This is a genomic window from Azohydromonas sediminis, assembly GCF_003574675.1.
Lineage (GTDB): Bacteria > Pseudomonadota > Gammaproteobacteria > Burkholderiales > Burkholderiaceae_C > Calidifontimicrobium > Calidifontimicrobium sediminis.
Genome location: NZ_QOAZ01000025.1, coordinates 1 through 54,145, shown reverse-complemented (window position 1 = coordinate 54,145; position 54,145 = coordinate 1). Strand labels below are relative to the sequence as shown.

56 protein-coding genes (1 of these 56 cut by a window edge) are annotated in these 54,145 nt (G+C 72.3%); 22 read left to right on the top strand and 34 right to left on the bottom strand.

Features of this window, described 5'->3' with window-relative positions; all coding sequences use genetic code 11:
• On the bottom strand, positions 1-278 hold the start of the coding sequence (locus DRV96_RS13030) for an HAD-IA family hydrolase (RefSeq protein WP_235823394.1). 340 nt of this gene lie to the left of the window's left edge; the window shows 278 of its 618 coding nt (coding positions 1-278); it begins with the start codon at positions 276-278; its stop codon lies beyond the left edge, outside the window.
• A gap of 188 nt (positions 279-466) precedes the next feature.
• Positions 467-1,381 carry an acetylglutamate kinase gene (argB, locus tag DRV96_RS13025; protein WP_119291785.1) on the bottom strand — a complete coding sequence of 305 codons (915 nt, stop codon included), beginning with the start codon at positions 1,379-1,381 and terminating at the stop codon, positions 467-469.
• A 134-nt stretch (positions 1,382-1,515) separates the two neighbouring features.
• On the opposite strand from argB, the gene DRV96_RS18100 reads away from it, so the two are divergent.
• The 7 genes from DRV96_RS18100 (at position 1,516) to DRV96_RS13000 (ending at position 6,439) form a co-directional block, all read left to right on the top strand.
• Positions 1,516-1,902 (top strand): hypothetical protein, encoded by a 387-nt coding sequence (locus tag DRV96_RS18100; RefSeq protein ID WP_162911045.1) that lies wholly within the window; start codon positions 1,516-1,518, stop codon positions 1,900-1,902.
• 116 nt (positions 1,903-2,018) lie between these two features.
• Positions 2,019-2,375, top strand: a complete 357-nt coding sequence (locus DRV96_RS18095; protein WP_162911044.1) for a hypothetical protein — start codon at positions 2,019-2,021, stop codon at positions 2,373-2,375.
• A complete protein-coding gene (locus DRV96_RS13020; RefSeq protein WP_162911043.1) occupies positions 2,372-3,766 on the top strand; it encodes a TolC family protein in 1,395 nt (464 codons plus the stop codon). Before DRV96_RS18095 ends, DRV96_RS13020 begins: the two co-directional genes overlap by 4 nt.
• Positions 3,766-5,166: a multicopper oxidase family protein gene (locus DRV96_RS13015; protein WP_119291781.1), complete on the top strand. Its 1,401-nt coding sequence runs from the start codon at positions 3,766-3,768 to the stop codon at positions 5,164-5,166. Before DRV96_RS13020 ends, DRV96_RS13015 begins: the two co-directional genes overlap by 1 nt.
• Entirely contained in the window at positions 5,163-5,660 is a 498-nt protein-coding gene (locus DRV96_RS13010) for a cupredoxin domain-containing protein (protein WP_119291779.1), read from the top strand. Before DRV96_RS13015 ends, DRV96_RS13010 begins: the two co-directional genes overlap by 4 nt.
• Before the next feature lie 4 nt (positions 5,661-5,664).
• Positions 5,665-6,141 carry a DUF411 domain-containing protein gene (locus DRV96_RS13005; RefSeq protein ID WP_119291776.1) on the top strand — a complete coding sequence of 159 codons (477 nt, stop codon included), beginning with the start codon at positions 5,665-5,667 and terminating at the stop codon, positions 6,139-6,141.
• Positions 6,142-6,157: 16 nt separating this feature from the next.
• Positions 6,158-6,439, top strand: coding sequence for a copper-binding protein (locus DRV96_RS13000; protein WP_119291774.1), 282 nt, complete (start codon positions 6,158-6,160; stop codon positions 6,437-6,439).
• Between the two features lie 22 nt (positions 6,440-6,461).
• On the opposite strand, the gene DRV96_RS12995 is transcribed toward DRV96_RS13000, so the two are convergent.
• Entirely contained in the window at positions 6,462-7,073 is a 612-nt protein-coding gene (locus tag DRV96_RS12995) for an HAD family hydrolase (protein WP_119291772.1), read from the bottom strand.
• A gap of 40 nt (positions 7,074-7,113) precedes the next feature.
• On the opposite strand from DRV96_RS12995, the gene dmeF reads away from it, so the two are divergent.
• On the top strand, positions 7,114-8,166 hold the full coding sequence (gene dmeF, locus DRV96_RS12990; protein ID WP_235823393.1) for a CDF family Co(II)/Ni(II) efflux transporter DmeF: 1,053 nt from the start codon (positions 7,114-7,116) through the stop codon (positions 8,164-8,166).
• 70 nt (positions 8,167-8,236) lie between these two features.
• Here dmeF and DRV96_RS12985 read toward each other — a convergent pair whose 3' ends face one another.
• Positions 8,237-10,243, bottom strand: a complete 2,007-nt coding sequence (locus DRV96_RS12985; RefSeq protein ID WP_119291770.1) for an SDR family oxidoreductase — start codon at positions 10,241-10,243, stop codon at positions 8,237-8,239.
• Between the two features lie 230 nt (positions 10,244-10,473).
• On the opposite strand from DRV96_RS12985, the gene DRV96_RS12980 reads away from it, so the two are divergent.
• The gene (locus DRV96_RS12980; protein WP_119291768.1) at positions 10,474-11,052 is read left to right on the top strand and encodes a phasin family protein; all 579 of its coding nucleotides are present in this window, start codon (positions 10,474-10,476) and stop codon (positions 11,050-11,052) included.
• Positions 11,053-11,071: 19 nt separating this feature from the next.
• On the opposite strand, the gene DRV96_RS12975 is transcribed toward DRV96_RS12980, so the two are convergent.
• Genes DRV96_RS12975 through DRV96_RS12965 form a run of 3 tightly spaced genes read right to left on the bottom strand, consistent with a single transcriptional unit; the run spans position 11,072 to position 13,004 of the window.
• Positions 11,072-11,491: a group II truncated hemoglobin gene (locus DRV96_RS12975; RefSeq protein WP_119291766.1), complete on the bottom strand. Its 420-nt coding sequence runs from the start codon at positions 11,489-11,491 to the stop codon at positions 11,072-11,074.
• Positions 11,488-12,267 (bottom strand): MinD/ParA family protein, encoded by a 780-nt coding sequence (locus DRV96_RS12970; protein ID WP_119291764.1) that lies wholly within the window; start codon positions 12,265-12,267, stop codon positions 11,488-11,490. Before DRV96_RS12970 ends, DRV96_RS12975 begins: the two co-directional genes overlap by 4 nt.
• Positions 12,264-13,004 (bottom strand): GGDEF domain-containing protein, encoded by a 741-nt coding sequence (locus DRV96_RS12965; protein ID WP_419187055.1) that lies wholly within the window; start codon positions 13,002-13,004, stop codon positions 12,264-12,266. Before DRV96_RS12965 ends, DRV96_RS12970 begins: the two co-directional genes overlap by 4 nt.
• Positions 13,005-13,185: 181 nt before the next feature.
• Between DRV96_RS12965 and DRV96_RS12960 the strand changes: the two genes are divergently transcribed.
• Genes DRV96_RS12960 through DRV96_RS12950 form a run of 3 tightly spaced genes read left to right on the top strand, consistent with a single transcriptional unit; the run spans position 13,186 to position 15,815 of the window.
• Positions 13,186-14,025, top strand: a complete 840-nt coding sequence (locus DRV96_RS12960) for a CheR family methyltransferase (protein WP_119291762.1) — start codon at positions 13,186-13,188, stop codon at positions 14,023-14,025.
• An 8-nt stretch (positions 14,026-14,033) separates the two neighbouring features.
• The gene (cheD, locus tag DRV96_RS12955) at positions 14,034-14,711 is read left to right on the top strand and encodes a chemoreceptor glutamine deamidase CheD (RefSeq protein ID WP_119291760.1); all 678 of its coding nucleotides are present in this window, start codon (positions 14,034-14,036) and stop codon (positions 14,709-14,711) included.
• Positions 14,712-14,723: 12 nt separating this feature from the next.
• On the top strand, positions 14,724-15,815 hold the full coding sequence (locus DRV96_RS12950; protein ID WP_119291758.1) for a protein-glutamate methylesterase/protein-glutamine glutaminase: 1,092 nt from the start codon (positions 14,724-14,726) through the stop codon (positions 15,813-15,815).
• Here the strand turns inward: DRV96_RS12950 and hemW are convergent.
• Genes hemW through DRV96_RS12925 form a run of 5 tightly spaced genes read right to left on the bottom strand, consistent with a single transcriptional unit; the run spans position 15,802 to position 20,480 of the window.
• Positions 15,802-17,169 carry a radical SAM family heme chaperone HemW gene (gene hemW, locus DRV96_RS12945; RefSeq protein WP_235823392.1) on the bottom strand — a complete coding sequence of 456 codons (1,368 nt, stop codon included), beginning with the start codon at positions 17,167-17,169 and terminating at the stop codon, positions 15,802-15,804. The genes DRV96_RS12950 and hemW overlap by 14 nt on opposite strands.
• On the bottom strand, positions 17,162-17,791 hold the full coding sequence (rdgB, locus tag DRV96_RS12940; RefSeq protein WP_119291752.1) for an RdgB/HAM1 family non-canonical purine NTP pyrophosphatase: 630 nt from the start codon (positions 17,789-17,791) through the stop codon (positions 17,162-17,164). The genes hemW and rdgB overlap by 8 nt, the downstream gene beginning before the upstream one ends.
• Before the next feature lie 10 nt (positions 17,792-17,801).
• Entirely contained in the window at positions 17,802-18,527 is a 726-nt protein-coding gene (gene rph / locus DRV96_RS12935) for a ribonuclease PH (protein WP_119291749.1), read from the bottom strand.
• A 47-nt stretch (positions 18,528-18,574) separates the two neighbouring features.
• Complete coding sequence (locus DRV96_RS12930; RefSeq protein ID WP_119291747.1) at positions 18,575-19,477, bottom strand: PP2C family protein-serine/threonine phosphatase; 903 nt, start codon at positions 19,475-19,477, stop codon at positions 18,575-18,577.
• Between the two features lie 34 nt (positions 19,478-19,511).
• Positions 19,512-20,480, bottom strand: a complete 969-nt coding sequence (locus DRV96_RS12925) for a serine/threonine protein kinase (protein ID WP_119291745.1) — start codon at positions 20,478-20,480, stop codon at positions 19,512-19,514.
• A 27-nt stretch (positions 20,481-20,507) separates the two neighbouring features.
• Here DRV96_RS12925 and DRV96_RS12920 point away from each other — a divergent pair, with 27 nt between their 5' ends.
• From DRV96_RS12920 to DRV96_RS12905, 4 genes are all read left to right on the top strand, one after another.
• Complete coding sequence (locus DRV96_RS12920) at positions 20,508-21,416, top strand: YicC/YloC family endoribonuclease (RefSeq protein ID WP_119291743.1); 909 nt, start codon at positions 20,508-20,510, stop codon at positions 21,414-21,416.
• Positions 21,417-21,421: 5 nt separating this feature from the next.
• Positions 21,422-22,057 carry a guanylate kinase gene (gene gmk / locus DRV96_RS12915; RefSeq protein WP_119291741.1) on the top strand — a complete coding sequence of 212 codons (636 nt, stop codon included), beginning with the start codon at positions 21,422-21,424 and terminating at the stop codon, positions 22,055-22,057.
• A 15-nt stretch (positions 22,058-22,072) separates the two neighbouring features.
• On the top strand, positions 22,073-22,276 hold the full coding sequence (gene rpoZ / locus DRV96_RS12910; protein ID WP_119291739.1) for a DNA-directed RNA polymerase subunit omega: 204 nt from the start codon (positions 22,073-22,075) through the stop codon (positions 22,274-22,276).
• A 127-nt stretch (positions 22,277-22,403) separates the two neighbouring features.
• The gene (locus tag DRV96_RS12905) at positions 22,404-24,689 is read left to right on the top strand and encodes a RelA/SpoT family protein (RefSeq protein ID WP_119291737.1); all 2,286 of its coding nucleotides are present in this window, start codon (positions 22,404-22,406) and stop codon (positions 24,687-24,689) included.
• Positions 24,690-24,696: 7 nt separating this feature from the next.
• Here DRV96_RS12905 and greB read toward each other — a convergent pair whose 3' ends face one another.
• The 10 genes from greB to flgB form a co-directional block, all read right to left on the bottom strand.
• Positions 24,697-25,260: a transcription elongation factor GreB gene (greB, locus tag DRV96_RS12900; RefSeq protein ID WP_119291735.1), complete on the bottom strand. Its 564-nt coding sequence runs from the start codon at positions 25,258-25,260 to the stop codon at positions 24,697-24,699.
• A complete protein-coding gene (locus DRV96_RS12895) occupies positions 25,257-26,441 on the bottom strand; it encodes an acyl-CoA dehydrogenase family protein (protein ID WP_119291732.1) in 1,185 nt (394 codons plus the stop codon). Before DRV96_RS12895 ends, greB begins: the two co-directional genes overlap by 4 nt.
• Positions 26,442-26,443: 2 nt before the next feature.
• Positions 26,444-27,301 carry an enoyl-CoA hydratase family protein gene (locus tag DRV96_RS12890; RefSeq protein ID WP_119291730.1) on the bottom strand — a complete coding sequence of 286 codons (858 nt, stop codon included), beginning with the start codon at positions 27,299-27,301 and terminating at the stop codon, positions 26,444-26,446.
• Entirely contained in the window at positions 27,294-27,812 is a 519-nt protein-coding gene (locus DRV96_RS12885; RefSeq protein ID WP_119291728.1) for a MarR family transcriptional regulator, read from the bottom strand. The genes DRV96_RS12890 and DRV96_RS12885 overlap by 8 nt, the downstream gene beginning before the upstream one ends.
• Entirely contained in the window at positions 27,809-30,157 is a 2,349-nt protein-coding gene (locus tag DRV96_RS12880; RefSeq protein WP_119291792.1) for a bifunctional salicylyl-CoA 5-hydroxylase/oxidoreductase, read from the bottom strand. Before DRV96_RS12880 ends, DRV96_RS12885 begins: the two co-directional genes overlap by 4 nt.
• Before the next feature lie 145 nt (positions 30,158-30,302).
• Positions 30,303-31,034, bottom strand: coding sequence for a flagellar basal-body rod protein FlgF (flgF, locus tag DRV96_RS12875; RefSeq protein WP_119291725.1), 732 nt, complete (start codon positions 31,032-31,034; stop codon positions 30,303-30,305).
• 37 nt (positions 31,035-31,071) lie between these two features.
• Complete coding sequence (gene flgE / locus DRV96_RS12870) at positions 31,072-32,403, bottom strand: flagellar hook protein FlgE (protein ID WP_119291722.1); 1,332 nt, start codon at positions 32,401-32,403, stop codon at positions 31,072-31,074.
• A gap of 39 nt (positions 32,404-32,442) precedes the next feature.
• The gene (locus DRV96_RS12865; protein WP_119291720.1) at positions 32,443-33,093 is read right to left on the bottom strand and encodes a flagellar hook assembly protein FlgD; all 651 of its coding nucleotides are present in this window, start codon (positions 33,091-33,093) and stop codon (positions 32,443-32,445) included.
• A gap of 4 nt (positions 33,094-33,097) precedes the next feature.
• Positions 33,098-33,502, bottom strand: coding sequence for a flagellar basal body rod protein FlgC (flgC, locus tag DRV96_RS12860; protein ID WP_119291718.1), 405 nt, complete (start codon positions 33,500-33,502; stop codon positions 33,098-33,100).
• Between the two features lie 26 nt (positions 33,503-33,528).
• Positions 33,529-33,939 (bottom strand): flagellar basal body rod protein FlgB, encoded by a 411-nt coding sequence (gene flgB, locus DRV96_RS12855; protein ID WP_119291716.1) that lies wholly within the window; start codon positions 33,937-33,939, stop codon positions 33,529-33,531.
• Between the two features lie 199 nt (positions 33,940-34,138).
• Between flgB and flgA the strand changes: the two genes are divergently transcribed.
• From flgA to DRV96_RS12840, 3 genes are all read left to right on the top strand, one after another.
• The gene (gene flgA / locus DRV96_RS12850) at positions 34,139-34,867 is read left to right on the top strand and encodes a flagellar basal body P-ring formation chaperone FlgA (protein WP_235823391.1); all 729 of its coding nucleotides are present in this window, start codon (positions 34,139-34,141) and stop codon (positions 34,865-34,867) included.
• 148 nt (positions 34,868-35,015) lie between these two features.
• Complete coding sequence (gene flgM, locus DRV96_RS12845; RefSeq protein ID WP_119291711.1) at positions 35,016-35,309, top strand: flagellar biosynthesis anti-sigma factor FlgM; 294 nt, start codon at positions 35,016-35,018, stop codon at positions 35,307-35,309.
• A 62-nt stretch (positions 35,310-35,371) separates the two neighbouring features.
• A complete protein-coding gene (locus DRV96_RS12840) occupies positions 35,372-35,788 on the top strand; it encodes a hypothetical protein (RefSeq protein ID WP_162911042.1) in 417 nt (138 codons plus the stop codon).
• Positions 35,789-35,825: 37 nt separating this feature from the next.
• Here the strand turns inward: DRV96_RS12840 and DRV96_RS12835 are convergent, their stop codons facing one another.
• The 8 genes from DRV96_RS12835 to flhB form a co-directional block, all read right to left on the bottom strand.
• On the bottom strand, positions 35,826-36,509 hold the full coding sequence (locus DRV96_RS12835) for a transglutaminase domain-containing protein (RefSeq protein WP_210757043.1): 684 nt from the start codon (positions 36,507-36,509) through the stop codon (positions 35,826-35,828).
• 19 nt (positions 36,510-36,528) lie between these two features.
• On the bottom strand, positions 36,529-38,115 hold the full coding sequence (locus DRV96_RS12830; RefSeq protein WP_119291705.1) for an esterase/lipase family protein: 1,587 nt from the start codon (positions 38,113-38,115) through the stop codon (positions 36,529-36,531).
• 112 nt (positions 38,116-38,227) lie between these two features.
• Positions 38,228-39,604, bottom strand: a complete 1,377-nt coding sequence (locus DRV96_RS12825; RefSeq protein WP_119291703.1) for a methyl-accepting chemotaxis protein — start codon at positions 39,602-39,604, stop codon at positions 38,228-38,230.
• 31 nt (positions 39,605-39,635) lie between these two features.
• Complete coding sequence (locus tag DRV96_RS12820) at positions 39,636-40,349, bottom strand: RNA polymerase sigma factor FliA (protein WP_119291701.1); 714 nt, start codon at positions 40,347-40,349, stop codon at positions 39,636-39,638.
• A 17-nt stretch (positions 40,350-40,366) separates the two neighbouring features.
• Complete coding sequence (locus DRV96_RS12815; RefSeq protein WP_119291699.1) at positions 40,367-41,155, bottom strand: MinD/ParA family ATP-binding protein; 789 nt, start codon at positions 41,153-41,155, stop codon at positions 40,367-40,369.
• A 19-nt stretch (positions 41,156-41,174) separates the two neighbouring features.
• Positions 41,175-42,737: a flagellar biosynthesis GTPase FlhF gene (flhF, locus tag DRV96_RS12810; protein WP_119291697.1), complete on the bottom strand. Its 1,563-nt coding sequence runs from the start codon at positions 42,735-42,737 to the stop codon at positions 41,175-41,177.
• The gene (flhA, locus tag DRV96_RS12805) at positions 42,734-44,836 is read right to left on the bottom strand and encodes a flagellar biosynthesis protein FlhA (RefSeq protein ID WP_119291694.1); all 2,103 of its coding nucleotides are present in this window, start codon (positions 44,834-44,836) and stop codon (positions 42,734-42,736) included. Before flhA ends, flhF begins: the two co-directional genes overlap by 4 nt.
• Positions 44,833-46,002: a flagellar biosynthesis protein FlhB gene (gene flhB, locus DRV96_RS12800; protein ID WP_119291693.1), complete on the bottom strand. Its 1,170-nt coding sequence runs from the start codon at positions 46,000-46,002 to the stop codon at positions 44,833-44,835. Before flhB ends, flhA begins: the two co-directional genes overlap by 4 nt.
• A gap of 138 nt (positions 46,003-46,140) precedes the next feature.
• Between flhB and aroQ the strand changes: the two genes are divergently transcribed.
• The gene (gene aroQ, locus DRV96_RS12795) at positions 46,141-46,572 is read left to right on the top strand and encodes a type II 3-dehydroquinate dehydratase (protein ID WP_119291691.1); all 432 of its coding nucleotides are present in this window, start codon (positions 46,141-46,143) and stop codon (positions 46,570-46,572) included.
• A 19-nt stretch (positions 46,573-46,591) separates the two neighbouring features.
• Here the strand turns inward: aroQ and DRV96_RS12790 are convergent, their stop codons facing one another.
• On the bottom strand, positions 46,592-47,371 hold the full coding sequence (locus tag DRV96_RS12790) for a LytR/AlgR family response regulator transcription factor (RefSeq protein WP_119291688.1): 780 nt from the start codon (positions 47,369-47,371) through the stop codon (positions 46,592-46,594).
• Positions 47,372-47,386: 15 nt separating this feature from the next.
• On the bottom strand, positions 47,387-48,466 hold the full coding sequence (locus DRV96_RS12785; protein WP_119291789.1) for a sensor histidine kinase: 1,080 nt from the start codon (positions 48,464-48,466) through the stop codon (positions 47,387-47,389).
• Between the two features lie 195 nt (positions 48,467-48,661).
• Here DRV96_RS12785 and argH point away from each other — a divergent pair, with 195 nt between their 5' ends.
• Positions 48,662-50,065, top strand: coding sequence for an argininosuccinate lyase (gene argH / locus DRV96_RS12780; RefSeq protein WP_119291686.1), 1,404 nt, complete (start codon positions 48,662-48,664; stop codon positions 50,063-50,065).
• Positions 50,066-50,096: 31 nt separating this feature from the next.
• Here the strand turns inward: argH and DRV96_RS12775 are convergent, their stop codons facing one another.
• On the bottom strand, positions 50,097-51,095 hold the full coding sequence (locus DRV96_RS12775; RefSeq protein WP_162911041.1) for a hypothetical protein: 999 nt from the start codon (positions 51,093-51,095) through the stop codon (positions 50,097-50,099).
• Positions 51,096-51,213: 118 nt separating this feature from the next.
• Here DRV96_RS12775 and dinB point away from each other — a divergent pair, with 118 nt between their 5' ends.
• The gene (gene dinB / locus DRV96_RS12770) at positions 51,214-52,326 is read left to right on the top strand and encodes a DNA polymerase IV (RefSeq protein ID WP_235823395.1); all 1,113 of its coding nucleotides are present in this window, start codon (positions 51,214-51,216) and stop codon (positions 52,324-52,326) included.
• Between the two features lie 428 nt (positions 52,327-52,754).
• On the opposite strand, the gene DRV96_RS12765 is transcribed toward dinB, so the two are convergent.
• A complete protein-coding gene (locus DRV96_RS12765) occupies positions 52,755-53,906 on the bottom strand; it encodes a BMP family ABC transporter substrate-binding protein (RefSeq protein WP_119291680.1) in 1,152 nt (383 codons plus the stop codon).
• Positions 53,907-54,145: the final 239 nt, after the last annotated feature.

The following is a 54,145-nucleotide window of genomic DNA, read 5'->3' as shown; positions in this document are numbered from 1 at the left end:
TAGGCGCGCGGCGCATTGGTCAGGATGAACTTGCGCCCCGGCAGCCGCTGCAGCGCGGCGACGTCGTGCGCGTGGCCGCGCACGCGCGCCTCGAGCCCCGGCAGGCGGTGCGTGTAGTGCAGGAAGTGCGACGCGCGCACGCCGTGGTGACGCACGAGGCCGAGCAGCGTCGCACCGTAGCGGCGCCAGTAGTGCCGGCGCAGCGCGTCGGCCTGCTCGCGGTCGACGCCGAGGAACTCGACGATGTAGTCCGTCATGCCGGCGTTGATGCCCGGCATCGCGGCGTGCGTCGCGTCGTGCAGCGTGTTGTCGAGGTCGAACAGCCAGACGAGCGTTCGGCACGCCCGGCGCGCGGGCGCCGCAGGCCGAACGGGCGCTGCGCCGGTCGCGCGGACGCGGCATCGCCGGTCCGCAGGCGGCGCCCCGTCGGGCGGGGAGCGCCGAAGGTGCTTCGGGACGGGGCCGCTCAATGGCTGCGGATCATCGTGCCGTAGGCCGAATCGGTCAGCACCTCGAGCAGCATCGCGTGCGGCACGCGCCCGTCGATGATGTGCACCGCGTTGACGCCGTTGCGCGCCGCATCGAGCGCGCTGCCGATCTTGGGCAGCATGCCGCCCGAGATCGTGCCGTCGGCGAACAGCGCGTCGATCTCGCGCGCACTGAGGTTGGTCAGCAGCTTGCCGTTCTTGTCGAGCACGCCGGGCGTGTTCGTCAGCATGATCAGCTTCTCGGCCTTGAGCACCTCGGCGAGCTTGCCGGCGACGACGTCGGCGTTGATGTTGTAGCTCTCGTTGTCCTTGCCGAAGCCCAGCGGCGAGATCACCGGGATGAACTGGTCGTCCTGCAGCGCCTTGACGACGCTCGGGTCGATCGACTCGATCTCGCCGACCTGGCCGACGTCGTGCTCGATCGTCGGGTCCTTCAGGTCGACCATCTTGAGCTTGCGCGCGCGGATCAGCCCGCCGTCGCGCCCGGTCAGACCCACCGCCTTGCCGCCGGCGGCGTTGATCAGGCCGACGATGTCCTGCTGCACCTGGCCGGCGAGCACCCACTCGACGACTTCCATCGTCTCGGCGTCGGTCACGCGCATGCCCTGCACGAAGGTGCCCTTCTTGCCGACGCGCGCGAGCGCCTCGTCGATCTGCGGCCCGCCACCGTGCACGACGACGGGGTTCAGTCCGACGAGCTTGAGCAGCACGACGTCCTCGGCGAAGTCCTGCTGCAGCGCCGGGTCGGTCATCGCGTTGCCGCCGTACTTGACGACGATCGTCTTGCCGTGGAACTTGCGGATGTACGGCAGCGCCTGCGCGAGGATCTCGGCCTTGTCGCGCGCAGAGACATGGTCGAGCCGGTGCTCGTCGGGGGGGTGCGGGATGGTCATCGCGGCGGCCGGCGCACGGGCCGGGTGGGCATGGAGCCCGCGATTGTAGAAAAGGCCCTGCGCGGCCCCTGCGGCGGCACGGCACATCGCAGCACGCGCCACGGGGCCGTCGGCGTTGCGCTAAGCTGGCGGCCATGAGGTCGGGGTCGACTCGCCGGTTCGTCGTGCTGTGGTGGCTGCTGGTCGCCTTGCTGCCGCTGCGCGCGTGGGCCGGCGCCGTGATGCACCTGCCGGACGTGGCCGGCGTGCCGGCGCACGCCGATGCCGCGCCGCCGTGCCACGCTCATGCGGACGGCCTCGCCACGCCGGCCGACGCGGCCGCAGAGCGCCTCGCGGGTGCGCCGCACGACACCGACGGCGCCGCCTGCACGCTGTGCGACCTGTGTCACGGCAGCGCCGCCCTCGTCGCGCCGCCCGCGTTCGACCCCGGGTCGGGGCCTGCGCAGGCGCTGCCGTCGGCGGCGCCTGCGCCGGCGCCGCAGGTCGACCCCGCGCCGCTGTACCGCCCTCCCCGAGGCTGAACACCCCGCGCCCCTGCCGCGGCAGGGCGCTGCCCCGTGCGCGCCTTCTGCGCGCACCTCGACGACGCGCGTGCGCCGGTCGCCGCGCGACCGTGATCGATCCAGCCTCGACGACGATGACCCTGCTTCGCTCTTCCCTGCGGCGCGCGACCGCCAGCGCCGCGGCCGCCGCCTGCGGACTCGCCACCGCGCTGGCCGCCGTGCCGGCCGGTGCCGCACCGGCGGCCGACGCTGGCGTCACGCTGCCGCCGCCGCGACTGCACTACACCTCGGCGTTCCGCGCAGCGCCCTCGCCCACCGACCCGGCCGACCCGCAGGCCGTCGGCTGGGCGCAGGCCAATGCGCTCGTCGGCGCGCTGCGCGGCCACGCCGGCCACCTGCGCGGGCGCGTCGGGGATCCGCCGCCGCCGGCCGGTGGCGCGGCGACGCCCGCGCACCGTCACGACCATGGCGGCGCGGAGGCCGCGCGATGAGGCCGGCGCTGACGCTGCTGCTCGCCACCGCCGGCGTGCTCGCCGGCTGCGCGAGCGTGCCGGCCGACGACGCGATCGGCGTCGCACGCGATCAGTCGCTGCGCGTCGACGGCATCGCGCCGGTGCTGGCGACCACCGACGCTGCGCACGACGAGCGCCGCGCGCTGCGCTCGCGGCTGCTTGCGGCGCCGCTCGACGAAGCCGCCGCCGTGCGGCTCGCGCTCGAGGCGAGCCCGGCGATGCAGGCGCTGCTCGCCGACGCGTGGCAGGCGCAGGCGACGGCAGTGCAGGCCGCGGCGGCGCCGAACCCGTTCTTCGCGTTCGAGCGCATCGTCACCGGCGGCGAAGTCGACCTCACCCACACGCTCGGCATCGGCCTGACCGAGCTGCTGACGCTGCCGGCGCGGCGCGACGCCGCGCAGCGCACGGTGCAGCGGCGGCAATGGCAGCTCGCGCGCGACGTGCTCGCGCACACGGCCGCGGTGCGCCAGCAGTGGGTGCGGGCGGTCGCGGCGCAGCAGCTCGTGGCCTACCACCGCCAGGTGCGCGACGCCGCCGAGGCGAGCGCCGAGCTCGCGCGGCGGATGCAGGCGGTGGGCAACTTCAGCCGCCTGCAGCGCGCGCGCGAGCAGGCCTTCCTCGCCGACGCGACGGCGCAGCTGGCGCGCGCGCTGGCCGCGTCGACCGCCGAGCGCGAGGCGCTGGTGCGCCTGCTCGGCCTCGACGCCGACGAGGCCGAGCGCCTCGTGCTGCCCGAGCGGCTGGCCGACGTGCCCGCCGCGCCGCGCACGGCCGACGAGGTCAGCCGCCGCGCCGTGGAGGACCGGCTCGACCTGCGCGTCGCGCGCCTCGAGCTCGCCGCCGCCGAGCGCGCCGCCCCGCTGGGCGCCGTCGCGCCGTGGCACGTCGAGCTCGCCGCCGTGCGGCAGACCGGCGGCGGCGACACCGGCCGCGGCTTCGAGATCCAGCTGCCGCTGCCGGTGTTCGACACCGGCCGCGCGCGCCGCGAGGCGGCCTCGGCGCAAGTGCTCGCGGCGCGCGCGCGCTTCGAGCAGGCGCGCAGTGAGGCGACGTCGGTGCTGCGCGAGCGCTACGTCGCCTACCGCACCGCACACGACCTCGCGCGGCACTACCGCGACGAGGTCGTGCCGCTGGCGCGCACCGTCACCGACGACATGCTGCTGAAGTACAACGGCATGCTCGTCGGCGTATTCGAACTGCTCGCCGACGCGCGCGCGCAGGTGCACGCCGTGATCGGCGCGATCGAGGCGCAGCGCGACTTCTGGCTCGCGCACACGGCGCTCGACGCGGCGATCGTCGGCGCGCCGGCAGCCGGTGCCGCGCCCGCCGCCCCACAGGCCGCGAAGGCCGCCGCGAAAGGAGACCACTGATGACGACGCGCCGACTCTTCCTCGGCGGCGCTGCCGTCGCCGCCGCCGCGGTCGGCCGCGCCGCGCTCGCCGCCGTGCCCGAAGCGCCCGTCGCGCCGCCGGCGAACACGATGGCGCCGCCGCTGCAGCCGGCCACCGGGCGTCCGTACCGGCCGGTGGTGACGCTCAACGGCTGGACGCTGCCGTGGCGCATGAACGCCGGCTGGAAGGAATTCCACCTCGTCGCCGAGCCGGTGCTGCGCGAGCTCGCGCCGGGCATGACGGCGCAGCTGTGGGGCTACAACGGCTCGTCGCCCGGGCCGACGATCGAAGTCGTCGAGGGCGACAAGGTGCGTCTGTTCGTGACCAACCGCCTGCCCGAGCACACCGCGGTGCACTGGCACGGCCAGCGCCTGCCCAGCGGCATGGACGGCGTCGGCGGCCTGACGCAGCCGCAGATCCCGCCGGGCAAGACCTTCGTCTACGAGTTCGAGGCGCGGCGCAGCGGCACCTTCATGTACCACCCGCACGCCGACGAGATGGTGCAGATGGCGATGGGGATGATGGGCTTGTGGGTCACGCACCCGAGAGACCCGAAGCGCACCCCCGGCTACACCGAGGTCGACCGCGACTTCTGCTTCCTGCTCAACGCGTTCGACATCGAGCCGGGCAGCGCGACGCCGAAAGTCATGACGATGCTCGACTTCAACCTGTGGTGCTGGAACTCGCGCGTGTTCCCCGGGATCGACAGCCTGCCGGTGCGGCTGGGCGACCGCGTGCGCATCCGCGTCGGCAACCTGACGATGACCAACCACCCGATCCACATGCACGGCCACGAGTTCGTCGTCGCCGGCACCGACGGCGGCTGGACCAACCCGGCATCGCGCTGGCCCGAGGTCACGGCCGACATCGCGGTGGGCCAGATGCGCGCGATCGAGTTCGTCGCCACCGAGCCCGGCGACTGGGCCTTCCACTGCCACAAGAGCCACCACACGATGAACGCGATGGGCCACGCGGTGCCGACGATGATCGGCGTCGACCACCGCGACGTCGTGCACAAGATCCAGCAGCTGGTGCCCGACTACATGGTGATGGGCGAACGCGGCATGGCCGACATGGGCGAGATGGAGATGCCGCTGCCCGACAACACGCTGCCGATGATGACGGGCCAGGGCCCGATGGGCCCGCTCGAGATGGGCGGCATGTTCACCGTCATCAAGGTGCGCGAGGGCCTCGCGCGCGACGACTACCGCGACCCGGGCTGGTACCGGCACCCGCCGGGCACCGTCGCGTACGAGTGGACCGGCGCGTCGGTGAACCCGCATCGCGCGCCGACGTCGAACACCGACGGCTCGGAAGTGCACGACCACCGCGGTGCGCCGTGGCGTGCCGTCAAGCCGCATGGGGGACACCGGCCATGAAGACGATCCTGCTGAGCCTGGCGCTCGCGCTGCCTTTCGCGCACCCACTCGCGGCGCTCGCGCACGGCAACGAGCCGCACGCCGCCAAGGCCGCGAATGCGCCGATCTCGACCGAGCGCCATCCGTGGGGCATGCAGGGCGACCCGAAGCACGCGACGCGCACGATCCGCGTGACGATGCGCGACACGATGCGCTTCGAGCCGGCGCGCTTCGAGTTCAAGCGCGGCGACACGGTGACCTTCGTCGTCCACAATGCCGGCAAGGTGATGCACGAGTTCGTGATCGGCACCGAGGCCGAGCTCGTCGCCCACGCCGAGGCGATGAAGAAGCATCCCGGCATGGAGCACGACGAGCCGTACATGGCGCACGTGCCGCCGGGCAAGACGCAGCGGCTGACCTGGCGCTTCACCGAGCCGGGCGAGTTCCTCGCCGGCTGCCTCGTCGCCGGCCACTGGGACGCCGGGATGCGCGCGACGATCACCGTCAAGGAGTGACACGATGAGCCAGGACCGTTTGTCGCGCCGCCGCTGGCTGCGTACCGCCGCCGCGCTGGCTGCCGCCGCGGTGCCCGCGCTCGGGCGGGCGGCCACGCCGCTGCCGGTTCTGCAGGTGTGGAAGTCGCCGAGCTGCGGCTGCTGCAACGACTGGATCGCGATCCTGCAGCGCGAGGGCTTTCGCGTGCAGGCGCACGACAGCGGCAACACCGCGATGCGCGCGCGCCTGGGGCTGCCGCTGAAGTACGGCTCGTGCCACACGGCGCTGATCGGCGGCTACGTCGTCGAGGGCCACGTGCCGCCGCGCGACATCCGCCGGCTGCTCGCCGACCAGCCCGATGCGATCGGCATTGCGGTGCCGGGCATGCCGGTGGGTTCGCCGGGCATGGACGGGCCCGAGTACGGTGACCGCCGCGACCCCTACGACGTGCTGCTGGTGCTGCGCGACGGCACGAGCCGCGTCTGGGCCCGCTATCGTTGAAGCCACGGAGACGACCATGACGAAGATCCGCATCGCCGCTGCCGCACTGGCACTGGCCGCCACCGCCGCCGTCGCGCAGAGCGCCGACGGCGAAGTGCGCAAGATCGACAAGGCGCAGGGCAAGATCACGCTCAAGCACGGCGAGATCAAGAGCCTCGAGATGCCGCCGATGACGATGGTGTTCCGCGTGCAGGACCCGGCGATGCTCGACCGCGTCGCCGTCGGCGACAGGGTCAAGTTCGACGCCGCGAAGATCGACGGCAACTACACCGTCACCGCGATCACGAAGGCACCCTGATCGGCGCCTGCCCGGCGCCGGCTCAGCGTGCGTCGCGCGCGAGCCAGTGGTCGACGAAGTCGGTGAGGTCGTCGTGCGTCGTGTGCGCGAGCACGAGCTCCGGCCCTTCGTTCGGGCTGCCGTTGGGCGCGCGCAGCACCAGCGCGCGGTGCACGGCATCGGGCACGCCGCGCAGGTACGGCAGGTAGTCGTCGACGAAGGCCTCGGGCATCAGCTCGGCGATCGCGTCGGCCTTCGGGCTGCGCTCGCCGGCGTGGTGGCCGGTGGCGATCACACGCTCGATCGGGAAACCCAGCGCGCGCAGGTTGCGCAGCCGCGCACTCTGCCACGCGGCGTCGAGCGCCGACACGCACACGAGGTCGAAGCCCGCGTCGTGCAGCCGGTGGCAGGCCTCGACGGCGCCGGGCAGCGCCGGCAGGTGCAGCCAGAACTCCTCGTCGAAGTAGCGCCAGAAGTGCCGGCGCGCCTCGCCCTCGAGGCGCTCGACGGCCCAGCGGTCCATCGGCCAGTACGCGAGCGGGTCGCGCTCGGCCGGCCGCGCGCCGAACGCGCGCCGCCACGCCTCGGCGTAGCCGTGGTGGAAGTCGACGAGGACGCCGTCGGCGTCGAGCGCGATCGTGGGCCGGCGCGGCATGGCGTCACTGTAGCCACGCCGCGATGTCCCCGGCTGTCCCGTGAGTAACATCGTCGCGATGCACGTCCACGACCTGGCCCCGTTCCGCCACGACCACGCCTTCGTCGACGCCGGCTCGGCGGCGCGCGGGCGGGCGCTGTGGGCGGTCACGGCGCTGACGCTGGCGACGATGGTCGTCGAGATCGCGGCGGGCTGGTGGAGCGGCTCGCTCGCGCTGTGGGCCGACGGCTGGCACATGGGCACGCACGCCGCGGCGCTCGGCGGGGCGGCGATGGCCGCGCTGCTCGCGCGCCGCGCGGCGTCGAACGCGGCCTACGCGTTCGGCGGCTGGAAGATCGAGATGCTCGCCGCCTACACCAGCGGCCTGCTGCTGGTCGCGGTGTCGCTGTGGCTGCTCGTCGACGCGGTGGCGGTGCTGCGCGCGCCGCGCCCGATCGCCTACGACGAGGCGATGGTCGTCGCCGTGATCGGCCTCGCCGTCAACGTCGCCAGCGTCTGGCTGCTCGAGCGCGGCCGTGCCGACGGCGATGCCGTCGCCCACCCTCACGGCCACGACCATGCCCACGCGCACGGGCACGCCCACGCGCACGGGCACGCCCACGCGCACGGGCACGCCCACGCGCACGGGCACGCCCACGGGCACGGGCACGCCCACGGGCACCACGACCTCAACTTCCGCGCCGCGTACCTGCACGTGGTCGCCGACGCCGTCACGTCGCTGCTCGCGATCGTCGCGCTGGCGGCCGGCAAGTGGTTCGGCATCGACTGGCTGGACCCGGCGGTCGCGCTCGTCGCGGCCGTGCTGATCGCGCGCTGGGCGGCGGGCGTGCTCGCGCAGGCCTCGCGCGCGCTCGTCGACGCCACCGCCGACGAGGCGCTGCGCCAGCGCGTGCGCGCGACGATCGAAGCCGACGGCGACGCGACGCTGTCGGACCTGCACGTATGGCAGGTCCGACAGCGGGCCTGGTGCGTCGCCGCCTCGGTCGTCGCCGACCGCCCGCTCGAAGCGCTCGCCTACCGTCAGCGGCTCGAGGCGATCGCGGGGCTGACCCACGTCACGGTCGAGGTCCACCGCTGCCGCGGGCCGCACTGACGCGCGGGGGTCACCTTCGACCGGCGCGCGCGGCGCCGCCGCCAAGGCGGCGCGATCCGCCGCCGCCGCGTCAGAAGTGGATGCCCTGCATCATCTGCTGCAGCGCGATCGCCTCGGGCGACAGCTTCGGCTTGTCGCCCTTGCCGCCGGCGGCGGCTTCGCTGTCGGGGAACATGCGGAACGTCGTGTTCATGATGATCTGCGCGATGCGCGGCGCGACGGCGTGCAGCAGCTCGCCGGTGATGCCCAGCCGCGTCGCGATGCGCACCGGCTTCTCGATGCACGCGCGCGCGATCATCTCGGCCGCCTGCTCGGGGCTCAGCGTCGGCACGTTGTTGTAGATCTTCGTCGGCGCGATCATCGGCGTGCGCACCAGCGGCATGTTGATCGTCGTGAACGTGACGCCGACGTCGGCGAACTCGCTGGCCGCGCAGCGCGTCCACGCGTCGAGCGCGGCCTTGCTCGCGACGTAGGCGGAAAAGCGCGGCGCGTTGGTCAGCACGCCGATCGAGCTGATGTTGACGACGTGGCCCTTGCGCTTTCTGACCATCCCCGGCAGCAGCCCCATCGTCACGCGCAGGCAGCCGAAGTAGTTCAGGTCCATCGTGCGCTGGAAGTCGTGGAAGCGGTCGTAGCTCGACTCGATCGCGCGGCGGATCGAACGCCCGGCGTTGTTGATCAGGAAGTCGACGCCGCCGTGCACCTCCTCGAGCGTCTTGACGAACGCGTTGCAGTCGGCCTCGTTGGCGATGTCGACGCGGTAGCTGAACACCTTCGGGTCGGCGGTGCCCTTGTCCTTCGCGTGGGCGACGATCTCCTTGACGGCCTCGGCGAGCTTGTCCTCGCCGCGCGCGGCGATGATCGTCACCGCGCCGGCCTCGGCGAACTTCTTCGCCGCCGCCAGCCCGATGCCCGAGCTGCCGCCGGTCACGAGGACGACCTTGCCGCCCACTGCCCCCTTGAGGCTGCGATCGATGAACAGGTCGGGGTCGAGGTGGCGCTCCCAGTAGTCCCACAGCCGCCACGCGTAGTCGTGCAGCTTCGGGCACTCGATGCCGCTGCCGGCCAGCGCCTTGTCGGTCTCGCGGCGGTCGAAGCGCGTCGGGTAGTTGACGAGCATCAGCACGTCCTCGGGCAGGCCGAGGTCCTTCATCACCGCGTCGCGGATGCGCCGCACCGGCGCGAGCGCCATCAGCCCCTTGCGCACGCTCTTCGGGGTGAAGCCGAACAGCGCGGCGTTGACGAACACGTTCATCTTCGGCGCGTGCGCGGCGCGGCTGAACACGTCGAGGATGTCGCCGACGCGGTAGCCCTGCGGGTCGACGAGGTGGAAGCACTGGCCGCTCGGCCGCTTCTGGTGGCTGATGTGGTCGAGCGCGGCGACGACGAAGTCCACCGGCACGAGGTTGATGCGCCCGCCCTCGAGGCCCACCGACGGGAACCACGGCGGCAGGATCTGCCGCATGCGCTGGATCAGCTTGAAGAAGTAGTACGGGCCGTCGATCTTGTCCATCTCGCCGGTCCGGGAGTCGCCGACCACCGCTGCGGGCCGGTACACGGTCCACGGCACCTTGCACTCGCGGCGCACGATCTTCTCGCTCTCGTGCTTGGTCATGAAGTACGGATGGTCGAGGTTCTCGGCCTCGTCGAACATGTCCTCGCGGAACACGCCCTCGTACAGCCCGGCGACGGCGATCGACGAGACGTGGTGGAAGTGACCCGCGTCGATCGCCTTCGTAAACTCGACCGCCGCGCGCGTGCCCTCGACGTTGACGGCGATCTGGCTGTCGGCGTCGGCCTCGAGGTCGTACACGGCGGCGAGGTGGTACACGTGGTCGATCTGGCCCTTGAGTGCCTTGATGTCGTCGGCGCCGACCCCGAGCCGCTTGGCCGTCAGGTCGCCGTAGACCGGGATCGCCCGCGTCTTGCCCACCCCCCAGTACGCCAGCAGATCGGCAACCTTGCCCTCGGACTCGCGCCGCAGCAGGAAGTGCACGACGGCGCCGCGCCGCGCGAGCAGCGTCTTGACCAGCCGCTTGCCGATGAAACCGGTCGCACCGGTGACGAAGTAATGCATCGTGGGGTCCTCCTGCGCCGCGGTGATCGGTGGTGCGCCGCGCGGCTATTCTGGTGTGGCCGCGCCGGCACCTCGCTGCGCGTTTGCCCGCACGCCGCGTGCCGCGTAGAGACACGGCCCTAGAGAATTCGGCTGCGCGCTCGACGTCGGCCTCCTACACTTTTTGGTGTCGAGGCGGTGCCGGGGTGTGCCGCCACCCCTGTCGAACGCACCCCGAGAGGAAGGTCCAGATGGTCAAGAAGCTCCAGAAGATGGCCCAGAAGCAGAAAGCCGCCTCGTCCGCGGGGCTGCTCGACAGCCAGCTCGCCGCCGCGGTCAAGGACTCGGCGCAGCAGATCTGGCTCGCCGGCATGGGCGCGTTCTCGAAGGCGCAAGCCGAAGGCGGCAAGGTGTTCGAGACTCTGGTCAAGGAAGGGCTGAGCCTGCAGCGCAAGACGCAGGCCGTGGCCGAGGAGCGCATCAGCGAGGTCGCCGGGAAGATGACGGCGATGGCCGACGGCGTCACCGCCAAGGCCGGCCAGAAGTGGGACAAGCTCGAGGCGATCTTCGAGGAACGTGTCGCGAAGGCGCTGCACCGACTCGGCGTGCCGTCGAGCCGCGACGTCGACGCGCTGATCAAACGCATCGACACGCTCAGCGCGCAAGTCGCCGCGATGCGCAAGGCGCCGGCGGCCGGCGCGGCGAAGCCGGCAGTGCGCAAGACAGCGGCCAAGACGGCGGCCCAGGCGGCCCGCAAGACGGCGGCGGCCAAAACGGCGGCGCGCAAGGCGCCGCGCAAGAGCGCCGCCAGCGCATCCAGCGCCGGCTGAGCGCGCGCGCCCGCGGCGCTCAGCCGCCGCGGTTGCGCATCCAGTCCGCGGTGTTGAAGAACGCCGCCGCCAGGCGCTGCGACAGCGCGTCGGGCAGGCCCTGCTCGCGCATCGCCTGCTGCATGCACGCCAGCCACTGGTCGCGCTCGGCGATGCCGATCGGGTACGGCAGGTGCCGCGCGCGCAGCCGCGGGTGGCCGAAGCGCTCGACGTAGTGGTTCGGCCCGCCGAGCCAGCCGCACAGGAACCAGAACAGCTTGTCGCGCGAGTCGTCGAGCGTCGTCGGGTGCAGCCTGCGGATGCCGGCATACGCCGGCTCGAGGTCCATCAGGTCGTAGAAGCGGTCGACGAGCGCGCGCACGCCCGGCTCGCCGCCGACGAGGTCGAACGCGGTCGCGCCTTCGGTGGCCGGGGTGTCGTCGTCGGTCGGCGGCGTCATGCGCGCATTCTCGCCGCGGCCGCAGCGAGCGCCTGCGCGGCCGCGCAGCCCGGGAACACCTCGACGAGCAGCTCGCGCCGCAGCACCGCTTCGCGCACCGACGCGTCGTCGGGCACCTCGCCGACCAATTCGATGTGCACCGCCTGCCCGACCGCCGGATCGACGTAGCGCGCGACGACGCGCTGCAGCTGCGCGCACACGCGCCGCCCGTCGCCCGCGCCCGTGGCCTGGTTGACGACGAGCCGCACGTGCTGCCGCCCCTGCGTCGTCGCCAGCACCTTGATCGTCGCGTAGGCGTCGGTCAGCGACGTCGGCTCGGGCGTCGCGACGACGAGCACCTCGTCGGCCAGCGACACCGTGTAGAGCACGACGTCGGAGATCCCGGCGCCGGTGTCGAGCAGCACGCGGTCGTAGCGCGGGCGCAGCTCGTCGACGACCTGGCGCAGGCGGTCGCGCACGTCGGCGGTCAGCCGCGAGTACTCGACCAGCCCCGAGCCGGCAGGCAGCACCGTGAAGCCGCCCGGCGCGTCGACCAGCGCGTCGTCGAGCGCCGCGCGCCCGGCGATCACGTCGTGCAGCGTGACCCTGGGCGCGAGGTTGAGCACGACGTCGAGGTTGGCCAGCCCGAGGTCGGCGTCGAGCACCAGCACGCGCTCGCCGGCGGCCGCGAGCGACGCGGCGAGGTTGGCGCTGACGAAGGTCTTGCCCACGCCACCCTTGCCGCTGGTGATCGCGGTGACGACGGCGCGGCGGGCGACTGCGTTCGGGTCGGTCATTCCAAGTCCTGCAACGGCATCGGGGCGCTGAACAGCATCCCCCGTTCCTCGGCGCTGACCTCGACCTGCGTCACCGGCTCGAAGCACGCGCGGTTGCGCCCTTCGGCCTTCGCGCGGTAGAGCTGCTGGTCGGCACGCTCGAGCCACAGCGCCGGCGTCGAGCGCACCCACGGCGGCGCGAACGCGCCGCCGAGGCTGACGGTCACGCTGATCTCGCGGCCGTCGGGCAGCGCGATGTGCTGCGCCTCGATGCGCCGGCGAATGCGCTCGGCCACCGTCGGGCCGAAGCTCGGCGAGCAGTGCGGCAGCACGATTGCGAACTCCTCGCCGCCGACACGCGCGACGGTGTCCATCGGCCGCACGCACTCGAGCAGCCGCGCCGCGACCGCCTTCAGCACGGCGTCGCCGGCCGCGTGGCCGTGCGTGTCGTTGATGCGCTTGAAGTGGTCGATGTCCAGCGTCAGCAGCAGCGACGGGTCGCCCGAGCGCGCGACGCGGCCCAGCTCCTGCGCCAGCGCCAGCTCGAACTGGCGCCGGTTCGCGAGCCCGGTCAGCGGGTCGCGGCTCGACAGTTCGCACAGCGCGTCGATCAGCGCCTGCAGCCACGGCGCGGCGCCGCGCGGCTCGGGCAGCGTGCGCCCCGACTGCGCGACCAGCTGCAGCGCTGCGCGCAGGTCGAGCGCCGCCGTGACCTCGCTCAGGGCGGCGTCGGCGCGGCGGGCGTCGGGAGCATCCAAGCGCAGCGGTGCAGGTGGCAGGCGATGGGATCAGCCGGCAGTGTAGCCAGCGCGCACCGCCCGCCGGCCCGATCAGCCGGGCGAAGGCCGCGCTGTTCGCCCGCTCGCCCGCGCCGCGCCGCCGGCACACTGCCACCGCAACACGTGCTGCCACCGGCGGCCACCGACGACCACGATCCCGATGCAGACTCCGTCCCTCGTCGACCGCCTCGACGCCGAGTTCGCGTTCAGTGCGAACGACTTCGAACGCGTGCGGCGCCTGATCCACCAGCGCGCGGGCATCAGCCTGCACGCCGGCAAGCAGGCGATGGTCTACAGCCGGCTGTCGCGGCGGCTGCGCGAGACCGGCCACCCGAGCTTCTCGAGCTACCTCGGCTGGCTCGAGCAGCACACCGGCGCCGCCGGCGACGCCGAGTGGCAGGAGTTCATCAACTGCCTGACGACGAACCTGACCTCGTTCTTCCGCGAGGCGCACCACTTCGACGTCCTCGCCGACGAGCTGCGGGCGCGGCCGCAGCACCCGTGGCGGATCTGGTGCAGCGCAGCGTCCACCGGCGAGGAGCCGTACTCGATCGCGATGGTCGCCGCCGAGACGCTCGCCGGCGCGCGCGCGACGATCCTGGCCAGCGACATCGACACGCGCGTGCTCGCGACCGCGCAGCGCGGCGTCTACGACGAGGGTGCGCGCGGCCTGACGCCCGAACGCCTGAAGCGCCACTTCCTGCGCGGCACCGGCCCCAACAGCGGGCGCATCCGCGTCAAGCCCGAGCTCGCGCGCACGATCCAGTGGCGGCGCTTCAACCTGATGGAGCCGGTGTGGTCGCTCGGCGAGCCGTTCGACCTCGTGTTCTGCCGCAACGTGATGATCTATTTCGACGCGCCGACGCAGCGGCGCGTGCTCGAGCGCATGCACGGCGTGATCAAGCCCGGCGGGCTGCTGTTCGTCGGCCACTCCGAGAACTTCAACGAGTCGCGCGACCTGTTCCGGCTGCGCGGCAAGACGGTCTACGAACGCGTCTGAGGCGCACGATGAGCACCGCGATCGCCCGTCCCGCCCCGGCCCCGGCGCCAGCTGCCGCCGTCGCGCAACGGCGGCTCGAGCAGCTGCGCGCGCGGCCGCGGCGCCCGGGTGAGGCCTCGTTCTTCTATCACGACGCGTACTTCGGCAACGCCGCCGTCAAGGTGCTGCCCGGCGAGTTCTTCGTCCACGACGACGACGTGCTGATCATGACGACGCTGGGCTCGTGCATCGCCGCGTGCCTGTGGGACCGCGAGCGCCGCATCGGCGGCATGAACCACTTCATGCTGCCCGACGTCGGCAGCGGCGGCGACGCCAGCGGGCGCTACGGCTCCTACGCGATGGAGCTGCTGATCAACGAGCTCGTCAAGCGCGGCGCCACGCGCGCGACGATGGAGGCCAAGGTCTTCGGCGGCGGCGCGGTGATCAGCGGCATGACGAGCCTCAACGTCGGCGAGCGCAACACGCAGTTCGTGCTCGACTACCTGAAGACCGAGCGCATCGCCGTCGTCAGCAAGGACGTGATGGACGTCTACCCGCGCAAGGTGTGCTTCCTGCCGGCCAGCGGCAAGGCGATGGTCAAGCGCCTGGCGCCGGCCAGCGCCGACGCCGTCGTGCGCGAGGAGCGCCTGGCCGCGCAGCGCGTCGTGCCGCCGGCCTCGGGCGCCGGCTCGGTGGACCTGTTCTGAGGGACCGCGACGATGTCCAAGATCCGCGTGGTGGTGGTCGACGACTCGGCACTGGTGCGCTCGCTGCTGTCCGAGATCATCAACCGCGAACCCGACATGACGTGCGTCGGCACGGCCGCCGACCCGCTGACCGCGCGCGAGACGATCCGCAATCTGAATCCCGACGTGATCACGCTCGACGTCGAGATGCCGCGCATGGACGGTCTCGACTTCCTCGCGCGCCTGATGCGGCTGCGCCCGATGCCGGTCGTGATGGTCTCGACGCTGACCGAGCGCGGCGCCGAGACGACGCTGCGCGCGCTCGAGCTCGGCGCGGTCGACTTCGTCGCCAAGCCGAAGATCGGCATCGCCGACGGGCTGCACCAGCTCGCGCACGACATCACCGACAAGATCCGCACCGCCGCGCGCGCGCAGGTGCGCCGCGCGCCACCGGCGCCCGAGCGTCCTGCGCACGGCGCTGCCGCGCCGGGCAGCGCACCGCCGGTCAAGGCCATGGGCCGGCTGTCGACCGAGAAGATCGTCTTCATCGGCGCGTCCACCGGCGGCACCGAGGCGACGAAAGAGGTGCTGGTGCAGCTGCCGCCCGACTTCCCGGCGGTGGTCATCACGCAGCACATGCCGCCGGGCTTCACGCGCAGCTACGCGGCGCGTCTGGACGGTCTGTGCCGCATCCGCGTCAAGGAAGCCACCGACGGCGAGCGCGTGCTGCCCGGCCACGCCTACATCGCGCCCGGCGGGCTGCATTTGTCGGTCGAGCGCTCGGGCGCGAACTACGTCGCGCGTGTGCGCGACGGCGAGCCGGTCAACCGCCACAAGCCGTCGGTCGAGGTGCTGTTCGAGTCGGCGGCGCGCGTCGTCGGCCCCAACGCGTTCGGCGTGATGCTCACCGGCATGGGCGGCGACGGCGCGAAGGCGATGCGCGCGATGCGCGACGCCGGCGCGTGGAACATCTGCCAGGACGAGGCAAGCTGCGTCGTCTTCGGGATGCCGCGCGAGGCGATCGCCGCCGGCGCCGCCAACGAGGTGCTGCCGCTCGCGCAGATCGCGCCGCGCCTGATCGAGCGGCTGCGCGCGACCGCCGGGATGGCGCTCAACCGGGTTTGAGCCAATCGCCCGACGCCGCGGGCAGGAACATCGCCTGCAGGTCCGACAGGAAGTCGAAGCCCAGCGGCGTCGCGCGCACCGCGTGGCCGTCGCGCTCGAGCAGCCCGCGCGCGGCCGCCGCGCGCAGCGCGTCGTCGATCACCGACGGTGCGAGGCCGGTGCGCTCGGCAAACAGCGCGAGCGTGAACCCCTCGCGCAGCCGCAGCGCGTTGAGCACGAACTCGAACGGCAGCTCGTCGGCACCGACGGCGTGCTCGTTCGACACGGCGCGGCCTTCGCGCGCGCGCTGCAGGTACGTCGCCGGGTCGCGCCAGCGCACCTGGCGCACGATGCGATCGGGGAAGCTGAGCTTGCCGTGCGCGCCGGCGCCGAGCCCCAGGTAGTCGCCGAAGCGCCAGTAGTTGAGGTTGTGCACGCAGCGGTGGCCGGGCCGCGCGAAGGCCGACACCTCGTAGCGCTCGAGTCCGGCCGCGGCAGTGCGCGCGACGATCGCGTCGAGCATCTCGCTGGCCGTGTCGTCGTCGGGCAGGCCCTCGGGCGGGCGCGTCGCGAACCGCGTGTTCGGCTCGAGCGTCAGGTGGTAGACCGACAGGTGCGGCGGCGTGAACGCGAGCGCCTGCGCGAGGTCGCGCTCGAGCATCGCCGGCGTCTGCCCCGGCAGCGCGTACATCAGGTCGAGGTTGAAGGTGTCGAACGTGCGCGCCGCCTCCTCGGCGGCGGCGATCGCCTGGCGCGCGTCGTGCACGCGGCCGATGCGCGCGAGCAGCGCGTCGTCGAAGCTCTGCACCCCGATCGACAGCCGCGTGACGCCGGCGTCGCGGTACGCGCGGAAGCGCTCGCGCTCGAAGGTGCCCGGGTTGGCCTCGAGCGTGACCTCGCAGCCCGGCTCGAGCGGCAGTCGCGCGCGCACCGCGGCGAGCAGGCGGTCGATCGCCGCCGGCGGGAACAGGCTCGGCGTGCCGCCGCCGACGAACACGCTGACGACGCGCCGGCCCCACACCAGCGGCAGCGACGCCTCGAGATCGGCGACGAGCGCATCGACATACGCCTCGAAGAGGGGTTCGCCGAGCGAGACCGACGCGGATCCGGGTTCCCCGGTCCGCGGCGAGCCCCCTCGGGGGACAGAGGGCCGCGGCTCCGGGTCCGCCTGCGCGGACCCGGACGGCCCGAAGGCCGGGCGACTCTGGCGCCCGGCAGGGAGCGCAGCGAGCCTGGGGGTCAGCTCGTGCGAATTGAAGTCGCAGTAGGGGCACTTCTTCAGGCACCACGGCAGGTGCACGTACAGCGCCAGTGGCGGCAGCGCGGCGAGCGCGACGTCGCCGCGGCGGCGCAGCCGAACGACCTGCTCAGCCAAGATGCCAGGCCTGGCGCAGCAGCTCGCGCATCGCAGCCGCGGCGCGGGCGCGGTGGCTCGCGCGGTTCTTCGTCGCCGCGTCGAGTTCGGCCACCGTGGCGCCGAGCTCGGGGATGTACAGCAGCGGGTCGTAGCCGAAGCCGCCGGCGCCGCGCGGCGCGTCGAGCACGACGCCGTCCCAGCGGCCTAACGCGACGAGCGGCTCGGGGTCGTCGGCGTGGCGCAGCGCGACCAGCGTGCTGACGAAGCGCGCGCGCCGGTCGGCCACGCCGTCGAGCTCGCGCAGCAGGCGCGCGTTGTTGGCCTCGTCCTGCACGCGGCGCTGCGCCTCGCGGTCGCCCGGCGGCAGCGCGACCGGCGCATAGTGCGCCGAGACGACGCCCGGCGCACCGCCGAGCGCGTCGACGCACAGCCCCGAGTCGTCGGCGATCGCCGCGCCGCCGGCGGCGCGCGCCGCGTGCCTGGCCTTGGCCAGCGCGTTCTCGACGAAGGTCGCGTGCGGCTCGTCGGCCTCGGCGATGCCGAGCGCGCCCTGCGCGACGAGCTCGAGCGGCAGATCGGCGAACAGCGCGCGCAGCTCGGCGAGCTTCTTCGCGTTGTTCGACGCCAGCACCAGCCGCATCGTGCCCCCGTCAGCCGGCCAGCGCGGCGCGCTGCCGCGCGACGAGCTCGGCGATGCCGTGCGCGGCGAGCGCGAGCATGCGGTCCATCTCGGCGCGCGTGAACGGCACGCCCTCGGCGGTGCCCTGCACCTCGACGAAGCCGCCGCTGCCGGTCATCACGACGTTCATGTCGGTGTCGCAGGCGACGTCCTCGACGTACTCGAGGTCGAGCAGCGGCGTGCCCTCGACGATGCCCACCGACACCGCGGCGACGTGGTCGCGGATCGGCGAGCGCTCGATGCGGCCTTCGCGCTGCAGCCACGTGACGGCGTCGTGCGCGGCGACGAAGGCGCCGGTGATCGCCGCGGTGCGCGTGCCGCCGTCGGCCTGGATCACGTCGCAGTCGACGATGATGCTGCGCTCGCCGAGCACCGCGAGGTCGAAGACGGCGCGCAGCGAGCGCCCGATCAGGCGCTGGATCTCCTGCGTGCGGCCACTTTGCTTGCCGCGCGCGGCCTCGCGGTCGCTTCGCGTGTGCGTGCTGCGCGGCAGCATGCCGTACTCGGCGGTGACCCAGCCCTCGCCGCTGCCGCGCTTGTGCGGCGGCACCTTCTCGTCGACCGACGCGGTGCACAGCACCCGGGTGTCGCCGAACGACACCAGCACCGAACCCTCGGCGTGGCGCGTGTAGTGCCGCTGCAGCGAGACCGGACGCAGCGCGTCGGCGGCACGCCCGTGGGTGCGCATGAAAGTCATCGAAAACCTCTCGGGAACGCAAACACCGGCGGCCCAGGCCGCCGGCCTCAGTGTCGCTTCTCGGCCGAGCGCCGGATCGCCTCGTTGATCTCCTGGATCGAACGCTCGATCTCGGCGTCGTCGAGATCGTCGGCCGCCGCGTCGCCGAGCGCCGCGGTCTGGATGCTCGACGCGAACAGGTCCTCGCCGAGCGCCTGCGTCGACACCGCGTCGGCGTCGTCGCCGCCTTCCCACTCGACGGCGATCGCGGTGACGTTGTCGCACTTCGTACCGCCTTCGCGCAGCGCGGCCTCGACGAGGTCGGGCACCGAGTGCGAGATCGTGCCGCGGCCGAGCTGCGCCGCGATCTCGGCGTCGGCGACGTTGCCCCACAGCCCGTCGGAGCACAGCAGGATGCGGTCGCCGCCGTGCAGGCGCAGCGGCCCGGCGGCGTCGACCATCGGCTCGCTCGGGCTGCCCAGGCACGTGAACAGCACGTTGCGCCCGAACGGCGTGACCGTCGTCGACAGCGTCAGCGCCTCGTGCAGCTCGGCGTAGGAGTGGTCGCGCGTGCGCGCCACGAGCGCGCCGTCGCGCACGACGTACAGCCTCGAGTCGCCGCAGTGCGCCCACCACAGCGCGCCGTCCTGCAGCACGCAGGCGACGACCGTCGTGCGCGGCGTGTCGGGCAGCGCGCGCCGCTGCGCGTAGCGCAGCAGCTCGCGGTGCGCGGCGAGGATGCCTTCGCGCAGGAACAGCTGCGGGTCGGCCAGGCGCGGCTTGGCGTCGTGCTGGAAGCGCGCGGCCAGCGTCTGCAGCGCGAGCTGCGAGGCGACCTCGCCCTCGGGGTGACCGCCCATGCCGTCGGCGAGCGCGAACAGGCCCGACTCGCGCGTGTAGCAGTAGCCCATGCGGTCTTCGTTCTTCTCGCGTCCGCCCTTGCGGCTGACCTGGTAGACGGCGAAGCGCATCGGCGTCAGGCGGTGGCGGCGAGGTCCGCGCGCATCAAGGCTTGGCGCCCGACTTGAGGTTCTCGAGCTGCAGCTTCAGCCGCTCGGAAAAGCTCAGCTTGGTGTAGCGGCGCTCGGTCTCGCGCGCGAGCTCCTTCTGCAGCGCGAACACGCTCTGCGGGCGCGACAGCGAGTCGAGCGACATGCACCACTCGGTGACCTCGATCAGGTTGTCGGAGTACACATTGCGCAGCCGCGACAGGCTCAGCGCGAGGCGGTCCTTCTCGAGGCGCTGCGGCGCGTCGTTCGGCGGGTAGCCCTGCATGCACGCGTAGATGCACGCGCCGATCGCGTAGATGTCGGTCCACGGCCCCAGCGCGCCGTCGCGCTTGTACATCTCGGGCGCGGCGAAGCCGGGCGTGTACATCGGGCGGATGAAGTTGCCCTCCTTGCTCAGCACCTCGCGCGCGGCGCCGAAGTCGAGCATCACCGCCTTGTTGTCGTTGGTGATGAAGATGTTCGCCGGCTTGATGTCCAGGTGCAGCATCTTGTGCTGGTGCACGATGCGCAGCCCGCGCAGGATCTCGTCGAACAGCGAGCGGATCGTGCTCTCGCGGAACACCTTGTCGCGCTTCAAGTCGCGCGCGGTGACGATGAAGTCCTGCAGCGTGTCGCCCTGCAGGTAGTTCATCACCATGTAGACGGTCTCGTTCTCGCGGAAGAAGTTCAGCACCGAGACGACGCTCGGGTGACTGATCTGCGCGAGCGAGCGCCCTTCCTCGAAGAAGCTCTTCAGGCCCAGGCGGTACAGCGGCAGCTTGTCGGGCTTGACGCGCGGCACCAGTTCGCCGGGGTCGCGTTCGGCCAGCGACGCGGGCAGGTACTCCTTGATCGCCACCAGGTGGCCGTTCTCGTCCTCGGCGAGGTAGACCACGCCAAAACCACCGGCCGCCAGCTTCTTGACGATCTGGTAGCCGCCGACCACGGTGCCTGCCGGCAACGGGGCGGGTTTGGGCTTTGACATAATCGAGTTTTGCAAGGCGATAGCGCGATGTCAGTCTACAGCATGACCGGCTACGCCAGTGCCGCGACAAGGGCCGTTTCCGGGGCGGATTCTGGGCCCACGGCGGCGGCGCTGACGGTCGAATTACGGTCGGTCAACAGCCGCTTTCTCGACCTCTCGTTCCGCCTGCCCGACGAATGGCGCGGGCTCGAGGCGGCGCTGCGCGAGCGCCTGGCCGGCGCGTTCCGCCGCGGCAAGATCGAACTGCGGCTCAGCAGCGCGCGCGACGAGGCCGACGCGTGGCCGCAGCCCACCGCCGACCAACTGCACCGCCTGTCGCAGCTCGAGTCGCAGGTGCAGTCGTGGCTGCCGAAGGCCGCGCCGCTGTCGACGCACGAGGCCCTGCAGTGGTGCCGCAGCGCCAGCGCCACCGCGCGCGCCGACGACGCCGTGCTCGACGCGGCCGACCGCGCGATTGCGTCGCTGCGCGCCGCGCGCGAGCGCGAAGGCGCGCGTCTGGCCGCGGTGCTCGCCGAACGCGTCGCGCGGCTGCGCGAACTCGCGGCACAGGCCGAGCCGCTGGTGCCCGCCGTCGTGCAGCGCCAGCAGCAGCGCTTCGTCGAGCGCTGGCACGAGGCGCTGCAGGCCACCGGCGCGGCCGCCAGCATCGGCGAGCAGGCCCTGCGCGAGCGCGCGCTCAACGAGGCGGCGGCGTACGCGCTGCGCATCGACGTCGCCGAGGAGCTCGCGCGGCTGCGCGCGCACCTCGACGAGATCGAGCGCCTGCTCGCCAAGGGCGGCGAGGTCGGCAAGCGGCTGGACTTCCTGATCCAGGAGCTGCAGCGCGAGGCCAACACGCTCGGCTCGAAGTCGGCTGCGCTCGAGCTGACCGCGATCGCGGTCGAGATGAAGGTCGCGATCGAGCAGATGCGCGAGCAGGTGCAGAACCTGGAGTGACGGCGATGGACCCCTCCCCGAGCGAGACCCCGGGCAACCTGTTCGTCGTCGCCGCACCCAGCGGCGCCGGCAAGTCGAGCCTCGTGAAGGCGCTGCTCGAGCTCGACGCGCACCTGTCGGTGTCGGTGTCGCACACGACGCGCGCACCGCGCGGCCAGGAACGCGACGGGCGCGAGTACCACTTCGTCGACGAGGCGACGTTCCGCGGCATGGTCGAGCGCGGCGAGTTCTTCGAGTGGGCGCAGGTGCACGGCAACCTGTACGGCACGTCGCGCGTCGAGCTGCAGCAGCGGCTGAAGGCCGGCGATGACGTGATCCTCGAGATCGACTGGCAGGGCGCGCTGCAGATCAAGCAGCTGTTCGCGCACGCGGTGCTGATCTTCATCCTGCCGCCGAGCTGGGACGAGCTGCGCCAGCGCCTGCTGCGCCGCGGCGAGGACGGCCCCGACGTCATCGAGCAGCGCATGGCCAACGCGCGCACCGAGGTCGCGCAGGCGCGGCACTTCGACTATGTGATAATCAATGCCCTGTTCGAAACGGCGCTGTTCGACCTCAAGACGGTCGTGCACTCGCAGCGCCTGAAGTACGCGGCGCAAAAGCGCAACAAGTCGCAGGTGTTCGCCGCGCTCGACCTGATCTGACCCCGTCGCACCGCCATGGCCCGCATCACCGTCGAAGACTGCCTGCAGAAGATCCCGAACCGCTTCCAGCTGGTGCTCGCCGCCACGTACCGCGCGCGCATGCTCAGCCACGGCCACGCGCCGAAAATCGAGACGAAGAACAAGCCCGGCGTGACGGCACTGCGCGAGATCGCCGCCGGCGAGATCGGCCTCGAGATGCTGCGCCGCGTGCCGATCTGAGCTGGCGCGCGTCCAACTCCACGACGAAGGGCGCCTGCGGGCGCCCTTCGTCGTTCTCGCGCGGCGCTGTGCGCCCCGCCGGACACCCGTGCGAGGCGCGTGCGGCCGCAGCCTGCTAAATTGGGGCATGGGGATCCGGTCGCTGGCCGCCGAACTGCTGCCCTCCGCGCTGACGGGGTTGCCGCGCTTCGCGCTGGGCAAGGCCGCCGAGCAGCCTGCTGCTCCCGAGGCAGCCACCTTCGCCGCGCTGGCCGACAAGCTCGGCTACCTCTCGAAGGCCGAGCTGAAGCAGGTGCGCGAGGCCTACAAGTTCGCCGACGAGGCGCACCTCGGGCAGTTCCGCGCCAGCGGCGAGCCCTACATCACGCACCCGCTCGCGGTGGCCGGGCTGTGCGCCGACTGGAAGCTCGACGCGCAGGCCATCATGGCCGCGCTGATGCACGACGCGATGGAGGACTGCGGCGTCGGCAAGGCCGAGCTGATCGAGCGCTTCGGCGCCGCCACCGCCGACCTCGTCGACGGACTGACCAAGCTCGACAAGCTGCAGTTCAACACGCGCGAGGAGTCGCAGGCCGAGTCGTTTCGCAAGATGCTGCTGGCGATGGCGCGCGACGTGCGCGTGATCCTCGTCAAGCTCGCCGACCGGCTGCACAACATGCGCACGATGAATGCGATGGCGCCGGCCAAGCGCGGGCGCATCGCGCGCGAGACGCTCGAGATCTACGCGCCGATCGCGCACCGTCTGGGTCTGAACCAGACCTACCGCGAGCTGCAGGAGCTGTCGTTCGAGCACCTGCACCCTTGGCGGCACGCGGTGCTGTCGAAGGCCGTGCAGCGCTCGCGCGGCTACCGGCGCGACCTCGTCGATCGCGTGCACAAGGACGTCGGACGCGCCTTCGCCGCGGCACGCATGAAGGTGCAGATCGCCGGGCGCGAGAAGACGATCTACTCGATCTACCGCAAGATGCGCGAGAAGCACACCAGCTTCGCGCAGGTCAACGACATCTTCGGCTTTCGCATCGTCGTCGGCGACGTGCTCGAGTGCTACACCGCGCTGGGCGTGCTGCACCAGCTCTACAAGCCGGTGCCAGGCCGCTTCAAGGACTACATCGCGATCCCGAAGGCCAACGGCTACCAGTCGCTGCACACGACGCTGGTCAGCCCGCTCGGCACCGCGATCGAGTTCCAGATCCGCACCGAGGCGATGCACGCGGTCGCCGAGGCCGGCATCGCCGCGCACTGGATGTACAAGGCCAAGGACGTGCGCGACCCGAAGGAAGCGCAGCGGCTGGGCACGATCTGGCTGCAGAGCCTGCTCGACATCCAGGACGAGACGCGCGATGCGGCCGAGTTCCTCGAGCACGTCAAGGTCGACCTCTACCCCGACGCGGTCTACGTCTTCACGCCCAAGAGCAAGATCCTCGCGCTGCCGCGCGGCGCCACGCCGGTGGACTTCGCGTATGCGATCCACTCCGACGTCGGCCACCACACGGTGGCGGCCAAGGTCAACGGCGAGGCGGTCGCGCTGCGCACCGAGCTCAAGAGCGGCGACGTCGTCGAGATCGTCACAGCGCCCAACGCGAAGCCGAACCCGGCGTGGCTGAACTTCGTGCGCACCGGCCGCGCGCGCAGCAAGATCCGCCACCACCTGAAGACAATGGAGGCCGAAGAGGCGCGCGCGCTGGGCGAGAAGCTGCTCGCGCAGGCGCTGCGCGCCGAGGGTCTGCCGATGCCGTCGGCCGACCCCGCCGACGAGGACGCCGCTGCGCTGTGGCAGCAGGTCGCACGCTGGGCGGGCAACCGCCACCGCGCCGAGCTGATGACCGACATCGGCCAGGGGCGCAAGATCGCGACCATCGTCGCCAAGCGCGTCGCGCAGCTGCTCGCCGAGCGCGGCGCGCGCCCCGACGCCGTGACGCTGACGCTGGGCCGCTATGCCAGCGACGACAACGCGCCGACACAGGGCCTGGTGACGATCGACGGCAGCGAGGGCGCGTCGGTGCAGATGGCCACCTGCTGCCGGCCGATCCCGGGCGACGCGATCGTCGGCTACCTCGGCCGCGGCGAGGGGCTGACGGTGCACACCGCCGAGTGTGGCGTCGCACGCCGCCTGAAGGAGCGCGACAGCGAACGCTGGCTGCCCGTCGAGTGGGCCGAAGAGCCGACGCGGCCGTTCGAGACCGGCGTGCAGGTGCTGGTCGAGAACGGCAAGGGCGTGCTCGCGCGCGTGGCCTCCGCGATCAGCGGCGCCGAGGCCGACATCACGCACATCGCGATGGGCGACGAGAAGGCCGGCGAGACGGTCGAGCTCAAGCTGCTGCTCGCAGTGCGCGACCGCCTGCACCTGGCCGACGTGCTGCGCGCGCTCAAGCGCGCACCGTCGGTGCTGCGCGCGCAGCGCATCAAGCCCTGAGCGCGGCTCAGCGCGCCGGCGCCGGGTACTCGACGCGCAGCACCTCGATCGTCTCGATGCCGCCCGGCGTTACGAGCTGTACCTCGTCGCCCTCGCGCGCCTTCAGCAGCGCACGCGCGATCGGCGCGATCCAGCTGACCTCGCCCTTCAGGCTGTCGGCCTCGTCGATGCCCTTGATCGTGATCGTGCGCTCGTCGCCCTTCGCGGTTGCGTAGGTCACCGTCGCGCCGAAGAAGATCTGGTCGCTGCCGTGGTGCAGCGACGGGTCGGCGACTTCGGCGATGTCGAGCCGCTTGGTCAGGAAGCGGATGCGGCGGTCGATCTCGCGCAGCCGCTTCTTGCCGTACAGGTAGTCGCCGTTCTCGCTGCGGTCACCGTTGCTCGCCGCCCAGGCCACTGCCTCGACGACCTTCGGCCGCTCGACGTCGAGCAGGTGCAGCAGCTCGGCGCGCAGCGCCGCGTAGCCCTGCGGCGTGATGTAGTTTTTGCCGCCGGCGGGCAGCGGCGGCAGGCCGACGTCGTCGTCCTCGTCGGCGGGCGCGTCGGATTCCTTCGTGAACGCCTTGCTCATGCCCCCGATTTTGGCGCCGGGGCCTGCGCCTTCAACAGTTCGCGCGCGATGATCAACTGCTGCACCTCGGTCGCGCCCTCGTAGATGCGCAGCGCGCGGATCTCGCGGTACAGCCGCTCGACCGTCTGGCCGTGCGTGACGCCCAGCCCGCCCCACATCTGCAACGCGGCGTCGATCACCTGCTGCGCGCCCTCGGTGGCGGCCATCTTGGCCATCGCCGCCTCCTTCGTGACGCCGCGGCCCTGGTCGCGCTGCCACGCGGCGCGGTAGGTCAGCAGCGACGCGCTGTCGATCGTCGTCGCCATCTGCGCGAGCTTCGCCTGCGTGAGCTGGAAGTCGGCGAGCGTCTGGCCGAACATCCGGCGCGTCGTCGCGCGCGCGAGCGCCTCGTCGAGCGCGCGGCGCGCGAAGCCGAGTGCGGCGGCGGCCACCGACGTGCGGAACACGTCGAGCGTGCGCATCGCGATCTTGAAGCCCTCGCCCGCCGCGCCGATGCGGTTCGCGAGCGGCACGCGGCAGCCGGCGAAGCGCAGCCGCGCGAGCGGATGCGGCGCGATGACGTCGATGCGCTCGGCGATCTCGAAGCCCGGCGTGCCGGCCTCGACGAGGAAGGCCGAGATGCCGCGCGCGCCCGGCGCCTCGCCGGTGCGCACGAAGACGACGTAGACGTCGGCGATGCCGCCGTTGCTGATCCACGTCTTCTCGCCGTCGAGGATCGCGACGTCACCCTCGACGCGCGCGGCGCACTGCAGCGCCGCGACGTCGCTGCCGGCGTCGGGCTCCGACAGCGCGAACGCGGCGATCGCCTCGCCGCGCGCCACCCGCGGCAGCACGGCGGCGCGCTGCGCCGGCGTGCCGGCCAGCGAGATCGCCCCCGAGCCCAGGCCCTGCATCGCGAACGCGAAATCGGCCAGCCCGTCGTGGCGCGCCAGCGTGTCGCGGATCAGGCAGATCGTGCGCGTGTCGATCGCCTCGCCCGCCCCGCCGTGCGCGGTGCCCGCCACCGCGTGGCGCAGCCAGCCGGCCTCACCCAGCGCGCGCACGAGCGAACGGCACGTCGCGTCGACGTCGGCGCCATGGTCGACGTGCAGGTGCGCGGCACACCAGGCGTCGAGCTCGCGCGCGAGCGCGCGGTGGCGCTCGTCGAAGAACGGCCAGGCGAGGTCGTCGTGCAGGCTCATCGTCAGTCGCCCTGGAAGACGGGTTTCTGCTTCGCCGCGAACGCGCGGTACGCGCGGCCGAAGTCCTCGGTCAGCATGCAGATCGCCTGCGCCTGCGCCTCGGCCTCGATCGCGGCGTCGATGCCCATGTCCCACTCCTGGTGCAGCATCGTCTTCGTGATGCCGTTGGCGAAGGTGGGCCCATGCGCGAGCTCGTGCGCCAGCGCGTGCGCGTCGCGCAGCAGGTCTTCCGGTGCGCACAGGCGGTTGAAGAAGCCCCAGTGGTAGGCCTCGTCGCCGGGCAGGGTACGGCCGGTGTAGAGCAGCTCGCTCGCGCGGCCGTGGCCGACGATGCGCGGCAGCAGCGCGCACGCGCCCATGTCGCAGCCGGCCAGGCCGACGCGGTTGAACAGGAACGCCGTCTTGCTGCGCGGCGTGCCGAAGCGGATGTCGGCGGCCATCGCGAGGATCGCGCCGGCGCCGGCGCACACGCCGTCGACGGCAGCGACGATCGGCTGCGGGCAGTGGCGCATCGCCTTGACGACGTCGCCGGTCATGCGCGTGAACATCAGCAGCTCGGGCGCGGGCAGGCCGATCAGCGGCCCGATGATCTCGTGCACGTCGCCGCCGGAGCAGAAGTTGTCGCCGGCGCCGGTGATCACGATCGCGTGCACGTCGTTCGCGTGACGCAGCCGCACGAACAGGTCGCGCAGCTCGGCGTAGCTGTCGAACGTCAGCGGGTTCTTGCGCTCGGGACGGTTCAGCGTGATCGTGCCGACGCGCTCGGCCACTGTCCATTCGAAGTGCGTCGCGCGCCAGTCGCCGAGCGGGCGGCGGTTGCCGGCGGCCAGCGCCGGGTCGAGCGGCTTGCGGTCAGTCATGCGTGGGCTCCTCTCGGTGCAGGCCGAGCCGCAGCCGGCCCAGCAGGTCGAGCAACTGGTGCTGGGCGCGGTCGTCGAGCGGCGCGAGCAGCTCGACGACCCAGCCCTCGTGTTCGCGCGCCATCGCCTCGAACGAGCGCGCGCCCTCGGGCGTCAGCGCGACGCGCCACGAGCGGCGGTCGTCGGGGTCGCTCTCGCGCCGCACCCAGCCGTCCTTCTCGAGTTCGTCGGTCAGCCCGGTGACGTTGCCGCCGGTGACCATCAGGTACTTCGACAGCGCGTTCATCCGCAGGCCCTGCGGGTGGCGGTACAGCTGCGCGAGGTAGTCGAAGCGCGCCAGCGTGATGCCGAAGCGCGCACGCAGCCGCCGGCGGATCTCGCGTTCGATGTCGTTGCTGCACGCAAGCAGCCGCAGCCACAGCCGCAGCGCGACGTGGTCGTCGTGGGCGGCGCGCGCCTCGGCGCCGAGGCGGTCGTCGGCCAGGCGCAGCGCGGTGGTACGCCTCGTCATGCCGGCTCCCTGAAGGCCGGCGCGGCGGCCTGCGCCTTCTCGCGCGCGAACAGGCTTTCCATCTGCCCCTTGCCGGAGAGGTAGGGCTTGGGCCACGCGACGCCGGTCCAGCCGATCTTGGCCGCTTCGGTCAGCGTCCACACCGGGTTGGCCAGGTGCGGACGCGCAACGGCGCACAGGTCGGCGCGGCCGGCGGCGACGATGCTGTTGACGTGGTCGGCCTCGCTGATCGCGCCGACCGCGATCGTCGCGATGCCGGCCTCGTTGCGGATGCGGTCGGCGAACGGCGTCTGGTACATGCGCCCGTACACCGGCTTCTGCTTCGCGCTGACCTGCCCGCTCGAGCAGTCGATCATGTCGGCGCCGGCGGCCTTGAACGCCTTCGCGATCTCGACCGCGTCGTCGGGCGTGATGCCACCGGGCACCCAGTCGTGCGCCGAGATGCGCACCGAGATCGGCAGGTGCTGCGGCCACACCGCGCGCACGGCGCGGAACACCTCGAGCGGGTAGCGCAGCCGGTTGGCGAGGCTGCCGCCGTACTCGTCGTCGCGGCGGTTCGTCAGCGGCGAGATGAAGCTGGAGAGCAGGTAACCGTGCGCACAGTGCAGCTCGAGCCAGTCGGCGCCGGCCTCGGCCGCGCCCTCGGCCGCGCGCACGAACTGCGCCGTGACGCGGTCCATGTCGGCGCGCGTCATGCCACGGCTGATCTGGCTGACGCCTTCGAGGTACTGCTGCGGCGACGCCGAGACGATCTCCCAGTTGCCCGCCGCCAGCGGGTGGTCCATCCCGGGGCCGTCCCAAGGCACGCGCGTCGACCCCTTGGCGCCGCTGTGGCCGATCTGGATGCCGAACTTCGCGTCGGTGTGCGTGTGGATGAAGTCGGCGATGCGCTTCCACGCGCGCACCTGCTCGGCGGTGTACAGCCCCGGGCAGCCGGGCGTGATGCGGCCCTCGGGGCTCACGCAGGTCATCTCGGCGAACACGAGGCCAGCGCCGCCGAGCGCGCGCGCACCCAGGTGCACGAGGTGGAAGTCGCCCGGCACGCCGTCGACCGCCGAGTACTGCGCCATCGGGCTGACGACGACGCGGTTCTTCAGCGTGACGCCCCGCACCGTGTACGGCGTGAACATCGGCGGCGGCGGGCGGGTGCCCTCGGGCACCTCGACGCCGGCGCCGCGGGCGAACCAGCGCTCGAAGCCCTCGAGCCAGCGTGCGTCGCGCAGGCGCAGGTTCTCGTGGCTGATGCGCTGGCTGCGCGTGAGCATCGAGTACATGAACTGCTCGGGCGGCAGCGTGTCGGCGTAGCGCCGGCCGACGACCTCGAACCACTCCATCGCGTTCCACGCCGCGTTCTGCAGCCGCAGCACGTCGACCTCGCGCAGTGCCTGGTAGCGCTCGAGCACCTCGGGGATGTGCGCGGCGTCGTGGCCGGCGGCGTCGAACTGTGCCGTCAACTCGATCACGTCCTCGATCGCGAGCTTGGTGCCCGAGCCGATCGCGAAGTGCGCGGTGTGCACCGCGTCGCCCATCAGCACGACCGGCTGGCGGCCGTTGTGGTGCCACCACTTCTCGCACTTGACGCGCTGGAAGTTCAGCCACGCGCTGCCGCGCAGATGGCGCGCGTTGCTCATCAGCCGGTGGCCCTGCAGGTTGGCGGCGAACAGCTGCTCGCAGAAGGCGATCGACTGCTGCGGGTCGGCGCGGTCCAGGCCATGCGCCTTCCACACGTCCTCCGGGCACTCGACGATGAAGGTGCTCGTGGCCTCGTCGAACTTGTAGATGTGCGCCTGGAACCAGCCGTGCTCGGTCTTCTCGAACAGGAACGTGAACGCGTCGTACAGGCGGTTCGTGCCGAGCCAGATGTAGCGGTTGGGCCGCGTGACGATGTCGGGCCGGAAGACGTCGGCGTACTTCGTGCGGATCTTCGAGTTGATGCCGTCGCTGGCGACGATCAGGTCGGCGTCGGGGAAGTCGGCGTCGGAGTCGACCTCGCTTTCGAAGCGCAGCTCGACACCGAGCTGCTCGCAGCGCGCCTGCAGGATGTTGAGCAGCTTCTTGCGGCCGATGCCGACGAAGCCGTGGCCGCCGCAGCGGATCACGCGACCCTTGAAGTGCAGCTCGATGTCGTCCCAGTGGTTGAAGGCCTGCTGGATCTCGCGCGCCGTCTCGGGGTCCCAGCGGCGCATGTGCTCCATCGTCGCGTCGGAGAACACGACACCCCAGCCGAAGGTGTCGTAGGGCCGGTTGCGCTCGACGACGACGATCTCGTGCGCCGGGTGACGCCGCTTCATCAGCAGCCCGAAGTACAGGCCGGCGGGCCCGCCGCCGATGCAGACGATCTTCATGCCGGTCTCCCGCGCGATCGGCGCGCCGCAACGCACACCGAATTGCTTTAGTTGTCAATATTTTAGCCGACCGCCCATTTCCGGCAAGCCCCGGACACGAAAAAGGCGCCCCGCGGGGCGCCTCGACGTCGCGAGTCCGGGCGGCTCACATGCCGTTGGGCGTCAGCAGCCGCATCGCCTGCTGCTCCTGGCGCTCGGCGGTCTGCAGCATCTTCATCTGGTGCTCGAACTGGCGCGCCGCGGTGATCATCGCGACCATCGTCTCGACGGCGCTGACGTTGCTGCCCTCGAGCGCGCCGTCCTGCACGCGCGCGTTGGCGTCGGCCGGCAGTTCGCCGTCGGCGGCGCGGAACAGCCCGTCGGTGCCGCGCTGCAGCGGCGCCTCCGGCGTCACGAGCTTGAGCCGCCCGACGACGGCACTGGTGCCGTCGTCGCGGCTCGCGCTGACGGTGCCGTCGGGCGCGATCGCGACGCGCGTGCCCGCCGGCACCGTGATCGGGCCGCCGTCGCCGATGACGGGGTGGCCGTTCTTGGTCACGAGGTTGCCCTCGGCGTCGAGGTCGAGCGCGCCGGCGCGCGTGTAGGCCTCGGTGCCGTCGAGCGCCTGCACCGCGAGCCACGCGTTGCCCTTCATCGCGATGTCGAGCGGCCGCCCGGTGGGCTGCACCGCGCCGGGGTCGGGGTTGTAGCCCACCGTCGACTCGAGCGCGTAGACGCGCGTCGACGCCCCGTCGCCGCGCACCGGCACGGCGCGGAACGCCGCGAGCTCGGCGCGGAAGCCCGTCGTCGACACGTTGGCCAGGTTGTGCGCGAGCACCTCCTGGCGCTGCATCGTCGCCTTCGCGCCCGACATCGCGAGGTAGATCATGCGGTCCATCGTGCGCTCCCGTCGGCGTCAGCGTGGCACGGGGCCGTCAGCGCAGGTTGACGATCGACTGCATCGCCTGGTCCATCGTCTTGATCGTCTGCGCGTTGGCCTGGTACATGCGCTGCGCGGTGATCATCTTGACCAGCTCGGCCGTGAGGTCGACGTTCGATTCCTCGAGCGCGCCGGCCTGCAGCACGCCCATGTTGCCCTCGCCGGGCACGCCGACGATCGGGTCGCCCGACGTGTAGGTGCGCGCCCAGACGTTGTTGCCCATCGGCTGCAGCCCCTGCGGGTTGCGGAACGAGGCCAGCTCGATCTGGCCCGCCGGCTGGCTCTGGCCGTTGCTGTAGCGTGCCATGATGATGCCGTTGGGCTCGATCGTGATGCCCGACAGCTGCCCCGGCGCGTAGCCGTCCTGCGTCAGGTTGGTGACGCCGAACGCGGCGCCATACTGCGTCGCACGGCCGAGGTCGAGCGTCGGCGTGATCGGTGTCGTCAGCGCACCGGCGCGGTTGGTCGTGACCCCGATCGGCAGCGGCACCGTGCCGTCGGCCGACGGGGTGGCCGCCACCGTGCCGTCGGCGGCGACCGGATGAACCGCGGGGCGCGTGCCGTCGACGGGGAACACCATCTGCGCGACCGGCACCGGGTCGTCGGGGTCGGTGCTGTTGAGCGGCGTGCCGTTGGCGGTCGCGAACACATTCCAGCGCGTCACGCCGACCGGGTCGGGCGGCACGATGGTCGACGGGTCGGCCTTCTGGAAGTAGTAGGTCAGCGCGATGTCCTGGCCGAGCGCGTCGTAGACGGTCAGCGACGTCGCGTTGTTGTACGTCGTCGGGTCGCTGAAGTTCACGGCCGGCGCGGTGTCCACCGGGCCGGAACGCGAGTCGAGGTTGAACTCGATCACGATGCTGCCGGTGGCCTGCGGGTTGACCCCCGCGGTGGGCAGCTGCAGCGCCACGGCCGTGCCCGGCATGATCGCGCCGGTGCCGTCGGCCGGGTAGCCCATCAGCTGAAGGCCCTGGTTGTTGACGATGTAGCCCTGACGGTCGACCTTGAACTGGCCGTTGCGGCTGTACATCACCGGGTTGATGCCGTCGGTGACCTGGAAGAAGCCGGCGCCGTTGATCGCGAGGTCCATCGCGTTCTCGGTCACGCTGATGTTGCCCTGCGTGAACTGCTGCGCGACCGCGGCGAGGTTGACGCCGATGCCGATCGAGTTCGCGCCCGCACCGTTGAGCGCGGCGGCGTACATGTCGGAGAACTCGGCGCGCGAGGCCTTGAAGCCGAACGTGCTCGCATTGGCGACGTTGTTGCCGATGATCTCGAGGTTCTTGCTCGTCGCGTTCAGGCCCGACAGGCCCTGCTGGAATGCCATGGGACGTCCTTTCGCTGGATGGCGCTTCGGTGTTTCGGGTCAGTTGAACGCCTTGACGGCGGCGTAGGGCACGCTGCCGACGTGGCGCAGCTCGAGCGTCAGCACGTCGCCGGCGACGACGGCATCGACACGGTCGCGCATCAGCGGCGTCGCGGCCACCGCGGTCGTGCCGCTCTTGGCCACGACGCGGAAGCGCTCGCCGAGCGTCGCGTCGACGCCGGCGGCAGGCACCCACTCGAAGCCGTGGCGGCCGCTGCCCAGCGCGCCGAGGTCGACGGTGTCGATCACGAGGCCGGCGCGGCTGAGCACCTCGACACGCACGCGGTCGGCCGGCTGCGCAAGCTCGAAGCCGCCCTGGACCAGCCCCGCGTCGTTGGGCGACAGCCGGTCGCCCTCGACGACGACGTCGCGCCCGACGAGCGAGGCGCCCTGCAGCGCCTGCATCTGCGCGAAGTGGCCCGACAGCGACTCGACCGTCGTGTTCAGCCGCTCGACGCCGGCCACCGTCTGGATCTGCGCCATCTGGCTCGTGACCTGCGCGTTGTCGAGCGGGTTCAGCGGGTCCTGGTTCTTCAGCTGCGCGACCAGCAGCTTGAGGAAGCGGTCCTGCGCGTCGACGTCGCTGCGCGACGTCGCGGACGTGCCGGTCGCAGCGGCGGTCGCGGTGGCGAGGGCGTCGATCGCAGCCATCGCGTCACTGGCCCATCTGCAGCGTGCGCGTGAGCAGCTGCTTGGTCGTGTTCATGACCTCGACGTTGTTCTGGTACGAGCGCGACGCCGAGATCATGTTGACCATCTCCTCGACCGCGTTGACGTTGCTGTAGGTCACGTAGCCCTCGGCGTCGGCCGCCGGGTGCTTGGGGTCGTGCACGCGCCGCCCCGGGGTGTTGTCCTCGCGCACCGTGCTCACGCGCACGCCGGCGTTGCCGGTGTCGCCGAAGAAGTGCGTCGCGAACGTGACCTGACGCGCCTTGTAGGCCTGGCCGTCGGGGCCGGCGACGGTGTCGGCGTTGGCCAGGTTCGACGCGACGACGTTGAGCCGCTGGCTCTGCGCGCTGACCGCGCTGCCGGCGACGCTGAAGATGTTCATCAGGCTCATGGCGGACTCCTGTGGCGCTCAGCGCCTCACTGGCTCTGGCCCTTGATGGCGTCGAGCATCGTGCGCACGCTGCCGTTGATGAAGCGCAGCGCGGCCTCGTACTTGACGGCGTTGTCGGCGAACGAGGCGCGCTCGCGGTCCATGTCGACGGTGTTGCCGTCGAGGCTGGTCTGGCTCGCGGCGGCCCAGCGCAGGTGGCGCTCGCCGCCGAGGTTCGCGGCCGGCGCGATGTGCCCGGGAGCGGTGCGCGCGACCGTGCCCGCCGGCGCGACGCCGGCGGTGGCCTCGCGCAGCGCCTGCGCGAAGTCCATCTCGCGCGCCTGGTAGCCGGGCGTGTCGGCGTTGGCGATGTTGCTGGCGATCAGCCGCTGGCGTTCGGCGCGCAGCAGCAGCGCCTGCGACTGGAAATCGAGCACCTGACCGAGGCGTGGCAGCATGGCTGGACGGGGGGCTCCCGTGGCGGATGGACTGCGGGTCATTGTGGGCAGCGCCCTGCGCGGCTTGACCCGGATAAGGGCAGGCTCGAACGGCCAATTCCGCGCCTCGTGCCGGTGGCGGCGGCCTACATTGGCGGGCGTGAAAGTCCATCGCAGACCCCGTCGCGACGCCGTACCCAGCCCCCGAGGCAGCGGGCGCGTGGACGTCGTGCGCTTCGCCTTCCGGCTGTGCGGGCGTGTCGGCGCCGGCCTTGCGCTGGCCGCCGCGTCGCTCGCCGCCGTGGCGCAGGCGGCCGTCGCCGAGGTGCCCGACGCGGCGCTGCGCGAGCAGCTGCGCGCCACGCTGCAGCAGGCGGCCGCCGCGCATCCCGGCGTGCCGCCGGGTGCGCGCACCGTCGTCGAACTCGGCCGGCTCGACGCGCGGCTGCGGCTCGCGCCGTGCGAACGCATCGAGCCGCAGTGGCCCGCGTCGGCGTGGGGCGCGGTGCGCGTCGGCCTGCGCTGCACCGCCGGGCCGACGCGCTGGCACGTGCACCTGCCCGCGACGGTGCAGGTACTGGCGCCGGGCTGGGTCGCCGCGGCCGACCTGGCCGCCGGCACCGAACTCGAGGCGGCGCACCTGCGCCGCGCCGAGGTCGACCTCGCCGCCGGCGGTGTCGTCGAGCAGCCGCTGCTGCTCGGGCGCACGCTCGCGCGGCCGCTGGCCGCCGGCGCGCCGGTGCGCGCCGCCGACCTGCGGGCGCGCCAGTGGTTCGCCGCCGGCGACGTCGTGCAGGTCGTCGCGGTCGGGCGCGGCTACCGCATCAGCGGCCAGGGTCAGGCGATGGCTGCGGGCATCGAAGGCCAGCGCGTGCGCGTGCGCACCGACAGCGGGCGCATCGTCACCGGCGTGCCGGTGGCGCCGTCGCGCGTCGAGGTGACCCTGTGACGCGCCGCCCGCCCGCCGCCACCGGCGTCCCCCGCGTTTCGGGGGTCGGGCGCACAATCGGCCCCGTCAGCCCTCAAGTCGGGCGCCCGCGCACCGATACCACCGACATGTTGAATGGGTCGGCCCCCGCCGACCGCTGGAGCACACCATGAAGATCGGCCCGCTCGAGCCCAAAGCTGCCGTCGTCCCCGTCGGCGGCGAGCGCTCTTCCGCCGCCGCGGCCCCGGCCAAACCCCAGACCACCGGGCAGGAGGAGAGCGCGAAGGTCGAACTCTCGGCGGCTGCGCTGGCCGTGACCGAAGGCAATGCCGACTTCGACGCCGAGAAGGTGCAGCGCATCGCGCAGGCGATCCGCGACGGCAAGTACGAGGTCAACGCCGACGTGATCGCCGACAAGCTGATCGCCAACGCGCGCGAACTGCTCGACCGCACGTCGCGCTGAACCCCGCCGCGCCGCCGCGGCGGCGCTCCCCATCACGGCGCCCGCGCGCGCCCCTTGCCGTCATGCCGCCCAGCCCCGCACCGAGCCCCCGCCCTGCCCCCGTCCCGACCGCCGCCGACGCCGTGCTCGAGTCGGCGCTGGCCGCCGTCGAGCAGCATCTGGCATCGCTCGGCAGGGCGCTGTGCGAACGCGACAGCGAGGACATCGAACGTCACGCGAGCGCGCTGCACCGCGCGCTGGCGGTGGCCGTCGCGCAGTTCGCGCAGGCCGCGCGTCGCGGCGCGGTGCCTCTCGAACTGCGCCAGCGCCTGGCGCTGGCCAGTGGCCAGGTCGCCGCGCAGCGCGAGTCGCTGGCACGCGCAACCGCCGCGCTCGACCGCGCGATCGACGTGCTGATGCCGTCGACCGCGACGCCGGCGGCGCTGTACTCGGCGAGCGGCGCCGGCGAGCGCAGCGGCTTCGGCACGACCCACGCCTGAGTCACCGCGCCGCCTGCGTTGCGCCGACGCGGCGGCGTCACTCGCGCGCGACATCGTCCTCGAAGCGCGCGCCCCCCGCCAGCAGCGCCCAGCGCGGATAGGTCGCCTCGAAGTCGGCGACGATGCGCGCCAGCGGCATGTCGTCGAAGCTGCCGCGCTGGCGCACGTACTCCATGTGGCGCTGCCCGGCGCGGTCGTACGGGTGATACAGCGAGTCGTGCACGCCGTCGAACTCGAGCGGCAGCAGCCCGAAGCGCTCGCAGAGCTCGACGTTGAACGCCGGCGTCGCCTTGCGCCACGCGCCGTCGAGCCACAGGTCGACGTAGCCGTGCCAGATGAACACGTCGGTGCCCATCGTGCGGTGCAGGCGCTCGGTGCTCAGGTGGTTGCGCACGTCGGCGTAGCCCACGCGCGCCGGGATCCCAGCGGCCCGCGCGGCGGCGGCGAGCAGCGCGGCCTTCGGCACGCACCAGCCGTGACCGGCGGCCAGCACGGTGCTCGCGCGCATGCCCTCGGGCGTGAGGTCGATGCGGTACGGGTCGTAGCGGAAGCCGTCGCGCACGGCGAGGTACAGTGCGACCGCGCGCTCACGGTCGTTCGCGCCCACCGCGTGGCGGCGCGCGAACGCGACGACGTCGGGGTGGTCGCTGTCGAGCAGCGCGGTCGGCGCCAGGCACGCGGCATCGGGCGGCCGGCCGGTGCGGTCGTCGTCGTGTGCCATTCCAACGGGATTCAACGGGTTAGACATTCCAGGCCTGCGCGACGAGCCGGATGTGGCCGGCGATGCCGGGGTCGGCGCCGCTGTCGAACGGGATCGTGAACTGGATCTGGCCGCTCTTGAGCTGGTCGTACGACAGCGCGTGCCGCGCACGGGTCGCCGTCTCGCTCTGCCACCCGTGGTTCACGACCCAGTCGTGCCCGGGCTGCGACGGCGGCACCATCTCGATGATCGCGGTGTCGCGGAACAGGTAGCCGCCCTCGTAGTGCTCGTCGGCCCAGAAGCGCTGGTCGACCTGGTAGTCGGGCACGCGCACGCCGAGCGTCATCGCGTACGCGAGCGACGCGCGCTCGGGGTTGACGCGCGCACGGTTGGCGAGGAACACGGTCGACAGGTAGACGTTGCGGTCGCCGGGGCGGGTGCCGCCGGCGAGCTGCGCGTGCGTGCGGCACGCCGGCGAGTCCTCCTCGGCGACGCGGCGCGTCAGGTACCAGCGCTTGCCGCGCGGCCCGGCGAGCAGCTCGAACTGGTACAGCGCCTCGACCTTCTTGCGCTGCAGCGCCTTCGGCAGCCGCACCTCGTCGACGTCGACCCAGATGTCGACGCGCAAGTCGCCGAACAGGAAGCGCGTCAGGTTCTGGTACGCCTCCTCGCTGTTGACGAGGCCGAAGAAGCCGCTGTGCGCGCGGTAAGCGTACGCGGTGGGCGCCGGCGCCGTCATCTGCCCGGCGTCGTCGAGCCCCCACACGCGCGCGTTCTCGATGCGCACGAGCCCGTCGCTGCCGTGCCCGGCGAACGCCCGCGACAGCCCCATCGCCGCCTCGTAGTCGCCGCGGTTGGTGCCGACCATGCAGAAGAAGCGCTGCGACGGGAACGCGCGCTCGGGCAGCAGGTCGACGCGCTTGAGCCGCTTGTACGGCTCGGCCAGGTCGAGGTACTTGGCCATGCGCTCGCGGTTGAAGGTGTCGATCTCGCTGGCACTCAGCCACGACGGCACGTTGATGCCAAGCACCTCGATGCCGTTGTGCGGCGTGCCGTAGGTGAACACCTTGTCGACGCTGCGGCGCGCGCGGTCGTCGCCCAGACGCGCGTTCTGCAGGAACGCGCGCACGACGAGCCCGCCCATCGAGTGCGCGACGAGGTAGCAGCGAAAGCTCGCCGGCGTCACGCCGTCGTACTTGCGCGCGCACACGAGCTGGCGCACGCGCAGGATCAGGTCGCTCAGGCCCTTGGCGTAGACCTCGATCTCGCGCGCCTTGCCGTCGCCGAGCAGCCTCGAGCCCGAGTCGTAGTAGCGGTAGACGATGATCGAGCGGCGCGCGATGCCGGTGCCGGGCTCGCCGTCGGGGCCCGGCGGCGGCTGCCAGTCCGGGTCCATGATGCCCAGCCCGTTCTCGTAGACGTCGCGGTAGCCGAAGTCGGTCGTCAGCCGCAGCAGCGGCGACTCGAAGACGAACTTCTTCGCCGGTGCGCCGCGGTCGACCGCGGCGCGGTAGACGGTGGAGCCGGTGTTGAAGCCGCAGAACGGGTCGGCGGCGGTCTCGTCGCGCTCGCCGGCGGTCATCGCGTAGCCGCGCACGTAGATGATCGGGTGGAACGCGTCGACCATGCCGCCTCCTCGTCGTGGCGCGCGGTGACGCGGGGACATCCCCGGCGCAGCCGCGCGGTGCGAGGGTCAGCTTAACCGAAGGCCCGGCGCGGCGCGAGCGCCGCCGCGGCCGTCAGAACTCGAACGCCAGCCGCAGCCCGCCCCAGTGGCGGCCGTCGACGGTGATCGGCGCCGCGGCTTCCTTGAGCACGACGAAGCGCCCGCCGCCCATGTCGCGGCGGTACGTCTGCAGCAGGAACTGGCGCTGGTTGCGCGCGCTGGCCAGTCCCGTGCGGTCGTTGAAGATGCGCCGCCCGCGCGCGTGGGCGGTGTTCCACGCGACGTCGCCCGGGCGCTGCGGCTGGTTGTACTTGCGGTTGTGGCACGGGATGTAGCCGTTGCGGTCCACCGCGATGCAGAACACGACCTTGTCGGACATCTCGAGCACCTTCTCCTGCACCTGCGGAAACAGCCGCTCGGCCAGCGCGACGAAGCGCGTCATGTGCTGCGGCGGGTCGGTGCCGGGGATCGGCACGTAGTGCTCGTCGAACAGGTCGGCGCTGCTGATCGCGCCGCTGCGCAGCGCCCCCTCGAGCAGTTGCGAGATCTGCGCCGCCGCCTGCTGCGCGGCGCGGATGTACGGCGTGTCCTCGGTCTCGATGCCGGCGTCGGCGACCAGTTCGATCAGCGCCTCGCTCGCCTTCAGGAAGGCCTCGCTGCGCCCGAGCGCGCTGTCGAGCGCCTTCGCGCTGGCGCGCATGTCGGCCTCGATCGCGCCCATCTGGCGGTTGACGTCGGCCACCACGTCGCGGCTGCGCTGCGCGGCCTCGGCGATGCGCGCGACACCGGCGTCGACCTGCGCGAGCGCGCGGTGCACCGCACCGACGTCGTCACCGGCGCCCTCGCGCGACTGGATCTCGCGCGCCAGCGCGGCGATGCGCCCGTCCAGGCGCCCGACCGTCTCCATGATCGCCTTCGACGAGGCCTCGACCTTGGCCGCCAGGTCCTTCACGGCGTCGGCGACGACGCCGAAGCCGCGCCCGGCCTCGCCGGCGCGCTTGGCCTCGACGCTGGCGTTGAACGCGACGAGCCGCGTCTGCAGCGCGATCTGCGTGATCTCGCCGGCCGCGCCGGCCACCTCGCGCAGCGTGTCGACGATGCCGGCCACTTCGCCGCCCACGGCCTCGACCGCCTCGCGCGCGCCGGCCACCGCGGCCGAGCCCTGCGCGGTGTGCGCGCCGATGGCCTGCTGCACCTCGGAGACGTCGTGCAGCCGCTGCGCCAGCGCCTGCAGCGACTGCGCGAGCCGCACCGACGCCTTCTGCGTGTCGTCGATGACGCCGCGCACCTCGGCCGCCTCGCGACCGAGTTGCGCCGTCTCGCGCGCGAGGCGGTGCATCAGGGCACCGTCGCGGCCGGCGGCACCGGCCGATGGCGGGGTCGCGGCCGATGCGGCGGCCGCGTCGGCCTCGGGCGCCGGAGCCGGCTTGGTGCGGAACAGGGTCAACATGCGCTTGCCTCCCGTCGCCGGTGGGGTCGCTTCACCACTCGCGCAGCCGCGCGCGCAGCCGCGCGATGCTCTGGCTGTGCAGCTGGCACACGCGGCTCTCGGTCACGCCGAGCACCGCGGCGATCTCCTTCAGGTTCATGTCCTGCTCGTAGTACATGCTCATCACGTACTGCTCGCGCTCGGGCAGGTTCTTGATCGCCTCGACGAGCGCCTCGCGCATGCGGCGGTCCTCGAGCAGCCCCATCGGGTTGGCGTCCTCGTCGGCGACGTGACGGTCGAGGTAGCTGTCGTCGCCGTCGTCGCCGCTCATGTCCTCGAGGTAGACGAGTTGCGTGCCGCGCACCTTGCCGAGCAGGTCCTGGTACTCGGCCAGGCTCAGCCCCATCTCCTTGGCGATCTCGCCCTCGGTCGGCGCGCGGCCGAGCTTCTGCTCGAGTTTGTGCACTGCGGCCTCGATGCTGCGCTGCTGGCGGCGGTTGCCGCGGCTCATCCAGTCGCTGCCACGCAGCTCGTCGAGCATCGCGCCGCGGATGCGCTGTGTCGCGAAGGTCTCGAACTGCACGCCCTGCGCGGCGTCGAAGCGCCCGAGCGCGTCGTTCAGCCCGATCATCCCGACCTGGATCAGGTCGTCGAGCTCGACGTTGGCCGGCAGCTTGGCGATCATCTGGTGCGCCAGCCGCCGCACGAGCGGGCTGTACTGCTTGAGCAGGGCGCTGTGGTCGAGTCGGCCTTTGGCGGTGTACATCGGTCGGGGCTCCGGGGTCAGTGCCACGCCGGCGTGCGGTCGGCCGGCGCGACGGGAAAGCGGGCAGCGGGGGCGGCGGCCAGCGCGTCGTGCGTCTCGAGCAGGCCGTGCGCCAGGCGCAGCAGCGCGGCGTCGGGCACGTCGCCGGCCTCGGCGGCCGGGTCGACGACGGCCCAGTCGTGCAGCACGGCGCCGACGAAGCGGTCGGCACAGTCGGCCAGCTGCGGCGCGATGCGCTCGCGCCGCGGCGAGTTCGGCGCCGCGGCGAGCAGCAGGTCGAACGCGCGCCAGCCGTTGCGCAGCGCGAGCAGCTTCAGGCTCGCGTAGGCCTCGGTCACGCTGGCGGGCTGGTCGGCGGCCATCAGCACCGGGCGCACCGCGCGACGCATGAACAGGCGCGCGAGGTCGCTCGCGCCGGCGTGCACGACGATGGTGTCGGCCTGCGGCGCGGCGTCGGCGAGCGCGACGAGCAGCCCGTCGGCGCAGCCGCGCGTGTCGACGTGGCGCCGCGGCAGCCCGCGCGCCGGCAGGTACGACAGGTGCGGCGCGAGCGGCTCGATGCACGCGGCCAGGTCGAGCCACGCGAGCTCGGGTGTGGCGGGCGACGTCTCGGCCGCGTCGACGACGAGCACGTGGCGGCCGAGCGCGGCGAACGCCGTCGTCAGCCGCTCGATCAGCACGCCGGCAAAGGGCACGCGTGCGTTGGCGGCCAGCGCGACGAAGACCGCGCGCGACGCCGCGAACAGCCGGCGCAGGCCGTCGGCCTGGTCGAGCGGGCCGGGACGCGAGGCGTAGAAGTCGATCATCGGCAGCGGCGCGGCGGGTTCAGACGTGCAGCGGCGCCGCGGCGGCAGCAGCGGGCATCGCCGCGAACACGAGGTTGACGTCGTCGCGGCCCATCTGCCAAGCGGTGGGCGCGCTCGCGCGCAGCGCGCGCTGCACCAGCGCCTGTGCCGACAGGCGGTGCCAGTCCTCGGGCACGCGCTGCCCGTTGGCCACGCCCATCACGTGCGCCTTGTGGCGGATCAGCGCATCGAGCGCCGGCCCGAGCTTGACGGCCTCGTCGATCTTGCTGAGCACGACGCCGCGGCAGGCGCTGGCGCGCCACGACAGCAGCACGTCGTCGATCGTCTCGCCCTGCGCCGACGCATTGACGACGAGCAGCTTCTGGATGCTGCGGTGCTGCAGCATGTCGAGCAACTCGCGCGTGCGGCTGTCGCGCTGCGCCATGCCGGCGGTGTCGATCAGCACCATCTTCTTGCCTGACAGCAGGTCGAGCAGGTCGTCGAGCGAGGCCCGGTCGTGCGCGGTGTGCACCGGCACGCCGAGGATGCGGCCGTAGGTGCGCAGCTGCTCGTGGGCGCCGACGCGGTATGCGTCGAGCGTGATCAGGCCGAGCACGCCGGCGCCGTGGCGCGTCGCGAACGCGGCGGCGATCTTCGCGGTGGTCGTCGTCTTGCCGACGCCGGTCGAGCCGATCAGCGCGAACACGCCGCCGAGGTCTTCGAGCGCGGGCTCCTGCTCGGCGGCGACGAGGTTGCGCTCGAGCACGCCGGCGGCCCAGGCCATCGGGTCGGCGACATCGGCGGGCAGCGCCTCGCCGAGCTTGCGGATCAGCCCCGGCGAGAAGCCGGCGTCGAGCAGCTTCTGGCTCAGCGTCGCCTGCGCCGGGCTCTTCTGCAGCTTCTCCATGAAGGCCAGCGCGCCGAAGCGCTGCTCGATCAGGCCCTTCATCGCGCGCAGCTCGTTCATCATCTCGGCCTGCTCGCGGCGCGCGGCGCGCTCGGCGTCGGGCGTCACGTGCGCCGCATCGAGGCGGATGTCGTCGCGCAGCACGGGCACGTGGTGCGCCGGCGTCGGGGCGGCCGTCTCGGCCGGCGGGGGCAGCGGCGCCGCGGCCCGCGACGGCGCCGAGGCGGCTGCCGGCGCGACGGCCGCTGCCGGGGCCGGCGACATCGCCGCGCGGCGGCGCTTGAGCATGCGCTCGCGCACGTAGTCCTGGAACGACAGCGTGCTCATCGCGAGGCGCTCGACGTCGCGGCCGACGTCGGTGTCGATCTCGGCGTCGGGCTCGGGGCTCTGCGTCGGTGCGAACTCGCGCTCGAGGTCCAGCCGCGGCTCGACTCGCTCCCGGCGCTCCTCGCGCGCGCTGCGCTCTGCGCGGGCTGCCGTGCGCGGCTCGGTGTGGGCGCGCGCCGCCACCGCGGCCTTCGGCGCCGTCTGCGCGAGCTGCTCGATGTGCTGCAGGCCGTCGCTGGCCATCGCCAGCACCTCGACGCCTTCGGCGCACGGCTTCGTGGACAGCACGACGGCGTGCTCGCCGAAGGCCTGGCGCACGGCCTGCAGGGCTTCGCGCGAGGTGCGGCCGGTGAAACGCTTGACGTTCATGTCGCAGCTCCGAGGATCGAACCGATGCGGATCGTGTGGGTGTCAGGAATCTCGCTGTGCGCCAGCACCTTCAGCCGCGGCGCGGCACGCTTGAGCAGCTGCGCCATCGGCACGCGGATCGCGTCGGGCACGAGCAGGCACGCGGGCACGCCGAGGTCCTCCTGCTGGCGCGCGACGTCGGCGGCACTGCGCGCCAGCGTGTCGGCGATGCCGGGGTCGAGCGCGGCACCGTGCGGGCTCGTCAGCGCCTGGGTGACCAGCCGCTCGAGCTCGGGCTCGAGCGCGATCACGTCGAGCTCCTTCACCGGCCCGTAGATCTGCTGCACGATGGCCGGCGCGAGGTGGATGCGCACGCGCCGCGCGAGCTCGGCCGGGTCGGTCACCGTCGAGGCGTGCTCGGCGAGGCACTCGACGATCGAGCGCAGGTCCCGGATGTGCACGCCTTCCTCGAGGAGCAGCTGCAGCACCTTCTGCAGCGTGGCGATTCCGACCATCTTGGGGATCACGTCTTCGATCAGCTTGGGCGCCAGCTTCGTGATGTGGTCGACGAGCGCCTGCGTCTCCACGCGGCCCAGCAGCTTGGCGGCGTGGACCTGCATCAAGTGTGAGAGGTGGGTCGCGACGACGGTCGCGCAATCAACGACGGTGAACCCGGCCATTTGGGCCTGCTCGCGCACCCGCTCCTCGATCCACACCGCAGGCAGCCCGAACGCCGGGTCGGTGGTGGTGGTGCCAGGCAGGCGCTGCGTCGCGCCGCCCGGGTTGATCGCCAGCAGCATGCCGGGGAAGGCTTCGCCCTCGCCGACCACGGCACCGCGCAGCGTCACGCGGTACATGCTGGGCTTGAGGTCGAGGTTGTCGCGGATGTGTACCGGCGGCGGCAGGAAGCCGACGTCCTGCGCGAACTTCTTGCGCACGCCCTTGATGCGGCCGAGCAGGTCGCCCTGGCGCGACTTGTCGACCAGCGCGATGAGCCGGTAGCCGACTTCGAGCCCGAGCGTGTCGACCGGCACCAGGTCGTCCCAGCTCGCCTCGGCGTTGGCCGGCGCGACCTCGGTGTCCGCCGCCGGCGGCGCGGCCGCGGCGCGCTGCGCGCGCCGGTGCAGCGTCCACGCGAGCGCGCCGATCGCCGCGCCGAGCAGCAGGAACACGGCGTTGGGCATGCCCGGGATCAGCCCGAGCGCGCCGACGATGGACGCGGCGATCGCCAGCGCCTTCGGCGAGTCGAACATCTGCGCGCGGATCTGCGTGCCTATGTCCTGCCCCTTGCCGACACGCGTGACGACCATCGCCGCGGCCACCGAGATCAGCAGCGCCGGCACCTGCGCGACGAGCGCGTCGCCGACCGCGAGCAGCACGTAGTTGCTCGCCGCCTCGCCGGCCGACAGCCCGTGCTGCAGCATGCCGATCAGCAGCCCGCCGACGACGTTGATGACGAGGATCAGCAGCGCCGCGATCGCGTCGCCGCGCACGAACTTGCTCGCACCGTCCATCGAGCCGAAGAACTCGGCCTCCTCGCCGACCTCGGCGCGCCGGCGCTTGGCCTCGGCCTCGTCGATCAGCCCGGCGTTGAGGTCGGCGTCGATGGCCATCTGCTTGCCGGGCATCGCATCGAGCGTGAAGCGCGCGCCGACCTCGGCGATGCGCTCGGCACCCTTGGTGACGACGATGAAGTTGATGACGACGAGGATCGCGAACACGATCAGGCCGACCGCGAAGTTGCCGCCGATCAGGAAGTGGCCGAAGCTCTCGATCACGCGGCCAGCGGCGCCGGTGCCGGTGTGGCCCTCCATCAGCACGACGCGCGTCGAGGCGACGTTGAGCGACAGCCGCAGCAGCGTCGTAATCAGCAGCACCGCCGGGAAGGCGGCGAACTCGAGCGGCTTGCGCATCTGCGCGGCGACCATCATCACGACGAGCGCCAGCGCGATGTTGAACGTGAACAGCAGGTCGAGCGCGAACGGCGGCAGCGGCAGCACCATCATCGCCAGCACGAGCACGACGAACACCGGCGCCATCAGCGCCTTGGCCGTCGCGGCGCCCGACGCGCCGCCCTCGCCGCCGAGCCAGGTCTGCACCTGCTGCACGAGCGCGTTCATGCGTCAGCTCCCGCGGCGCCGCGGCGGCGGTGGGGGTCGAGCTCGGGCGGCACCGGCAGCGGCGGCAGGTCGCCCTCGGCGATGTCGCCGACACGCCCGCGGCCGAGCGCGTCGCGCAGCCGGTACACGTGCGCGAGCACTTGGGCGACAGCCGCGAACAGCGCTGCGGGCACCTCGTGGTCGACTTCGGTGTGCGCGTACAGCGCGCGCGCCAGCGGCGGTGCCTGCAGCACTGGCACGCGCGCCTCGTGCGCGAGGTCGCGGATCTTCAGCGCCAGCAGGTCGGTGCCCTTGGCGACGACGCGCGGCGCGGCCATCGCGCGCTCGTCGTACTTCAGCGCCACCGCGTAGTGCGTCGGGTTCATGACCACCAGGTCGGCCCCGGCGACGGCGGCGAGCATGCGCGTGCGCGACATCTCGCGCATGCGCGTGCGGATGCGGCCCTTGACCTCGGGGCTGCCCTCGGTCTCCTTGAGCTCCTGCTTGACTTCCTGGTGGCTCATCTTCAGCCGCTGGGCCAGCAGGTGGCGCTGCAGCGGCACGTCGACGAGCGCGAAGCCGGCCAGCGCCAGCGCCAGCAGCGCGAGCCCGCCGAACAGCAAGCCCGACGCCTCGGCGAGCGCTGCGGGCAGCGGCAGCGCGATGACCTGCTGGATCTCTCCGAGCTTGCCGTGCAGGTACAGCGCACCGATCGTGCCCAGCACGACGGCGAGCACGCTGGCCTTGAGCGTGTCGGTGAGCTGCTGCTTCGAGAACATGCGCCCGAAGCCGGCGATCGGGTTGATCTTGCCGAGCTTGGGCACGAGCGGTTTGGCGGTGAAGTTCCAGCCGCCGACCAGCGTCGCCGCGGCGACGGCGAGCGCGATCACCAGCGCCCCCAGCGCGATCACGACGGCGCCGCCCTGCCAGACGAAGCCGGCCAGGCGCTCGGCCATGCGCCGCGGGTCGGCGACGAGCGCCGGATCGACCCGCAGCCCGTCGGCCACCAGTTCGCGCAGCATCGCCGCCAGCAGCGGCCCGGCCAGCAGCAGCGCGCCGAGCGCGCCGGCGACGACGGCGAAGTGCCCGAGATCGCGCGAGCGCGCGACCTGCCCTTCCTCGCGCGCCTTGCGGATCTTGCGCGGGGTCGCGGGCAGTGTCTTGTTCTGGGACGACTCGTCGGCCATGGCGGCAGCGGGGCAACGCACGGCATGTTGCCGGCGGGGGGCGCCGACTTGAGCCCGATAAGCGGCCGAAACGGCGCGATGTTCCGGTGGCGGTTACCGCCGGCTCCAGCCGCTGCCGTGCTGCGCCATACTGCTCACATGAACGTCCTCGTCCTCAACGGCCCCAACCTGAACCTGCTCGGCACGCGCGAGCCGCAGATCTACGGCGCGACGACGCTGGCCGACGTCGAGGCGATGCTCGCCGCCGACGCCGCGGCCGCCGGCGTCGGGCTCGAGTGCTTCCAGAGCAACCACGAAGGCGCGTTGATCGACCGCATCCATGCCGGGCGCGGCCGCGTCGACTGGATCGTCATCAACCCCGGCGGGCTGACGCACACCAGCGTCGCACTGCGCGACGCATTGGCCGGCGTCGCGATCCCGTTCGTCGAGGTGCACATCAGCAACGTGCACAAGCGCGAGCCGTTCCGCCACCACTCGTACCTCAGCGACGTCGCCGAGGGCGTGATCGCCGGCCTCGGCGTGTACGGCTACCGCGCCGCGCTGGCCTTCATCGTCGCGAAGACGCGCTGACGCCGCGCGGCCGGCGTCGCTACAGCGCGTCGCCCGCCAGCGCCTCGCGCACCGCCGGCAGCTGGCGGCGCGACACCGCAAGCCACTCGTCGGTCGGCGCGACGCGCACGGCCCAGCCCTCGCCGCCTTCGCCGTCGTCGGTGCCGAGCGCGCGGCGCTCGAGTGCGCGCACCGCGCGCTTGGCCACCAGCGCGTTGCGGTGGATGCGGATGAAGCGTCCCGCGAGCCGCGGCTCGAGCTCGGTCAGCGACTCGTCGAGCAGGTGCGTGTGCGACGCGGTGCGCAGCGTGACGTACTTCAGCTCGGCCTTCAGGTACAGCACTTCCGACACGGGCACGCGGATCACGCGCCCGCGCTCGTTGACGACGACGACACCGTCGTCTTCGGGGGCCGCCGCGGTCGTGGGCGCGGCCAGCCGCTGCGCGGCGCGCTTGAGCGCCTGCTGCAGCCGCTCGCGGCGCACCGGCTTGGTCAGGTAGTCGGTGGCCTCGAGGTCGAACGCGTGCAACGCGTGCTCGCCGTGCGCGGTGACGAACACGATCGCACCGACGCGCCCGGCATAGGCCGCGTCGGTGCGCAGCCGCTCGGCCAGCTGCAGCCCGCTGGCGCCGGGCATCTGGATGTCGAGCAGCACGACGTCGGCGTCATGCGCGGCCAGCCACGCCAGCGCCGACGCCGGGTCGCCGACCTCGCCGGCCACGCGGCACGGCGGGTCGGCGCACTCCTGCACCAGTGACGACAGGCGCAGCCGCGCGAGCGGCTCGTCGTCGACGATCAGCACACGCAACGCAGACGTCATCGGTACGGCAGTCACCTACAGCGGCACGACGATGCGCACACGATAGCGGTCGCCGTCGCGGCGTGCGTCGAACTGCGCGCCGACGTCGTGCAACAGGCGAAGTCTTTCACGCACATTGGCCAGCGCGATGCCGTGGCCGGGGTTCGGCGGCCCGCCGGCGACGGTGTTGTCGATCGCGACCTCGGCCTGCCCGCGCCGCGCGCGCGTGCGCACGCGCAGCACGCCGCCGCCGCGGGCCCCCTCGATGCCGTGTCGCACCGCGTTCTCGACCAGCGGCTGCAGCACCAGCGGTGGCATCAGCGCGGCGCCGGCGGCCGGGTCGAGTTCCCACTCGACGCGCAGCCGATCGCCGAAGCGCAACTGCTCGATCGCGAGGTAGCGCTGCGCGAGTTCGATCTCGTCGGCCAGCGTCGTCGCCGGCCGCGGCTCGGCGAGCGCGACACGGAACAGCTCGGCCAGGTCCTCGAGCACCGCCTCGGCGCGCGCCGGCTCGACGCGCACGAGCGCGATCGCGGTGTTCAGCGCGTTGAACAGGAAGTGCGGGCGGATGCGCGCCTGCAGCTCGGCCAGCCGCGCCGACGCGTCGGCCGGGCGCCTTGCGCGCGCACGCGCCTCGAGCCACGCCATCAGCGGCGCGGCCAGTGCCGCGCCGGCCAGCGGCAGCGCGAGCGCGCGCGGCACGCTCCACGCGAACAGGTCCAGCGCGACCAGCGGCAGGCACGCGAGCACGGCCAGCGCGCCCGCGAGCGTCAGCCCGGCGGCCAGGCGCACGCCCGGCGCGGCGCGCTGCAGGGGCCGGCGCAGGGCGCACAGCACGACGAGCCACAGCAAGGTACCGACGAGCCCGGCGGCCAGCAGCGGGCCCAGCAGCGCCAGCGCCTGCGCCCAGGTCTGCGCGAGCAGCCCGGCGCCGACCGTCAGCACGCCCTGGATCGCGAGCAGCGCACGCAGCGCGAACGCGGGGTGGCAGGCCTCGAACTCCACCGCCGACGCCGAGCGCTGCGGCACGCCCGCGTCGTGCCCCGCGGGGCGCGTCGAACCCCACGTCGACGACGCAGCGTCGGCGGCAGCGGGCAGGCGCGAATCGGCGGTCATCGGTGGGGCGGCAGCGCGCTCGTCGCCCACCGCCGGGGTCGCTTCGGCGAGGCGGGCGGTCGATAGAATCTCGGCCACTTGCATTGTCGGCCCGCCCCTCGCCTGCCGCGGCGACGTGAGGCGGTCGCTTCGCCCGCTTTTTTGGCCGTTCGCGGCGCTCCGCCGCCCGCGCCACCGGCCCCCTCGAGCCCGCCCATGACGTCCGCCAACCCGCTCGCCAACAAGTCCGAAGCCTGGTCCGCGCTGTTCTCCGAGCCGGTCGACGAACTCGTGCAGCGCTACACCGCGAGCGTCGGCTTCGACCGGCGGCTGTGGCGCGCCGACATCGCCGGCAGCCTCGCGCACGCGCGCATGCTCGCGGCGCAGGGGATCATCGGCGCGCAGAACCTCGCCGACATCGAGCGCGGCATGGCGCAGATCGCACGCGAGATCGAGGCCGGCACGTTCGAGTGGAAGCTCGAGCTCGAGGACGTGCACCTGAACATCGAGGCGCGGCTGACACAGCTCGTCGGCGACGCCGGCAAGCGGCTGCACACCGGACGCAGCCGCAACGACCAGGTCGCCACCGACATCCGGCTGTGGCTGCGCGGCGAGATCGACGTGATCGCCGGTCTGCTCGAGCAGCTGCAGCGCGTGCTCGTCGACCAGGCCGATCGCCACGCCGACGTCGTGATGCCCGGCTTCACGCACCTGCAGGTCGCGCAGCCGGTGAGCTTCGGTCACCACCTGCTCGCCTACGTCGAGATGTTCGCGCGCGACGCCGAGCGCCTGGCCGACGTGCGCCGGCGCGTCAACCGCCTGCCGCTGGGCGCCGCGGCACTCGCCGGCACCAGCTACCCGCTCGACCGCGAGCGCGTCGCGCGCGAGTTGGGCATGGAAAGCGTGTGCCAGAACAGCCTCGACGCCGTCAGCGACCGCGACTTCGCGATCGAGTTCGCCGCCGCGGCGAGCCTCGTGATGGTGCACGTCAGCCGGCTGAGCGAAGAGCTGATCGTGTGGATGAGCCAGCCGTTCGGCTTCGTCGCGCTGCCGGACCGTTTCTGCACCGGCAGCTCGATCATGCCGCAGAAGAAGAACCCCGACGTGCCCGAGCTCGCGCGCGGCAAGACGGGCCGTGTCGTCGGCCACCTGATGGCCCTGGTGACGCTGATGAAGGGCCAGCCGCTGGCCTACAACAAGGACAACCAGGAAGACAAGGAGCCGCTGTTCGACACGGTGGACACGCTGCGCGACACGCTGCGCATCTTCGCCGACATGATGGCCGGGCTCACCGTCAGGCCCGAGGCGATGGAGCAGGCCGCGCGGCGCGGCTACGCGACGGCGACCGACCTCGCCGACTACCTCGTCAAGAAGGGACTGCCGTTCCGCGACGCGCACGAAACGGTCGCGCACGCCGTGAAGACCGCGATCGGCCGCGGTGTCGATCTCGCGGCGCTGTCGCTCGACGAGCTGCGCGCGTTCCACCCGGCGATCGACGCCGACGTGTTCGACGTGCTGTCGCTGCGCGGCTCGATGGCCGCACGCGCCGTGCTCGGCGGCACGGCGCCGGCACAGGTGCGTGCGCAGGTCGCGCGGCACCGGCAGCGGCTGGGCGGTTGACTCTGCCGTTGCCGCACCGCCCGCCGCGGCGTCACTGCTTCTTCAGCGCGATGAAGCCGACCGCGCGTACCGGCGGGTTCGACACCGGGAGGACCACCGACACGCGCGCGACGAACTCGTCGCCCTCGCTGCCGGCCAGCCCGCCGAAGCGGCCCTCGAACTCGCCCTGCGCCGGCGGGAAGCCGTCGGCATTGACGACGGTGCCGGTCACGCGGCCGTCGGGGTCGACCGTCACGCTCGTGAACCGCAGCGGGGGGATCACCTGCTGGGGCAGCGGGGTCGGCGTGTAGCTCAGGCTGCCGATGCTGCCGGCCAGGGTGCCGTCGGCGCCGACGGCCGGATCGAAGGTCACGCCCGTCATTTCACGCGACGCATAGCGGCTGACGTTGCGATCGACGTGGCGGAAGAACACCAGCCCACGGTACGTCGTCGCGACGGCCGGCTTCGTGCTCGCGTTGATGGCGACGTACCAGCCTCCGCTGTAGCGCGCGAAGATGTCGGGCGTTGCCGCGTCGGCGCGCTCGGCGTCCCACATGCCGTAGTCGAAGTGGCTCATCGGCAGGATCTCCGCCGCATTCGGCAGGGTGCCGTCGACCCGTGGCGCCCGCGCGAACGAGAACACGTAGTAGTCGTTGTTGACTGTGCCGACCGCGACCCGCTTGTCGACCGCGTAGACGTCGTAGGCGCCGTACGAGTTGAACCGCGGCGGTGTCGCATCGTCGAGGTCCTGCGGGCTCGGCATCGCCCAACCGTACCCGGGGTTCTCCAGACTCAGCGTGTACTCGGAGGTCGACGACGGCTCGACCGACGCGTCGTAGTCCAGGATGTCGTAGGACTGCGCGACGGCCAGGTTGACGACGCACACCGCCAAGTTGAACCCCTGCGGCGGACTGACCGCGCTGGTGAACCCCGCCGGGCAGTTCGGCGGCGCATCGCTGCCGCCACAGGCGCCGAGCGCCAGCAGAACGGCGGCCCCGGCGCCCAGGCGCATCCGCTGAAGGAAGGTCGGCGATGTCGAGCGGAGCGTCATCGGGGGTCTCCTCTCGCAGCCATGATACCGGTGCGGTCTCACCGCCTCGTGATGGCGGCGGGCGAGACCGCCACCCGGCCACAATCCGCGCGTGCGCCGCTGGATCGCCCACCTCGACATGGACGCGTTCTACGCGTCGGTCGAACTCCTGCGCTACCCGGAACTGAAGGGACTGCCGGTCGTCATCGGCGGCGGGCGGCGTCACCAGCCCGAAGTGCTCGCCGATGGCACTCGCCGTTTCGCGACGCTGGCCGGCTACGCCGGGCGCGGTGTCGTCACGACGGCCACGTACGCCGCGCGCGCGTTCGGCGTGCACTCGGGCATGGGGCTGATGAAGGCGGCGCTAAAGTGCCCCCACGCGGTGCTGCTGACGACCGACTTCGACGAGTACCGGCGCTGCTCGCGCGCGTTCAAGGCCGCGGTGGCCGAGATCGCGCCGGTGATCGAGGACCGCGGCATCGACGAGATCTACATCGACCTCACCGACGTGCCCGGCGCGCAGGACGCCGTGGGGCACGATCCGTTCGGCGGCGTGCGTGCATTGGCGCAGGAGATCCGCAACAGCGTGCGCCGCACGACGGGGCTGACGTGCTCGATCGGCGTGACGCCGAACAAGCTGCTGTCGAAGATCGCGTCCGAACTCGACAAGCCCGACGGCCTGACGCTGCTGACCGAAGCCGACATCCCGACGCGCATCTGGCCGCTGCCGGTGCGGCGCATCAACGGCATCGGCCCGAAGGCGGGCGCGAAGCTCGCGCAGCTCGGCGTCACGACGATCGGCGAACTCGCGGCGTGCGAGCCGGCGTGGCTCGTCGAACGCTTCGGCCACGCGTACGGCCGCTGGCTGCACGAGGCCGCGCACGGGCGCGACGAACGGCCCGTCGTCACCGCGCACGAGCCGGTGTCGATGAGCCGCGAGACGACGTTCGAGCGCGACCTGCACGCGCAGCGCGACCGCGCCGAGCTGTCGCGCATCTTCACGGCGCTGTGCGAGCGCGTGGCGGCCGACCTGCAGCGCAAGGGCTACGCCGGGCGCACGGTGGGCATCAAGCTGCGCTTCGATGACTTCCGCACCGTCACGCGCGACCTGACGCTGCCGCACGCGGTGGCCGACGCGGCCGCGATCCGCGGCGCCGCCGGGCAGTGCCTCAAGCGGGTCGCGCTCGACCGGCGGCTGCGACTGCTCGGTGTGCGCGTGGCGTCGTTGCAGCGGCACCGGTCCGCCGGGTGAGCGTCGAGCTGCGGGTGCCCGCCCAGAAGTGCGGCGGCTTGCGGCCCGAGGCGCTCTCTGAACGCCTGTTGGGCGTGCGGAGGTCGTGGCGGCAGGGCTCGCGACGGCACTGCTAGTCCGTCGGCATGGCGCGTGGGGCGGGCATGCGGGCGCAGGCCCGATTCGCGCTCGCCCCGACCGTTGCATGAGGACGCGGTGACGACGGCACAACCGCGGCAGTCCGCAGCCAGTGACGCGCGAGCGTGGGCCGGAGCACGCATGCCCGGGCCGCGCGCCACGCGCAGCCCGTCACATGCAGACGGTCGCGATCCGCCGCAGCCGGCCGAGAGCACGCAGCGCGCAAAGCAATACAACAAGCACGACAAACGACGTGCTCCGCGAAAACGGCGGCCCGAAGGCCGCCGTCGTCGCCGGGCGGTGCGCCCGCGTCACTTGCCGGGCACCTTGCCCTCGATGCCCTTGACGAAGAAGTCGACGCTGTCCTTCCAGGCGCGGTCGGCCTTCTGGTCCTTGGCCAGCCGCTCCTTGCCGGTGTTGTCGACGATCGGCCCGGTGAAGGGCTCGAAGCTGCCGTCCTTCAGGCCGGCCTTGATCTCCTCGATGCGCTTCTTCGCCGCCTCGGGAACGATGTCGGCGATCTTGATCAGGTCGTTGAGGCCTTCCTTGACGCCCCACACCGTGCGCTCGACCTTCCAGGTGCCGTTCATCAACTCTTCGATGGCCTTGATGTAGTACGGGCCCCAGTTGACGACGGCGCTCGCAAGGTGCGCGTTCGGCGCGAATGCGCTCATGTCGCTGTCCCAGCCGAATGCGTACTTGCCGTTCTTCTCGGCCGTCTGCAGCACCGCCGTCGAATCGGTGTTCTGCAGCAGCACGTCGGCACCCTGGTTGACCAGGCTCTGCGCGGCGTCGGCCTCCTTCGGCGGATCGAACCAGGTGTTGACCCACACGACCTTCATCTTGACCTTCGGGTTGACGCTCTGCGCGCCGAGCATGAAGGCGTTGATGTTGCGCAGCACCTCGGGGATCGGGAAGCTGCCGACGAAGCCCAGCGTGTTGGTCTTCGTCATGTGGCCGGCGATGACGCCGGCCATGCAGGTGTCCTGGTAGAAGCTGGCGTCGTAGATGCGCATGTTGTCGGCCGTCTTGTAGCCGGTCGCATGCTCGAACTTGACGTCGGGGAACTCGGCGGCGACCTTCAGCATCGCCTCCATGAAGCCGAAGCTGGTCGCGAAGATGATCTTGTTGCCTTGCTGCGCCAGGTCGCGGATCACGCGCTCGGCGTCCGCGCCCTCGGGCACCTTCTCGACGAAGGTCGTCACGACCTTGTCGCCGAAGTGCGCCTCGACCGCCTTGCGGCCCTGGTCGTGCGCGAAGGTCCAGCCGGCGTCGCCGACCGGGCCGACGTAGACCCACGCCGCCTTCAGCGGCTCGGGCTTCGGCGCTTCGGCCTGCGGCGCGGGGGCGGGTGCGGGCGGCGGCGGCTCCTCCTTCTTGCCGCAGCCGACGAGGGCCGCGGTGGCGATGACGCCGGCGGCACCGGCCAGCCGCATCAGGGCTCGCTTGGACAAATCGGTCATGGATGCTCTCTCCTGGGGCAGTCGATGTGCTGCGGTCAAAAAACAAATTATCCTAAATCCGGCAGTTACCCCGTCGCTGGCAGGCCAGCCGCGGGTCGTGGTGGGCCGACGATCGGGGCTATGCGGTCGCTGACGTAGCGCAGCAGGCAGCCCCAGCGGTCGAGGTCCTTGAACTGCTCCGCAGCTGACCGAACGTGCTGCAAGGCCGCGCCGATGTTGGCGATCAGCCGCTTGAGCAT

Coding starts and splice junctions, on each gene's coding strand:
- DRV96_RS12985 (WP_119291770.1), bottom strand. CDS start 10,243: ATGCATTACTTCGTCACCGGTGCGACCGGTTTCATCGGCAAGCGGCTG.
- DRV96_RS12975 (WP_119291766.1), bottom strand. CDS start 11,491: ATGACGCCGCCGACCGACGACGACACCCCGGCCACCGAAGGCGCGACC.
- DRV96_RS12905 (WP_119291737.1), top strand. CDS start 22,404: ATGGGGATCCGGTCGCTGGCCGCCGAACTGCTGCCCTCCGCGCTGACG.
- DRV96_RS12980 (WP_119291768.1), top strand. CDS start 10,474: ATGGTCAAGAAGCTCCAGAAGATGGCCCAGAAGCAGAAAGCCGCCTCG.
- DRV96_RS12960 (WP_119291762.1), top strand. CDS start 13,186: ATGCAGACTCCGTCCCTCGTCGACCGCCTCGACGCCGAGTTCGCGTTC.
- DRV96_RS12865 (WP_119291720.1), bottom strand. CDS start 33,093: ATGGCTGCGATCGACGCCCTCGCCACCGCGACCGCCGCTGCGACCGGC.
- DRV96_RS12925 (WP_119291745.1), bottom strand. CDS start 20,480: ATGTCAAAGCCCAAACCCGCCCCGTTGCCGGCAGGCACCGTGGTCGGC.
- flhF (WP_119291697.1), bottom strand. CDS start 42,737: ATGAACGTCAAGCGTTTCACCGGCCGCACCTCGCGCGAAGCCCTGCAG.
- cheD (WP_119291760.1), top strand. CDS start 14,034: ATGAGCACCGCGATCGCCCGTCCCGCCCCGGCCCCGGCGCCAGCTGCC.
- DRV96_RS12835 (WP_210757043.1), bottom strand. CDS start 36,509: ATGGCACACGACGACGACCGCACCGGCCGGCCGCCCGATGCCGCGTGC.
- argH (WP_119291686.1), top strand. CDS start 48,662: ATGACGTCCGCCAACCCGCTCGCCAACAAGTCCGAAGCCTGGTCCGCG.
- DRV96_RS13015 (WP_119291781.1), top strand. CDS start 3,766: ATGACGACGCGCCGACTCTTCCTCGGCGGCGCTGCCGTCGCCGCCGCC.
- rdgB (WP_119291752.1), bottom strand. CDS start 17,791: ATGCGGCTGGTGCTGGCGTCGAACAACGCGAAGAAGCTCGCCGAGCTG.
- DRV96_RS12825 (WP_119291703.1), bottom strand. CDS start 39,604: ATGTTGACCCTGTTCCGCACCAAGCCGGCTCCGGCGCCCGAGGCCGAC.
- flgE (WP_119291722.1), bottom strand. CDS start 32,403: ATGGCATTCCAGCAGGGCCTGTCGGGCCTGAACGCGACGAGCAAGAAC.
- DRV96_RS13010 (WP_119291779.1), top strand. CDS start 5,163: ATGAAGACGATCCTGCTGAGCCTGGCGCTCGCGCTGCCTTTCGCGCAC.
- DRV96_RS12765 (WP_119291680.1), bottom strand. CDS start 53,906: ATGACCGATTTGTCCAAGCGAGCCCTGATGCGGCTGGCCGGTGCCGCC.
- DRV96_RS12885 (WP_119291728.1), bottom strand. CDS start 27,812: ATGACGAGGCGTACCACCGCGCTGCGCCTGGCCGACGACCGCCTCGGC.
- flgC (WP_119291718.1), bottom strand. CDS start 33,502: ATGAGCCTGATGAACATCTTCAGCGTCGCCGGCAGCGCGGTCAGCGCG.
- DRV96_RS12775 (WP_162911041.1), bottom strand. CDS start 51,095: ATGACGCTCCGCTCGACATCGCCGACCTTCCTTCAGCGGATGCGCCTG.
- flgM (WP_119291711.1), top strand. CDS start 35,016: ATGAAGATCGGCCCGCTCGAGCCCAAAGCTGCCGTCGTCCCCGTCGGC.
- rpoZ (WP_119291739.1), top strand. CDS start 22,073: ATGGCCCGCATCACCGTCGAAGACTGCCTGCAGAAGATCCCGAACCGC.
- DRV96_RS12930 (WP_119291747.1), bottom strand. CDS start 19,477: ATGCGCTTCGCCGTCTACCAGGTCAGCCGCAAGGGCGGACGCGAGAAG.
- greB (WP_119291735.1), bottom strand. CDS start 25,260: ATGAGCAAGGCGTTCACGAAGGAATCCGACGCGCCCGCCGACGAGGAC.
- DRV96_RS12970 (WP_119291764.1), bottom strand. CDS start 12,267: ATGACCGACCCGAACGCAGTCGCCCGCCGCGCCGTCGTCACCGCGATC.
- DRV96_RS12920 (WP_119291743.1), top strand. CDS start 20,508: ATGTCAGTCTACAGCATGACCGGCTACGCCAGTGCCGCGACAAGGGCC.
- DRV96_RS12785 (WP_119291789.1), bottom strand. CDS start 48,466: ATGACCGCCGATTCGCGCCTGCCCGCTGCCGCCGACGCTGCGTCGTCG.
- flhA (WP_119291694.1), bottom strand. CDS start 44,836: ATGAACGCGCTCGTGCAGCAGGTGCAGACCTGGCTCGGCGGCGAGGGC.
- DRV96_RS12790 (WP_119291688.1), bottom strand. CDS start 47,371: ATGACGTCTGCGTTGCGTGTGCTGATCGTCGACGACGAGCCGCTCGCG.
- DRV96_RS12895 (WP_119291732.1), bottom strand. CDS start 26,441: ATGAGCCTGCACGACGACCTCGCCTGGCCGTTCTTCGACGAGCGCCAC.
- DRV96_RS18100 (WP_162911045.1), top strand. CDS start 1,516: ATGAGGTCGGGGTCGACTCGCCGGTTCGTCGTGCTGTGGTGGCTGCTG.
- DRV96_RS12880 (WP_119291792.1), bottom strand. CDS start 30,157: ATGAAGATCGTCTGCATCGGCGGCGGGCCCGCCGGCCTGTACTTCGGG.
- DRV96_RS13000 (WP_119291774.1), top strand. CDS start 6,158: ATGACGAAGATCCGCATCGCCGCTGCCGCACTGGCACTGGCCGCCACC.
- dinB (WP_235823395.1), top strand. CDS start 51,214: ATGGACGCGTTCTACGCGTCGGTCGAACTCCTGCGCTACCCGGAACTG.
- flhB (WP_119291693.1), bottom strand. CDS start 46,002: ATGGCCGACGAGTCGTCCCAGAACAAGACACTGCCCGCGACCCCGCGC.
- DRV96_RS12890 (WP_119291730.1), bottom strand. CDS start 27,301: ATGACTGACCGCAAGCCGCTCGACCCGGCGCTGGCCGCCGGCAACCGC.
- flgF (WP_119291725.1), bottom strand. CDS start 31,034: ATGGACCGCATGATCTACCTCGCGATGTCGGGCGCGAAGGCGACGATG.
- rph (WP_119291749.1), bottom strand. CDS start 18,527: ATGACTTTCATGCGCACCCACGGGCGTGCCGCCGACGCGCTGCGTCCG.
- DRV96_RS12830 (WP_119291705.1), bottom strand. CDS start 38,115: ATGGTCGACGCGTTCCACCCGATCATCTACGTGCGCGGCTACGCGATG.
- aroQ (WP_119291691.1), top strand. CDS start 46,141: ATGAACGTCCTCGTCCTCAACGGCCCCAACCTGAACCTGCTCGGCACG.
- gmk (WP_119291741.1), top strand. CDS start 21,422: ATGGACCCCTCCCCGAGCGAGACCCCGGGCAACCTGTTCGTCGTCGCC.
- DRV96_RS12820 (WP_119291701.1), bottom strand. CDS start 40,349: ATGTACACCGCCAAAGGCCGACTCGACCACAGCGCCCTGCTCAAGCAG.
- flgB (WP_119291716.1), bottom strand. CDS start 33,939: ATGCTGCCACGCCTCGGTCAGGTGCTCGATTTCCAGTCGCAGGCGCTG.
- DRV96_RS12995 (WP_119291772.1), bottom strand. CDS start 7,073: ATGCCGCGCCGGCCCACGATCGCGCTCGACGCCGACGGCGTCCTCGTC.
- DRV96_RS18095 (WP_162911044.1), top strand. CDS start 2,019: ATGACCCTGCTTCGCTCTTCCCTGCGGCGCGCGACCGCCAGCGCCGCG.
- DRV96_RS12840 (WP_162911042.1), top strand. CDS start 35,372: ATGCCGCCCAGCCCCGCACCGAGCCCCCGCCCTGCCCCCGTCCCGACC.
- DRV96_RS13005 (WP_119291776.1), top strand. CDS start 5,665: ATGAGCCAGGACCGTTTGTCGCGCCGCCGCTGGCTGCGTACCGCCGCC.
- DRV96_RS12950 (WP_119291758.1), top strand. CDS start 14,724: ATGTCCAAGATCCGCGTGGTGGTGGTCGACGACTCGGCACTGGTGCGC.
- DRV96_RS12815 (WP_119291699.1), bottom strand. CDS start 41,155: ATGATCGACTTCTACGCCTCGCGTCCCGGCCCGCTCGACCAGGCCGAC.
- argB (WP_119291785.1), bottom strand. CDS start 1,381: ATGACCATCCCGCACCCCCCCGACGAGCACCGGCTCGACCATGTCTCT.
- DRV96_RS13020 (WP_162911043.1), top strand. CDS start 2,372: ATGAGGCCGGCGCTGACGCTGCTGCTCGCCACCGCCGGCGTGCTCGCC.